The organism is Streptomyces sp. NPDC006552 (assembly GCF_040611655.1).
Taxonomy (GTDB): Bacteria; Actinomycetota; Actinomycetes; order Streptomycetales; family Streptomycetaceae; genus Streptomyces.
Window position 1 is genome coordinate 56464 of record NZ_JBEXOS010000012.1, and the last position, 57671, is coordinate 114134.

Here is a 57671-nt window from a genome sequence, read left to right on the forward strand (position 1 = left end):
CGGGTCCGCGAGCAAGGCGCAGGCCAGGCCGAGCCGCCGGTCCATGCCGCGGGACAGGGTCCCAAGACGCTGGTCACGCAGGCTCACCAGCCCTACGTTTTCCAGGACTTCGTCGGCACGCCGGACCGGCACCCCCGCCGCCGCACACAGCATGCGCAGGTGACCGCGGACCGACCGGGCCGGGTGGCCGGGCACATCTCCGAGCAGAACGCCCACTTCACGTACGGGGTGCGTGAGGCGGTGCAGAGGGCGCCCGCGGAAGTAGGTGATCCCGCGGCCGGATTGGAGTTCGAGCATGAGCCGCACCGTCGTCGTCTTGCCGGCCCCCGGGGCACCGAGCAGCGCCGTGACGCGGCCCGGGTGCGCATCGAACGACACGTCGTCGACAGCGGGCGGACTCCCCTTACGGGCGTTGCTGGTCAGTCCGATGGCCTGGATCATCGCTTCTCTCACAGGATGGGCGACCGCCCGGCGGCAGGACCCCGCCCACCGCTCGGGCGGCAGGTGAGCCCTGTGGGTACTCCTGCAAGATAACGCTATATTTCCGGCTTTTCGGGCAGGGAGTGGGCGTGGGTGTCCGCAAGACACGCGGCTCTTGCCTTGCAGAATCACTTTCACGACGCCGCTCTGTACGCGTCCGCCCAGAGCGGCGCTGGAGCGCGGGCCCTGGAGTGCGGGGGCTGTAGGAACCGGTCACCTGGGGAACCGGGCGTCCGAGAGCCAAGGCGTGCGGTGCCCGTCGCCCGGTGAATCTGTTCTGGCGGCCCGACCCCGGCGGCGTCTCGGTCAGACTTCGGGTCGGAGCATCGGCGGGTTGAGCAGGGTGGCGCCGCCCGCCCGGAAGAGCTGAGCGGGTCGACCGCCCTGACGCGTGGTGGTGCCACCGGTCGGTACCAGGAAGCCGGGCGTCCCCGTCACCTTGCGGTGGAAGTTGCGCGGGTCGAGGGCGACGCCCCAGACCGCCTCGTAGACGCGGCGCAGCTCCCCGACCGTGAACTCCGGCGGGCAGAACGCCGTGGCGAGCGACGAGTACTCGATCTTCGACCGGGCCCGCTCGACGCCGTCCGCCAGGATCTGCGCGTGGTCGAAGGCGAGCGGGGCGGCCGATTCGTCCTCGCGCCCGTACCCGCCCTGATGGAGCAGGGCCTCGACCGGCGCCCAGCGGGCGCTGCGGGCATCGCCGCCCGCACGCGGGGCCGGCAGATCCGGCGCGAGGGCGAGGTGCGCAACGCTCACGACGCGCATCCGGGGATCTCGCTTCGGATCGCCGTAGGTGCCCAGCTGTTCCAGATGCGCGCCGTTGTCCTGCGCGGGCACGGCGGGATCGTGGGCGCAGAGGCCAGTCTCCTCGGCCAGCTCGCGCGCGGCCGCGCCGGTCAGGTCCTCGTCGTCCCGCACGAATCCTCCGGGCAGTGCCCAGCGCCCCTGAAAAGGCGGTTCTCCGCGCCGCACCGCCAAGGCGCACAGCGCGTGGCGACGCACCGTGAGCACGACCAGGTCGACGGTGACAGCGAAGGGCGGAAAGGCCGACGGGTCGTAGGGCGACATGGAACGATCATAGTCGTCTGCCTGACGATAAACAGTCCCTTCGGTCGTTGCTTCCTCCAGTTCCCGCCACCATCCGCGTCTTCGCGGTCCGGCTCTGCCCTGCGGACCGTACCCACGGTCACCCGCCCAACTGCAGGCCGTCCGCCGCCTCCTCGACCATGGCGAGACCCAGTCGACTGACACGTACGGAGAAAGCGTGTCCGGCCACGCGCAGTCCCGTCAGCCCGATCTCGCCCAGCGGGGCGCTGCGCATCGGGGACAGCGTCACCGTGGCGGCGGGCGTGTCCGGCCGGATACCTGCCAGTGAGACGAGCAGGCACACACCTGCGGCCGCGGCGACCGCCGCCGGTCTACAGGCGGCCGGATGGGGCAGCGGGGCCCCGCCCTCGACGCGCTGCTCCCCCGCATACATCTCGGGAAGCCGGTAGGCGAAGGTCTGCGCGGCGGCCAGAACTCCGCTGAGCAGGGACGCTGCCTCGTTCTCATACCCGGCGGCGGCCAGGCCGGCGACCGCAACCGCGGTCTCCTGCACCCGCACCGCGCCCGTGCGGTGGCCAAATGGGCTGTACGACACCTCCTTCACCCCCAGGGTCCGCAACCCCCAACCCGAGTCCAGCCCCGGTCCGCCGTATAGTCGCGCGAGCTGCTCGGTCTGCACCTTGTTCAACAACCCCGGGGCGTACGAGCCCGCTCCGAGAAGCCCGGTGTCCAGGAGATGGGCGGAGCTGCTTCCCAGGTGCGGGAGCCGGCGGCCGTCCGCGGTACGCGCTGCCGCGGGTCTGCCGCCGCTCATGTCCTCGATCCAGAAGTCCTCTCGGAACCGTCTCCGCAGCTGCCCCGCCCACTCCCGCAACTCCGCGCCACCGGGTCTGCCGTACGCGTCGAGCAGGTCGGCGCCGAGGACCGCCGCCCGATGAGCGTGCGCCTGGGTCTCACCACGCAGGAGGCCGCCCGCACCGGAGTCCGGCAGGTACGGTCCCTCACGAGCGGCGGTGCGCAACCACTGCAAGCACCGCTCCGCGGCAGGGAGCAACTCCGCCACATCCTGGTCCGGGAGCCCCCAGCGTCTCGCCTCGGCCAGCACCACGGGGAACAAGAGCGTGGCCTCGACGCCCGTACAGCTCGGGGGCAGTCCCGCGCCCATGTGCCGCAGCGGGCCCGGCAACCGTCCGAACTCCGTGCCGGCAAGAGCCAGTTGTGTCCGGGCGAGTGCGCGCATCGTGCCACCGGCCAGGCGGGTCCCCAGCGGCAGCGCCATCCTGGCTGCTGCCAGGGCCTCGGCCGGCGCCGGGCCGCAGCGCCAGGGGGCTCCTGCCGCGAGCAACACGTCCGTGGGGTGCGCGGGGTCACGCACCATGAGTGCCTGAAGGTCGTCGACACAGGTCCGCAGCAGGGGCCCCACGCGCGGGTCGTCACCTTGCGCCTGCGCAGCAGCAAGGGGGCGGGCGGCGCCGTGCCCCGCGACTCTGCCGAACCCCGGGCCTTCGGCGCGCACGCGCAACTCCACGGTCCGCACTCCCCCGGGAGGCAGGTCGAACTCCCAGCGCAGCAAGTTGGCGGAGGCGAGCGCGTCCGTGGGTGCGGGTGACGCCGTGACCACCACATGACCCGCGGGGGATGACCAGCGCATGCCCGAGTCGTGGACGGATGCGGGCAGTTCACGGCCGGCGTTCCCGGCTGCCACCGCGCCGAGTTCGGCGAGGTCGGTACCGAGGGAGACCTCCAGAGGAAGCCGCAGGGGCCGCGCCGCAGAGCTGCGCAGGGTGATGCGTTCCGTGCCGTCGGCGTGCCGGACGCGCTCCACGACGAGGTCCGGATCCGGGCCCGCGTCCGGGGCCGCGCGTACCGTCCCCACGAAACGGGCGCGGTCGGCCGCGACCATGCGCGCCTGCACCGCGAGCGGCTCCCGGCCCGCCACCCGGACCCGGCACCGCGACAGGAGCCGCCGGCCGCCGCGATAGAACCCTTCGAGCCCCTGAGCGGTCAGCTGCCCGTCCTCGGAAGAGATCACCAGACCTGGTAGCGCCACGCAGATCAGGCTCTGGTGGGTCGCAGGGAGGTCAGCCGAGCGCCGGGGCATCGCGCTCGTGATGGTCGACATCGGCTGGGGCGCGGAGCCGGTCGGGGGCGGCGGCGCTTGCCGGGGTCGTGGGTGTTGAGGCCCGGGGGCGGCAGCGTCTCGTACCGAGGCCGTGCCCTCCCCAGGTGACATCAGCGGGCGCGAGGTGTTCCTGGTCATGACCGCCGCCCTTGGGAGAATGCTCTGCGCGTACGTCCTTCCAGATACGGCGCTGCCAGGGGACCGTGCGCTGGTGAGGCCGCGAGTGGCAGCGGGGCAAGCGCCTGCGGGGAGGCCCCGGGCGTCCGGACGGTCGCGTGCGCCACAGCCCGAGCAACCGCGGGGAGCGCAGCGCAACCGCATGTCCGAGCCCCCGACCCCACGCTCCGACCACATCTGTCCTGGGGCCCGCAAGGAGAGCACACCGTGCTCTCCCACGACGCGCGGCCGGCGCTCCCCCACCGAGGCCTGCCGCTTCCTGCCCGATCCTGTCGCCGTCCGCCGATCAGGCGACGGCCACCCCCACCGTCCACCCTCGGTTTTCGTTGCGGTTTCCGCATGAGGCGTCTCCTTCCGCGCACGGTCGCGCGAGGCGCCGGCAGTCTGCCGGTTTGGTGGACGCGCCGACGGAACCCGGCCGCCGCTACCGACACACAGGTGAACGGAGCCGCCCCGCTTCAAGTAACGCCACAGCGGAGCGAACCACCGGCGCCCTTGCCGGCAGACCGCGGCCGCGCCCCGGTTCACCCGTCGCCCCGAGTACGCGGCCGCCCCACTCGGCGGGTGCCCGCGGGACGCCGTGGCGCACGCGTTCCGGCGCGGGCCGGTCGGGTGCCTGCCCGGTGCCGGTACTCGCCGCGGCGCCGCAGCGCGGCTTCCAGGCCGCGCGCGGCGCGGGAGACGCCCGGGTCCACGGGCCCGCCCGGGGCCGAGACGTGCGCCCGGTCCTGCTCCGTGGCCGCCTCCCCCTCAGTCGCGTGCCCCGCAGCGCCCGGATCGTCTGTCTCCTCGGGCGCTACGCCCCGCAGCTCATCCACCTCGCCCGTGGCCGCCGTGTTCTCGGCCCTCGCGACCCCTGCGACACCCCTGACATCCGCCAGCTGTAGCCGCTCGGCGTCCGGTCCGCCCAGCTCCGCATCCCGCCCCGCCCGCTTCCCGCGCAGCGAGCGACGGACCGGCTCCGGGTCGATCCCGTCGGCTCGTGCCGCGTTGAGGAGGCGGGCGAACACATAGCGCGGGTCGACCGTGAGGGCCATTTCCAGCGCCTGATCGGCCTCGACGGTGTCACCGAGCGACCAGGCGACCCAGCCCGCCAGGGAGAGTGGCGCCGCGGCGTGCTCGGCGTACGGCCCGACGCAGCGCCGGGCCAGCGCACGCCACAGCCGGAGTGCGCAGGAGGCTTCCGGGCCCTCCATCCACTCGGCCGCCCGATCCCGGGTGTCCCGGTCCTGGAGGCCGAGAATCAGGGTCGCTGCTTCGTCGTGTGCGAGGAGTTCGTCATCCCTCAGGTCGGCCTCCAGGGCAGCGTCCTCGCGCGGCGCGTCCGAGTAGCGACGCATGACGCGGCGCGCGAGGTCCAGGGTCTCCGCCTCCACTTCTTCGCGCGAGACGCCGGCGAAGATCCGCGGCACGAGGTCCATGGCCGCCGCGTCCAGAGCCCGCGCCTGCTCCGCGACGAGCGCCGTCCGCAGCGGCGCCAGCCGGCCCCGCACCTCCTGTGCCGAGGCCCGTACGTGGATGCCGGCGTACGCCGCGGTGGCCGCCATGACCGAGGTGCCGCCGGTCACGATGACGTTGCCCTCGGGCGGACAGCAGGCGGGGCGCGGGCAGCAGTAGGACCAGTACCTGCCGTCCGAGAGGCACAGGGCCTCGGTGACCGGGACATCCAGGCTGCCGCAGGCCGTGCGCAGGAGCTGGGCGAGTGGACGCAGCCGTTCCACGACGAGTTGCCCGGGGTCCGTCCCCAAACCCGCCGTGTCCTGGCAGAGGAACGCGACGACGCTGTCCGGCCGTCCGTCCCTGCGCTCGCACTCACCGATCAGGCAGCACGCCAGCTGTTGCGCCACCGACGGCCAGTCCTCCGGGCGATCGGGGATACCGAGCCGCACCCGGCCACCGAACCGCCCTTTGTGCAGGGCGACGAGGACGATGCTGTCGTCCGGTCGGAACCCGAGCAAGTACGGCAGCGCCTCGGCCAGTTCACCGGCCGTACTCAGGGTGATCTTTGCCTCGCCGGTCAGGCCGACGGGCTCGCTGTGATTCGTCATGAGATGACCATTGCGCGAATCGGCAGAATCCGTTTCGGGCTGTGGATAACCTCGATCAGGGACACGACACAAGTTGTCCACAGGCCCGCGCCTTCGTTCGCGCGATGTCAGTCCCATCGGGTTGCATAGAGGCATGAGCAACGAAGAGCTGCGCACGGCCGCCGATGCCGTACTCGCGCGTCTGGTCGCCGACCCGAGCGGGACCGCCCGCCTGCGTGAGGACCAGTGGCGGGCGATCGAGGCGCTGGTCGCCGAGCACAGACGCGCCCTCGTCGTGCAGCGCACCGGCTGGGGCAAGTCCGCGGTGTACTTCGTGGCGACCGCGCTGCTGCGGGAGCGTGGCAGCGGCCCGACCGTGATCGTCTCGCCCCTGCTCGCGCTGATGCGCAACCAGGTCGAGGCGGCGGCGCGGGCCGGCATCCGCGCCCGCACCATCAACTCGTCGAACGTGGAGGAGTGGGACGCCGTCCGTGCCGAGGTCGCCGCCGGTGACGTCGACGTGCTCCTGGTGAGCCCGGAGCGTTTGAACAACCCCGACTTCCGGGACAATGTCCTGCCTCAGCTGGCCGCCGCCACCGGCCTGCTCGTCGTCGACGAGGCGCACTGCATCTCGGACTGGGGCCACGACTTCCGCCCCGACTACCGTCGCCTGCGCACGATGCTCGCCGAGCTTCCTCAGGGCGTCCCGGTCCTCGCGACGACGGCGACGGCCAACGCCCGGGTGACGGCGGACGTCGCCGACCAGCTCGGTACCGGCGGCGGCTCGGACGCCCTCGTCCTGCGCGGCCCGCTCGACCGCGAGAGCCTCAGCCTCGGGGTGCTGCAGCTGCCGGACGCCGCGCACCGGTTGGCCTGGCTGGCCGGTCACCTCGACGAACTGCCCGGCTCCGGGATCATCTACACCCTCACGGTCGCCGCCGCCGAAGAGGTCACGGCGTATCTGCGGCAGTGCGGCCACACCGTGACCTCGTACACGGGAAAGACGGAGAACGCGGACCGGCAGCAGGCCGAGGAGGATCTGCTGGCGAACCGGGTGAAGGCTTTGGTCGCCACCTCCGCGCTCGGGATGGGTTTCGACAAACCGGACCTCGGGTTCGTCGTGCACCTCGGCTCCCCTTCCTCCCCCATCGCGTACTACCAGCAGGTCGGACGCGCGGGTCGTGGTGTGGAGCACGCCGAGGTGTTGCTGCTGCCGGGCAAGGAGGACGAGGCGATCTGGCGGTACTTCGCCTCGCTCGCGTTCCCCCCGGAGGAGCAGGTCCGGCGCACCCTGGACGTGCTGGCGCAGTCCGACAGACCGCTCTCCCTGCCGGCCCTGGAGCCGTTGGTGGAGCTGCGCCGTTCCCGCCTGGAGACCATGCTCAAGGTCCTGGACGTGGACGGTGCCGTGCACCGGGTGAAGGGCGGCTGGGTCGCCACCGGCCGTCCCTGGTCCTACGACACCGAGCGCTACGCGTGGGTCGCCAAGCAGCGCGAGGCCGAGCAGCAGGCCATGCGTGACTACGTGACGACGACGGACTGCCGCATGGAGTTCCTGCGCCGCCAACTGGACGACGACGCGGCGGCCCCGTGCGGGCGTTGCGACAACTGCGCGGGAGCACGCTTCGAGGCCGCCGTCTCCCAGGACGCACTGGACTCGGCGCGGGGCGAACTGGGGCGCCCGGGCGTCGAGGTGGAGCCCAGGAAGATGTGGCCCACCGGACTTCCCGCCGTCGGCATCGATCTCAAGGGACGCATTCCGGCAGGTGAGCAGATGGGGACGGGCCGGGCGCTCGGCCGTCTCTCGGACATCGGCTGGGGCAACCGGCTGCGCCCCATGCTCACGCCGCAGGCTCCGGACGGCCCGGTCCCGGACGACGTGGCACGGGCCGTCGTGGAGGTCCTGGCCGACTGGGCCAAGGGCCCGGGCGGCTGGGCGAGCGGAGGCCCGGACGCACAGCCGCGGCCCGTGGGCGTGGTCACGCTGGCGTCCCATACGCGCCCACAGCTCATCGACTCGCTGGGGGCAGGCATCGCGCAGGTAGGTCGCATGCCGCTGCTGGGACGCATCGAGTACGCCCCGGGCAGCGAGACAGCACACATGCCACGCAGCAACAGCGCGCAGCGGCTGCGCGCGTTGGAGGGCACCTTGACGTTGCCGCCCGAGCTGACCGAGGCCCTCGCGCACGCGGGTGGTCCCGTGCTGCTCGTGGACGACTACACAGAGACGGGATGGACGCTGGCGATGGCCGCGCGGCTGCTCCGCCGGGCCGGTGCCGAAGGGGTGTTGCCGCTGGTCCTGGCGGTACAGGGCTGAGCACGCGTCGAGGACCGTTTCAGTGGGCAGGATATAGGCGACGCATCACCAGATACGGGACCCGGACCGCAATTGCTCGTTGCCGTGCGCCCGCGCGCCGGGAAGAATTGACAGTGCTCCCCGCGTGGCTCCCGAGGCCGGTAGGGCTGTGCCGCGGTGCGCTTCCCCGTCCGACCCTGCCCGCGTCCGGGCGCGTAGCCGAAGGGAGGACCGTGACCTTCGGATTCGCGCCGTCGTCGGCCGCATCGCTGTCCGCGTCCTCGATGCGTTCCACAAAGTCCGCCGATTCCGTCGACCGACCGACCAGAATGCTGGAACCCACGGAGTGGGCGGCAGCCGGCATCCCGCTGCTGCGCAACCCGCGTGCGGTCGTCAGCGGCCTGCACACGCGCCACCGGCCAAGACCCCGCACCGCCGTGGTGGCCGTCCTCGATACGGAGGAGCGGCTGCGTGCCAGTGCCTCGTTCGAGCGCCGGGACAGTGCTGTCGACGGCTGGACGTTCCGCAACACCCTGCTGTCGCAGCTGCGCCGGGTGATCCCGCACGACCTGCGCCGCCGCACCCCGGTCCGGACAGCGGTCCTGCTGTACTGCCGGGAGGGGGAGACCCGTTGGACGCAGGAGGACGGGGCGTGGATGTGGGGGCTGCGAGACGCCTGCACTTTGCACGGCCTGCGTTGCGGGGCGTACATCACCATGACGCACGACGGCTGGCAGGTGCTGGGTGAGGGCCGCGGCGGCCGGCGTCCGAGTGCGGGCTCCGTCGCCGAGGGTCTCGGCGAGGAGACGTCGGCACCGCGGGCCGGGGGCGCCGCGACGGAGATGCTCCGCCGCGCGGCGGCACGCTGACCGCCGCAGCGGGCGCGCACCGGCCCGCCGGCCGGCTCCGGCACCGGCGAGCGGTGCGGGCAACCGGCAAGCGGTGCGTCAGACCCCGGCGCCCAGCAGCGCGTTGACCCGCTGCGGGTCACCGCACACGATCAGCAGGGTGTCGGCCCTGCCGAGAGCGAGCGGCAGCGCGGTCGTGGCCGTTTCGTCGGCGCCGCCGTTCACGGCGACGACCACGACGGGCCGCGGGGCGGCACGGTGCAGGGCGGAGGCGTCGGCGTAGAAGACGTCGTCGCCCGCGTCGTGCTGCGCCCAGTAGGCGTCCTCGCCGAACGACAGCTCGTGAGCGGCCCACGGGTGGGTTCCACCCGTGGTGATCAGCAGGATGTCGCCGGGCGCACGACCCGTGTCGAGCAGCAGGTCGATGGCTTCCTCCGCGGCGTCCAGCGCACCCTCAGCCGAGGCCGGAATGAGCTGGACCTGCGGCTTGGCGGCCGAAGTCGACGGGACGCCGGGGGCGTTGGGCCCCGGCTTGGCGGCGGGGGCCGACTCGCGCGGGGTGCGCTGCGCGGGCGGCGTGGGCCTGGGACCCGGACGTCCGGGTCGGGGCGGCGCCGCGGGACGCGGGCCGGGTACGGGACGAGGGGTCGGCGCGGTGCGGGGACCCTGGGCACTCTCGTGAATCTGAGGCTCCTCGGGAATGAGAGGCATGAGCTGATATCTATCAAACGCAGGTGCGGCTTGCGTCAGCGGGTGGCACATCAGTGCGAACGCAAGGGTCAGAAGTCGAAGCCGAGCTGGCCCTCGATCTCCGGAACGGTCACGTCCGCCCAACTGCGGGCCTTCTTGAGGTGCCGCCACTGGGGCAGCGCATCAAGATACGCCCATGAAAGCCGGTGGTGCGGGGTGGGTCCCCGCTCCTCCAGCGCGGCACGGTGCACCGGCGACGGGTATCCGGCGTTGGCCGCAAACCCGAAGTCTGCATGGTCGACGCCCAGTTCGGCCATCATTTTGTCGCGGCGGACCTTGGCGATCACCGACGCCGCGGCGACGGCGACGCAGGACCGGTCCCCCTTGATCACCGTACGGACCTGCCAGGGAGCGCCGAGGTAGTCGTGCTTCCCGTCGAGGATCACCGCGTCCGGCCGCACCGGCAGGGCCTCGAGGGCCCGGCAGGCGGCGAGCCGCAGCGCCGCAGTCATCCCCAGGTCGTCGATCTCCTCGTGCGAGGAGTGTCCGAGGGCGTGTGCGGTGACCCAGCCCTCCAGCTGTTCCGCGAGCACCTCACGGCGCTTCGGACTGATCAACTTGGAGTCGGTGAGCCCCTCCGACGGGCGGCGCAGTCCTGTGACGGCGGCGCAGACGGTGACCGGGCCCGCCCAGGCACCACGGCCGACCTCGTCGACACCGGCGACGATCTTGGCTCCGGTGAGGGCGCGCACGGAGCGCTCGACGGCGTGGGTGGGTGGTTCGTACGGCATGGCGGCAACAAGCCTACGCCGCCGATGTCACGCCGCGACACCCGGTCGGGGTCAGTCCCCGTGCCGCAACAGAAGCGGGACCATGACGTGATCGATCAACGCCACCAGATCCGCTTCCTCCCATTCGCTTCCGCACACCTTGGAGCGGTACATCATCATCGCCGGGATGACGTCGAACACCGCCGCGTCCACAGCGTCGGACCGGACCTCGCCGCGCTCGATCCCGCGGATTACGACCTCTTTGATCAACTGAAGGCCGGGCTCGACGACGCCTCCGACGATCACCGCATGGAAGCGCTCGGCCGTGAAGGTGTCGCATTCGTGAAGCACTGAGCGAAGCGCGGAGCCCGGCCGCGAGTACATGGCCTCCCGCATCTGCCGGCACAGCTCCAGCAGGTCCTCACGCACTCCGCCGAGGTCCGGGGCGGAGTCCAGCTTGGGCAGCCCGGCCTGCAGCGCGTCGACGACGAGGTCCTCCTTGGAGGGCCAGCGCCGGTACAGCGCAGCCTTGCCGGTCTGCGCGCCCGCGGCCACGCCCTCCATGGTGAGACCGTTCCAGCCGACCGTACTGAGCTGGTCCAGCGCGGCGTCGAGGATGGCCCGCTCGAGCACGGGACCACGCCTGCGCATGGACGCGGCCGAGGGAGCGGAGTCGGCCGTCCAGCGCGAAGTAACCATCGTCATCTCTCCGTTGAGCAGATCGAGCGGCACGAGACGTACGGCAGCAAAATTCAGTGAACGGTTGCGTTCACTGTAGGGGAGTCACTACCGTTGTCGCGACAGTGAACGGGCTCGTTCACTAAATCGCTCGTGGGGGATTCATCGTGTCAACCTCTCAGTTAACGCCACATCAGAAAACGGGGACAGCCCGCCGGGAGGGTCACCCCGGCATCGCACTCGCCGTCATCGCCGCCTGCCAACTCATGGTGGTCCTCGACTCGACGATTGTGAACATCGCGCTTCCGCATATCCAGAACGCGCTCAGCTTCTCTACGACTGACCTCACCTGGGTCGTCAGCGCCTACACGCTCACCTTCGGCGGCCTCCTGCTGCTCGGTGGCCGCGCCGGTGACATCCTCGGTCGCCGCCGGGTCTTCATGACCGGCATCCTGCTGTTCACCTTCGCCTCCCTACTCGGCGGCCTCGCCCAGGAACCCTGGCAGTTGCTGACCGCGCGAGCCCTTCAGGGCGTCGGCGGCGCGATCGCCTCACCCACTTCCCTGGCCCTCATCACGACCACGTTCCCCGAAGGCCCGGAGCGGAACCGCGCCTTCGGTGTCTTCGCGGCGGTCTCGGCGGGCGGCGGCGCCCTTGGCCTCCTGGCCGGCGGCATGCTCACGGAGTGGCTGGACTGGCGCTGGGTGCTGTTCGTGAACGTGCCCATCGGCCTTCTGATCGCGGTCCTCACACCGAGGTACATCAACGAGTCCGAGCGGCACCCGGGGCGGTTCGACATAGCCGGCGCGCTCACGTCCACGCTCGGCATGGCCTCGCTCGTCTACGGGTTCATCCGTGCCGCCGAGGAAGGCTGGCGGGACAGCCTCACCATCGGGTCGTTCGGCGCGGCGGTCGTGCTGCTGCTGGCCTTCGTGGCCGTTGAGAACCGGGCCAAGGAGCCGATCACACCCTTGCGGATGTTCGCCGACCGCAACCGGTCGGGGACGTACGTGATCATGCTGAGTCTCGCCGCGGCGATGTTCGGGATGTTCTTCTTCATCGTGCTGTTCGTGCAGAACGTGCTGAGCTATTCGCCGATCAAGGCGGGGCTCGCCTTCCTGCCGGTGACGGTGGCGATCGCGCTCGGCGCGGGGCTTTCCCAGCGGTTCCTGCCGGTCCTGGGACCGAAGCCGTTCCTGGCCGCCGGATCGGCCTTCGTGGTGGTCGGACTCGCCTGGCAGACGTTCATCAGCCCGGACAGCTCGTACCTGGGCGGGGTCCTCGGGCCGTTGGTGATCTTCGGCTTCGGTATGGGGCTGAACTTCGTGACGGTGACGCTCACCGCGGTCTCCGGCGTGGCGCCGCACGAGGCGGGAGCAGCCTCTGGCCTGCTCAACACGACGCAGCAGGTCGGAGGTTCGCTGGGGCTGTCCATCCTGACGACGGTCTTCGGTACGGCGAGCCGTGACGAGGGGAAGAGCCAGGTGGCCGACTTCATGGCTACTGCCTCGCCGGAACAGAAGGCTGCTTTCGCCCGGACTCATCAGCTGCCGGCGCCCTGGAGCCACGACGTTCTGGCGCACGGCATCTCCACGGCTTTCATACCGGCCGTGGCCATGGCGGTTCTAGCCCTCGTCGTCGCCCTGGCGGTGATCAGAGTCCGGAAGAGCGACTTGGAGGCGCTCTCCGGCACAGCAAGCGCAGCGGGGCCGGCCGCGGGCTGAGACCTCTCCCGCGGCGCTTGGGCGCCGGGCCGCTCCGAAGGCGTGGCCCGGCGCCCAAGCCGCGACTGTCTGCGTCACCGCACGGCAGCGGTTCTCAGACCGGCGCGGTGGGCGTCCATCCAGGAAGCGCCTCGGTGCGCTCCAGCCAGTCGACCGGCGGTGCGGCAGGGATGACGCCGCCCACGATCGCGCAGGTCGTGTCCATGTCTCCGCCCACCTGAGCGGTGGCCCAGAAGGCCCGCTCGAAGTCACCGAGCCCTCGCGCGGCCGACCACAAGGCGAACGGCACGGTGTCGTGCGCGGTGGTCCGCCGGCCGCAGCCGAGCACCGCGGCCACCGTGGCCGGGTCACCGTAGTCGAGCATGTCCCGGGCCCGGCGCAGTCCCGCTCCCACCGCGCTGCGCGGCACGAGCGCGATCACCCCGTCCAGGAGGTTCTGGGGGGTGGGCGCCCCCGCGGGATCGGCCGCGAGCGCCGCCGCGGCGGCCACGGCCATGGCGCCGACGACGGCCTCACGGTGCTGGTGCGTCGGGTAGGCAGAGATCTCGGCCTGGTGGGTGGCCTGCTCCGGATCGTCGGCGTAGTAGGCGCCGAGCGGCGCGATACGCATCGCCGCCCCGTTGCCCCACGACCCCTGGCCCTGGAACAGGGCGGATGCGAGCGTCCGCCAGTCGCCACCCTCCCGGACCTGCCGGAGCAGTCGGTTCACCGCAGGCCCGTATCCGCGGTCGAAGTCATGGTGCTCGGCGAACGAATGGGCCAGGGCGTCTTGGTCGATACGTCCGTGCGCGCCCAGGACAGCCACCACGGAGCACGCCATCTCGGTGTCGTCGGTCCACTGCCATGGGCCGGCCGGGACCTCCCGCCGCTTGAGCAGCGGATAGTTCTCCGGCACGAAGAACTGGGATCCCAGCGCGTCACCCACGGAGAGGCCGCGCAGGCTGGACAGAGCGCGATCCAGGCGCTTGTCGGATGCGGAGTCGGCGGTCATCGCACAGCCACCCTATCTGGTCGCCCCATACGAAATAGGCTCGCACCAACGTTCGAATGGCAGGTCCATCGCGTACTTTCCGTTCTCCCCGAGAACGAGCGCCCGTGTCTCGGCGTTCCCGGGATTCGACAGCGACTCGAACTCCGCGACCGACCAGTGGAACCACCGCATACAAAACAGCCGCATCGTCAGCCCGTGCGTCACGAGAAGCACGTTCGGCGGATGGTCCGGCTGCTCGAAACTCCGATACAGGCTTTCCAGGAACGCGCCCACGCGGTCGTAGACATCGGCTCCGGACTCGCCCTGTGCGAACCGGTAGAAGAAGTGCCCGTAGGCGTCGCGATAGGCCTTCTGGAGCCGTACGTCATCGCGGTCCTGCCAGTTGCCCCAGTCCTGCTCCCTGAGCCGCGGCTCCTCCCGTACCCGCACGAGCCCGGGGTCGAGTCGGAACGCCCGGAACGTCTCGTGGGTGCGCCGGTACGGCGAGACGTAGACGCTCACGCGCTCTTTGCCGAACAGTTCGCGCAGTTCCTTGCCGGTCTCCTCGGCCTGCTGCCATCCGGTCTCGGTGAGAGCCAGGGCATGGTCGGGCTCGCGTTCGTACACGGTGTCGTCGGCATTGCCTTCGGATTCGCCGTGCCGGACCAGAACAATGCGCCGCGGTCGTGCCATGCCCAAACACTAGATCGGTCCGGCCGGTTTCGAGCACTCGTACCGGCTCCATCCGGCGTACCAGCGGCGAACACGCACGCGTGCCTTACATGTACGCCACACGCGCGTGGCCGCCCTCACACCGTCCAGGCCGGCTCCAGCTGCACGATGTCACCGTCGATGGCCTCGATGTCCGTTTCGGTCTGCGCCCGCAGGGACAGCCGCTCCACCCGGTCGGCCTGGTACTTGCCGCGCTCGGCGGCCGACAGCCACATGGACAGGACCAGGAACTCGTCCTTCGGAGCGGCCGCGAACAGACCCCGGACCATTCCGGGCGAGCCGGCCATCGCGGGGTTCCAGACCTGCCGCTGCATGAGCGTGAAGTGCTCGGCGCGATCGGCACGCACCGTGCAGTGGGCGATCCGCACGACGTCCGTGTCCGTGAACCGCGGCTCGAACCCTGTCTTCAGGTCGAAGACGTGGTCGAAGAGTTTCGCCTGCATCTTCCGGTAGGTCCCGCTCTGACCCGCGGCGAGCCGGTCATGAGCCCGCGCCATGAACGAATCGTAGAAGGCACGGCTCTCCCAGAAGCCGAAGACGTGGGCCACATCGGGTCGTTGTCTGCTCCAGCCCCCGCCCTGCCCCCGGAACCCCGGCTCCCCCAGGAGCCCCGCCCATTTCCGCTGCCCCCGCTCGAACCCCCGACGGTCCACCACAGCGCAGCGAATCCACTTGACCAGCACGGCGCCATCGTACGGCTGGGCGCATGACATGGGACCACTCTCTGGCGCAGTGCACGCATACCGGACCGGCGATGTCGCTTACATGCGGCGCGCGGCCGAACGCAAGACCGAGATCCGTACGCAACCCCCTTGCGGCGCCTCAGTCCCCAGGGAGCGACGCGTGATGTCAGTGGGAGGACGTAGCGTGGGGGTAGTAGCAAATCCGCGCCGTGAAGGGGGAGTTCGGTGAGCAGTCTCCGCAAGGGGATCGAGAAGGTCGAGGTCGGCCTGAAGTGGGACCCGAGCCCGTTGGGTTCGCCACCCCACGACCTGGATCTCGTCGCCGCGCCGTACACGAGCGATGACGCGCACGGCGCTCCGGCCTACCTGGTCCACTTCGACAGCCGCTCCCCCGACGGCACCATCCACCTCGACCGGGACAGCAGAACGGGACAGGGCTTCGGGTTCGACGAGGTGATGATCCTGGAGCTGGAGCGGCTCGCGCCCCAGTACGTGCGGGTGGTCGTGGGCGTGGCCCTCCAGCAGAGCGAGCAACAGCAGGGGCGGGCCACGGTGTTCGGGGACGTGGCCAACACCGCGGTGCGCGTACGGCAGGACTACACCGAGCTGTCGCACCACGACCTGTCGGCCGTGGCCACCAGTTCGGCGGCCACGATCGGGGAGTTCATCCGGGACACCGACGGCGAATGGACGTTCCGTGAGCTGATACGTGGCTTCGACGGTGATCTCACCTCGTTCGCCGCTGTCATGGGCTCTCTGTAGCGAGCGGCCCTGGAGCAGCTCGTCCTGTAGGCGCCTACGCCGAAGGGGCGGCGGGACCGTCATGGTCCCGCCGCCCCTTCAGGTCAGGCGATCAGCTGCAACCGCTGGTCGAGCCGCAGCCCTCGCAGATGTAGCAGGAGCCGGCCCGCTGCATCTTCGTCCCGCAGGAGAAGCAGAGCGGGGCGTCGGCCTGGATGCCCAGCTGCATCTCGACGAGTTCGGCGCTGGTGTGCGCCTGCTGCGGGGCGGCCTGCACGGCGGCGCCCTCGGCCTTCGGGGTCTCGACGACCTTCAGCGACTCGGTCTGCTGCGTCTGCAGAGGCGCCGACTGGGCGAGCCCCTCGACGTCGACCTCGTCCTCGGAGGGCTCGTAGGAGCCCGTCTCCAGGTGGCGCTGACGCTCCTCGGCGGAGTGGATGCCCAGCGCGGAGCGCGTCTCGAAGGGCAGGAAGTCGAGCGCCAGGCGGCGGAAGATGTAGTCGACGATCGACTGCGCCATCCGCACGTCCGGGTCGTCCGTCATGCCGGCCGGCTCGAAGCGCATGTTGGTGAACTTCGAGACGTACGTCTCCAGCGGCACGCCGTACTGCAGACCCACGGAGACGGCGATGGAGAAGGCGTCCATCATGCCCGCAAGGGTGGAGCCCTGCTTGGACATCTTCAGGAAGACCTCACCGAGACCGTCGTCCGGGTAGGAGTTGGCGGTCATGTAGCCCTCGGCGCCGCCCACCGTGAAGGAGGTGGTGATGCCGGGACGGCCCTTGGGGAGGCGCTTGCGGACGGGACGGTACTCGACGACCTTCTCGACGGCCTTGCGGATCTCCGCCTCGGTCTTCTCCGTCACCGCGACCTTCTCCTTCTCCTTGGTCTTCGCGGAGAGGGGCTGGCCGACCTTGCAGTTGTCGCGGTAGATGGCGAGCGCCTTGACGCCCATCTTCCAGGCCTCGAAGTAGACCTCCTCGACGTCCTCGACCGTCGCCGTCTCCGGCAGGTTGACGGTCTTGGAGAGGGCGCCGGAGATCCACGGCTGGATCGCGGCCATCATGCGGACGTGGCCCATCGCGGAGATGGAACGCTCGCCCATGGCGCAGTCGAAGACCTCGTAGTGCTCGGGCTTGAGGCCGGGAGCGTCGATCACATTGCCGTTGTCGGCGATGTGGGCGACGACCGCCTCGATCTGCTCCTCCTGGTAGCCCAGGCGGCGCAGGGCCTGCGGGACGGTGCCGTTGACGATCTGCATCGAGCCGCCGCCGACCAGCTTCTTGAACTTGACCAGGGCGAGGTCGGGCTCGAGGCCGGTGGTGTCACAGGACATCGCGAGACCGATGGTGCCGGTCGGGGCGATGACGGACGCCTGCGAGTTACGGAAACCGTTCTTCTCGCCAAGGCGGACCACGTCCTGCCAGGCCTCCGTGGCGGCGGCCCAGATCGGCGTGTCCAGGTCGTCCATGCGGACGGCCGCGGTGTTGGCGTCGGCGTGCTGCTTCATGACGCGCTGGTGCGGCTGGGCGTTCTTGGCGTAGCCGTCGTACGGGCCGACGACCGCGGCGAGCTCGGCCGAGCGCTTGTACGACGTACCCGTCATCAGCGACGTGATGGAGCCGGCGAGGGCGCGACCGCCGTCGGAGTCGTAGGCGTGACCGGTCGCCATGAGCAGGGCGCCCAGGTTCGCGTAGCCGATGCCGAGCTGACGGAAGGCGCGGGTGTTCTCGCCGATCTTCTCCGTCGGGAAGTCCGCGAAGCAGATCGAGATGTCCATCGCGGTGATGACCAGCTCGACGACCTTGGAGAAGCGGTCGACGTCGAAGGACTGGTGGCCCAGGCCGTCGTCCTTCAGGAACTTCATCAGGTTCAGCGAGGCGAGGTTGCAGGACGTGTTGTCCAGGTGCATGTACTCGCTGCACGGGTTCGAGCCGTTGATGCGGCCGGACTCCGGGCACGTGTGCCACTGATTGATGGTGTCGTCGTACTGGATGCCCGGGTCGGCGCAGGCCCAGGCGGCCTCGGCCATCTTGCGGAAGAGCGACTTGGCGTCGACCTCCTCGATGACCTCGCCGGTCATCCGGGAGGTGAGGCCGAACTTGCCGCCCTCCTCGACCGCCTTCATGAACGTGTCGTTCACCCGGACCGAGTTGTTGGCGTTCTGGTACTGGACGGACGTGATGTCGTCGCCGCCCAGGTCCATGTCGAAGCCCGCGTCACGCAGGGCGCGGATCTTCTCCTCTTCCTTCACCTTGGTCTCGATGAAGCCCTCGATGTCGGGGTGGTCGACGTCGAGGATGACCATCTTGGCCGCGCGGCGCGTGGCGCCGCCCGACTTGATCGTTCCTGCGGAGGCGTCGGCACCGCGCATGAAGGAGACGGGACCCGAGGCGTTGCCGCCCGAGGAGAGGAGCTCCTTGGAGGAGCGGATACGGGAGAGGTTCAGGCCGGCGCCGGAGCCGCCCTTGAAGATCATTCCCTCTTCCTTGTACCAGTCGAGGATCGACTCCATGGAGTCGTCGACGGCCAGGATGAAGCAGGCGGAGACCTGCTGGGGCTGCGGGGTTCCGACGTTGAACCACACCGGCGAGTTGAAGCTGAAGATCTGGTGCAGGAGGGCGTACGCCAGCTCGTGCTCGAAGATCTCGGCGTCGGCGGGCGAAGCGAAGTACCGGTAGTCCTCGCCGGCCTTCCGATACGTCTTCACGATGCGGTCGATGAGCTGCCTGAGGCTCACCTCGCGCTGCGGAGTGCCGACGGCACCCCGGAAGTACTTGCTGGTGACGATGTTGACCGCGTTCACCGACCAGAACTCGGGGAACTCGACGCCACGCTGCTCGAAATTGACCGAGCCGTCGCGCCAATTGGTCATGACGACGTCACGGCGTGCCCATTCCACCTCGTCGTACGGGTGCACGCCGGGAGTGGTGTGGATGCGCTCGATACGCAGACCCTTGCTGGTCTTGGAACCCTTCGTACGGGCACCTCGCGCCGGGCCGCTCGCCGTCTCTGTCATGCCGCCTCCCATATACCGGGCTAAAACGCCCAAAAGTGCCCCGTCATTCCCGTGGCACGGTGTGTGTCTTGTGTTGCGGACGTCGCTCACGCCGCCGCAACAGGTCTGTGGATGCCGCCGTCCGTCCCGTCCGGGTCCGGTCAGTCGGCGGCGTGTGCGGGCACGGGGACCTCCACAGTCCCTCCGGGCCCGCTGTCACTCTCTACGCGCTCGTCGTCGGCGCGCTCCGCCGTCGCCCCGCCGGCCTGTTCCCTCAGCTCGGCGATGGCCGACTCGAAGTCCTCCAGCGAATCGAACGCCCGGTAGACGGACGCGAAGCGCAGGTAGGCGACGAGATCCAGCTCCTGAAGGGGACCGAGCATGGCAAGGCCCACATCATGGGTGGTCAGCTCCGCGCTTCCGGTGGCACGCACCGCTTCCTCGACGCGCTGACCGAGCAGCGCCAGCGCATCCTCGGTCACCGGCCGGCCCTGGCACGCCTTGCGCACTCCGTTGATGACCTTGGTGCGACTGAAGGGCTCGGTGACCCCGCTCCGCTTGATCACCATCAGTGAACAGGTCTCCACCGTCGTGAAGCGACGGGAGCAGTCCGGGCACTGGCGGCGTCGGCGGATCGAGGTGCCGTCGTCGGTGGTGCGGCTGTCGACGACACGACTGTCGGGATGCCTGCAGAAGGGACAATGCATGGTCTCCCAACCCTCCTTCACGGCACGACTCGATAGCCCCAAGAGGCTCTTCCAGCCCCTCGAAGCAGCCCCCAGCATAGGCGATGGCTTCGGCCGTGAGAGACCGGGGACCACTACTTCTGGGCTGCTGATGCAATCCAACCACTACATCTAGGGTTTGGCTGCCTTTGGAGCCCTAGCGCGTGTCGCCGCGTCCGAGTTGTCCCCGCACAGCACGAAAAGCTCAGGAACCACAGCGGTCGGCCGGGGCGGCGCACGCGAGGAGGGGCGGTGCCCGGTCGCGGAAGCGTCGGATGGCAGACTGGAGGCGCCCACGGAGGGGGCCTCGGTCCCGGCGGAGAAGCGTACCGGATTGAACCGAATTGTCGCTCCCAGCGGTCGCCAGCCATACACCTAGGCACATGATCACGACAAGTAATCTACGGTTTTTCACTCGAACGTGTGTTTGGCGCAACCTTTCGAAAGGAACTACCGTTGGCTAGCTAGGGAGACATTCTCGAGAGGGGCCGACCGACGTGACCACCACCGCAGACAGCGCCACCATCACTGCCCAGGGCCGCGCCCCTGGCCGACTCGAGCCGGTGCATGCCATGACTGACGCGACCATGAGCCAGGAGGGCCCCAAGCCGGGCCGCTCCCTGCCCGGACGGCCTCCGGGGATCCGCGCGGACAGCTCGGGCCTCACCGACCGCCAGCGTCGGGTGATCGAGGTGATCCGGGACTCGGTGCAGCGTCGTGGGTACCCGCCGTCGATGCGGGAGATCGGCCAGGCGGTGGGCCTCTCCAGCACGTCTTCGGTCGCCCACCAGCTGATGGCTCTCGAGCGCAAGGGTTTCCTGCGGCGTGACCCCCACCGGCCGCGCGCCTACGAGGTCCGGGGCTCGGACCAGCCGAGCACGCAGCCCACGGACACGACGGGCAAGCCGGCCGCTTCGTATGTGCCCCTGGTCGGTCGCATCGCCGCAGGTGGGCCGATTCTCGCCGAGGAGTCGGTCGAGGATGTCTTCCCGCTCCCCCGGCAGCTGGTGGGCGACGGTGAGCTGTTCGTCCTGAAGGTCGTCGGCGACTCGATGATCGAGGCCGCCATCTGTGACGGCGACTGGGTCACGGTCCGCCGCCAGCCCGTCGCGGAGAACGGCGACATCGTCGCGGCGATGCTCGACGGCGAGGCCACCGTCAAGCGCTTCAAGCGCGAGGACGGGCACGTGTGGCTCCTCCCCCACAACTCCGCGTACCAGCCGATCCCGGGTGACGAGGCGACGATCCTCGGCAAGGTGGTGGCCGTGCTGCGCCGGGTGTGACCCTCCCTGACCGGGCCCCGGAACCAACTGCGCCGGTTCCGGGGCCCTGTGCTGTCCACGCCCAGCCCCGGGCCGCCGATCCGGGCTACTCCTCCTCGGCCTTCGCCGTCGCGTCGATGGCGGCGAGCGAGCGCCGCGCCTGATTGCGGTCCGTCGTGTACCAGAAGTCCGGCATCGAGGCCCGCAGGTAGCTGCCGTATCGCGCCGTCGCCAGGCGGGGGTCGAGGACGGCGACGACACCCCGGTCCCCGGACGCGCGGACGAGACGGCCCGCACCCTGTGCCATGAGCAGCGCCGCGTGGGTCGCGGCCACCGCCATGAAACCGTTGCCCCCCGCTTCCTCTACGGCCTTCTGGCGGGCGCTCATCAGCGGATCGTCGGGCCGGGGGAACGGGATCTTGTCCATGACGACCAGTTGACAGCCCGTGCCCGGAACATCCACGCCCTGCCACAGCGAGAGCGTGCCGAACAGGCAGGTCTTCGGATCCGCGGCGAAGTTCTTGATCAGCTCGCCGAGCGTGTCCTCGCCCTGGAGCAGGATCGGGAACTCGGGGATGCGCGTGCGCAGCTCCTCCGCCGCCGCCTGAGCGGCGCGCATCGAGGAGAAGAGGCCCAGCGTCCGTCCGCCGGCCGCCTGCACCAGCTCCGTCAGCTCGTCCATCATGTCGGTCCGCGTGCCCTCGCGGGCGGGACGGGCCAGGTGCTTGGCGACGTAGAGGATGCCCTGCTTCGGGTAGTCGAACGGCGATCCGACGTCGAGGCCCTGCCATTCCGGCATGTCGTCGCCGTGCATGCCTTCGGGGGCGAGGCCCAGGGACGCCCCCACTCCGTTGAAGTCACCGCCGAGCTTCAAGGTCGCCGACGTGAGCGTCACGGAGCGATCGGTGAAGAGCTTCTCCCGGAGCAGGCCCGACACGGACATCGGCGCCACCCGCAGGGACGCCCCGCTCTGGCGGTAGGTGGAACCGGCACGGGGCTCGTGACGCTCGTACCAGACGACGTCCCATTCCGAGCCGTTCGTGATCCGCTCCGCGACATCGTGCACGTTCTCCACGGAGGCGAGGGCCTGCTTGCGTACGGCGTCCTCGTCCTGGACGGACTTGTCCCGCGTCGAGCCGATGGCCGTGATCACCGTCCGTGTGGCGTCACGCAAGGCCATCAGCGCATACCCGAGGTCTTCGGGGATCTCCTCGAGGCGGCCGGGCAGGGCCAACTCCATGAGCCTCTCGAAACCCTCGGCAGCGGTCTGGAGCTGGTCCGCCACTTTCTCGTTCACCAGCTTGGCGGCCCGGCGCACCGCACGGTTCACCTGACCGGGAGTGAGCTCGCCGGTCGCCACTCCGGTCACCCTGGACACCAGCTCATGCGCCTCGTCCACGATCAGCACCTCGTGCTGCGGCAGGACCGGCGCGCCCTCGATGGCGTCGATCGCGAGCAACGCGTGGTTGGTGACGATGACGTCGGACAGCTTCGCCCGCTCCCGGGACATCTCGGCGAAGCATTCCTGCCCGTACGCGCATTTCGACGCGCCCAGGCACTCACGGGACGACACCGAGACCTGGGACCAGGCCCGGTCCGAGACGCCGGGGGTGAGATCGTCCCGGTCGCCCGTCTCCGTCTCGTCCGCCCAGTCCCGCATACGCAGCAGGTCCTGCCCCAGTTTGCCGGTCGGCGCGGCGGCCTCGAACTGGTCGAAGAGACCCTCTTCCTCGTCCTGCGGAACCCCTTCGTGCAGGCGGTGCAGGCACAGATAGTTCGAGCGGCCCTTGAGCATGGCGAAGGTGGGGCGGCGGCGCAGCAGCGGGTGCAGGGCCTCGACGGTGCGCGGCAGGTCCCGCTCGACGAGCTGACGCTGCAGGGCGAGGGTGGCCGTCGCCACCACGACGCGCTCCCCGTGGGCCAGGGCCGGAACCAGATAACCGAGGGACTTTCCGGTGCCGGTGCCCGCTTGGACAAGCAGATGGGAGCCGTCGTCGATCGCCTTGGCGACGGTCTCGGCCATGGCCACCTGGCCAGGGCGCTCCGTGCCGCCGACAGCGGTGACGGCGGCGTGCAGGAGCTCGGGGAGTGAGGGCTTCGTCATAGCTCGACCACCCTAAACGGCGGCACTGACAATCCCGCGATCACAGTTGGTGCAGGGGGTTGGCGACGGTGCCGTGCACGGCGGCGTGCGGGCGGTGCGCGCGGTCGCGGTAGCCGTCGAGGTGGAGACGGTTGCGGTTGAGACACAGGCGCTCGATCCGCGGGGTGAGGAGGTCGAACATCTCGTACCGCTCCTTCAGCTCCGGGAACCGGGCGTGGTGGCGCAGGATCTCGGCGCGCACGAGTGACCAGAATTCCGCCTCCGGGACACGGAGTTGTGCTTCACACAGGGGCGCCAGATACCGGAAGACGCCTACGAAAAGCCCGGAATGGATGAATTGCGTGAGGAAGTCGGGGCTCTCCGTGAGCAGGACGTCGCGTACGTCCTGCGGCATGGAGTCGTGCTCCGGGAGGGGCGTGGAGCTGACGTTGACGTCGTCCACGAAGTCCTTGACGGCGAGGCGCACGGGTACGTCCTGCTCGTCGAAGACCACGATGGCGTTCTCCCCGTGGGGCGAGAAGACGGTTCCGTAGCGGTAGAGGAAGCGCAGCAAAGGAGGCAGCAGGGCGGCGAAGAGCCGGCGCAGCCAGGTCTTCGCGTCGAGTCCCGAGCGCGTGACCAGTTCCGCCGTGAACGCTCGTCCATGAGGGTCCACGAGTAACAAGGAAGCGAGGGTGCGGGCACGCTCTCCGGGTGCGAGGTACCGCACGACCGGTTCCCGCCAGATGGCTCCGAGCAATTCCTTGTACTGGTAGGGAACTTCGTCGAGACCGCTGTACATGGGGTGCTGCACCGCCACGGAAGCCACCTCACCCAGCAGGATGACCCCGCACTCGTCCCTGAGAAAGCCGTCACCGTCACGCAATGCGTGCATCCATGTCGTCACGGCGGGAGCCGCAAGGGTGCGCTCCGTAGGTAGGCCGCGCCACACAAGGGTGTTGAGGACCGACAGAGGCAGCTTGACCGTGTGCCGCGCAGGGTGGCTGGTGTTGAGGAAGGTGCGGATCGACTGCTGGGGCAGTCGCAGATCGCCGTCGGTGGGAAGCGGGACGATGGCGTTCGTGGCGACGGACTGCGCGAAGAGCGGGAGGACGATGTCGTCCCACTGCCACGGGTGCACCGGCAGGTAGAGGTACGCGGCCGGGTCCAGCCCTTTCGCGCGCAGGCACTCGGCGAACAACTGCCGGGCGGGCACGTCCAGCTCTCGGGAGTAGAGGGAGTCGGCGGTCTCCAGCCCTGCCGCCCCGCGGTAGGTGGCGAGGCTGGTGTGCACGGCGATCCAGGGGAGGCTGGTGGGGCGTCGAGCCTCCGGGGCCCAGCGGGAGGCGTCGGTCGCGGAGAAGCCGAGCCGCCCTTTGTTGAGGACGATCCACGGGTGGCCGGTCTGGTGGCCTTCGAGCTCCGCGTATCCGAGATCGGCGAGCTGCGGGGCGCTCAGCGCGGTGTGATCGAGGTGGGCGTCGGCAGCGAGGGTGACGGAGAGCTCGCGGATGAGGTGGCCGAAGGTGGTGCCGTCGAGGCCGATGAGGTGCTTGGTGCGCAGGAGAAAGGCGAGCGGGTCGGTGAACGGCTCGGGGGTCTGTATCGATCCCGTCTCGTCCCCCGCGGCGATCGGTCCCGGCGCCCACTCGATGCTGTCCGGGTCCACCTGCCAGCTGCCGTACGCGCCACGGCGGGCGTAGAAATGGAGTTGTCCGCCGGAGGAGTCGGCGGCATGGCGGTGGTCCGGTTCGCCGGTCCGGCCGCCGTCGTGCCCGTGGTCCTGGCCGCCGCCCGACGATTCCGTCCGGCCGCCACCGCTGGCGGGACCGCCGGTCCCGACGTCCTCCCCTTTTTCCTGACTCGGGACGATCAAGGTGTAGGGGCGTCGGCCCGGTGCCGTGACCGCGGCTGCGTCATGCCCGACGGGCAGCGGCCGGAGGATCTCCTCGTACGCGAATTCCCCGATCAATTTGGCCAGCAGGCGTGATCCCGCCCGGTCCCAGTTCTCGCGCGTCAGCTCGGGTGGGTCGTACAGCACGGGCGGCTCTGCCGGATGCGGGACGCCGGACGGATTCGGCACGACGGGTGGGTTCGGCACGGGGACTCCTCGCGAGGGAACCGGATCGGGTCGAGCGGTGTACTACGAGTGACCGGCTCAGAGCACGGCGCGCAGGGCACGGTCACGGACCATGAGCGCGGCCCGCTTGTCGGGGAGGTCCACCTCGGCGGCGAAGCGGAAGCCGGCGCTCAGGAAAGCGGAGACGGAGGGGGTATTACGCATGTCTGGTTCGGCGATGACACGTGCGCACCTCGGGCGGTGGTCCAGTACGAGGTCCGCGACTGCTCGGAGCAGGGTGGTTCCGAGTCCGTGGCCTCGATGGGCGACGCCACCGATGAGGAGGTGGATACCGGTGTCGTGCGGGCGGGCGGGGTAGTGCCGGGCCAGCGGGTCGAGGTCGGCGCGGTAGATCTCCCAGTAGCTCATCGGCGTGCCGCCCAGCACGCCGAGGCAGGGCACACTGCGCCCGTCACCGTCGAGCTGGGGGGTCAGGTGGTCCGCGGTGACCGTCTCGGGACCCGCGAGTTCCCAGAAGGCGGCCACGGCGGGGTCGTTCATCCATCGGCTGAGGAGCTTGAGGTCGCGCTCGATACGGACCGGGACGAGTTGGAACACGCCTGCTGGGGTGGTGGCGGGCCCCCATCCCCCGACGTGATCGAGCAGATCGTCCTTGGGTGTGCTTGCGGGGACGGGCGTGCTCCGCCGCTCACCGTCCGCCCCTTCGGCGGGCCGCGTTCCGTCCTGCTCGGCGATGAACGCGACCAGTTCCTCGGAAAGGCGCAGATCCAGGGTGTCCTGGCAGTCCGGGTCGTCCGCAGGGGCTGCGGATTGCTCCGGGGCGGTGACGGGGGTGGTATCGGCGTCGGTGCTCGCTTCGGCGGAAGGCACGGCGACGCTCCTCTCAGGCAGGGGACGTGGTGCGGGATGTGGTCCTCGGGTTGTCGGGGTGTTCAGACATGAAGGGGGTTGGTGAGGGTGACGTAGACGGATTGCGTGTCGACCGGGCCCACGAGTTCGTCGAGTCCGTGCAGGCGAGTGAGGAGGTTGGCTTTGCATTGCAGCGTGGGTGAGTCGAGCAGCCGCTGCGGCAGAGGGCTGCGCAGCTTCCTGGCGCCGGTCGCGACCTCGGCGAGGAAGCGACGGAACGCCGCGAGCAACACCTTCTCGTCGGCGAGCTGTTGCGAGCCGAAGGCTCCGATGAGACCGAAGACGTTGTTGATGGCGAGGTAGTAGGCGAACCGCTCGTCGGTGACGTCGTCGGCGACGAACGTGTCGCTGTGCACGCCGATGCCGGGCAGCCGCTGGTCGAGTTCGGCGCGACGGGACTCGCGGAAGTAGTAGCCCTGGTTGTCGCGGTAGCGCCCGCCTGCGGGCCAGCCCTCGGCATTGAGGAGAAGGAGGGTGTTCTGCTGGTGCGCCTCCAGGGCGACGCCTGCTTCGCTGTCGAGCCAGAGCACGGGGCGCACCACGTGTTCGAGGTAGCGCAGGAACCACTCGGTGGCCACGGCTCCGCGGGGGCGTCCGATGCGGGTCGCCAGGCGGGTGACGGTCTCGGCGAGCCGGGAGGTCATGGGGGTGTGGTCCGGGTGGGCGCCCGGGTCGTGCGGGGGCCGGGGCGAGACGAGGCCGGCGAGGCAGGTGACGTCGGAGTCGGGCCCGAAGGGGTTGTTGCGGATCATGACGTCCAGGCCGGGGACGGGTTCACCGGACGGAGCGTCGACCGCGAGCCAGGCCGGGTCGCGGACGATGTCGAAGGAGGGGTGTGCGGCGTGCCACTGCTCGGCGAGGCCGTTGCGCAGCAGTCGATGGACTTCGACGCCTCGGTGGAGTTCCTTGCGGAGGTTCTCCCGGCGGGAGTTGGTGATCCGCAGGCCGAGGGAGAGTTTCAGCATCGCCGGCGAGCCGGGCCGGTAGACGGTACGGACAGAGGAGGTGGGGAACCAGGGGTCGCCCAGCGGGCCGAGCTCACGGAGGAGGCCGTCGTCCAGGAGCGCGGCGGTGCCCGGGCGGTGCTTCAGTTCGCGGAGCTGCCAGGGGTGCAGGGGCAGGGCGGCAAAGCCTTCGGGCAGCCGCAGGTCTGGGCCGGCGAGTTGCGCGGTGAGGCGGGTGGCGGGGACGGTCCGGCCGCGTTCCGTCCAGGCCGAATCGTGGGCGAGGACGTCGGGTGCGACGGCGATCCACTGCAGCGTGAAGGAGCCGCGCAGCTCCGGCGAGTAGAGGCGGCTTTCGGCCTCGGAGAGGCCCTCGCGACTCTTCGGGGTCGGGTGCAGGGGGTGTCCGAGCAGCAGGGACTGTTCACCGGCGAGGAAGCGGTCGGGGCTGTCGATGCGATGACGGCGACGGTCCGCGATGAACTCGGCCGTGCGGCGGACGGAGTCGGCGACGCGGCCGACCAGGTCGCCACCGTCGCCGGAGGGGGCGGCGGCGGTGGGGCTGAGCGTCGCTGCGGTGAGAGGGCTCGACGCGATCCGCGTGTCGTCGTCGCGGGGGGCCGCCTCCTGGGTGGCGGCGGGGGCCGATTCGCGGCTCAGGAGCGCGGCGAGGGTCACCGCGTCGAGGCAGGGGGCGCCCTGGGGGCCGTCCTCCAGGTAGGGCAGGCCGAAGCGGTGCCAGCCGGTGAGTGACCAGTAGTGGACAGGGACGAGGAGCGCGGTGCCGCTCGCGGGTAGCGAGATGCGGAGGGCACCGACGGGAGGAGGAGTGATGTTGTTCTCGCGTACCCAGCAGCGGAGCATGTTCTCGACGGCCGCGACTTGGGCCGAGGTCAGGGGGTCGGGGTGGGCGAGGAGCTCGGCGGGAGACGGGCGCAGACGTTCGGCCTCTTGGACGCCGTCCTTCTGCCGGGGGACCGTTTCACGCTCCGGCTCGCACGGGGTCTGCGTGTCACAGGCTTCTCCGAGGAGGGGACGGGGACGACCCTCGGATGCGGGAGTGGCGTTCAAGAGTGCTTCCTTGCGTGAGGTGGGGGGCTCCGTGAGGCGGTGGTCCGGCCGATCCGGCTGCCGCGGCCGGCACCGGGGCAGGGCGTGGCTCCGGATGCTGGTACGGCTGTGGCTCATCTGGTTGATCTCCGTGACAGAGGGAGCGCCGCACGGTGCCTGTGGCCTTCGTCGTACGAGGTGGGGAGCCACAGGGGAGAGCCACCGGTCCCCTCGTGTCGTACGGCGGGGGCGCGTACCGGTCGGAGCGGCGCCACGGAAACACATCAGAGACGTGCTAGGGACGGGACCGGGCGACGGCGGCGATGGCGTCCGCGAGCCGGTCGACGATGGCCGCGGCCTGTTCATCGGTGATGGTGAGAGGGGGAAGGAGGCGTACGACGCTGGAGTGGCGGCCGCCGAGTTCGACGATCAACCCCCGGTCCAGGCAGGCGTCGCGCACGGCCACGGCCAGGTCGGGCGCGGCGGGGAGCGGCGTGCTCAGCGGCTCACCCAGGAGGGGGTCGGACGAGAAGTCCGGGACAGCGGTGCCGCCGGCGCCGTCAGCGGTATGCGCGGCGGAACGGGAGTGGTCGGTGTGCATCGAGCCGGCCGCGTCCACGCGGCCGGCCCCTCCCCCGCTGACCTCGTGATGGACTCCCAGCCCGTTGGTTCCGTGTGCGCCTTCCGGGTCCACGAGTTCGACGCCGATTATCAATCCACGGCCTCGTACGTCGCCGATGCAGGGGAATTCCTTCGCGAGGGACTGGAGTTGGCCGATCATGCGGGCGCCGAGGTCGGCGGCGCGTTGGGCGAGACCGTTCTCCCGCACGTAGGCAAGGGTCGCGGTGCCGGCCGCCATGGCGAGCTGGTTGCCGCGGAAGGTGCCCGCGTGGGCGCCGGGCCCCCAGACGTCGAGGTCGTCGCGGTAGACGATCACGGCGAGCGGCAGGCTGCCGCCGATCGCCTTGGAGAGGACCATCACATCCGGTACGACACCGCTGTGGTCGACGGCCCAGAAGGCCCCGGTCCTGCCGACGCCGGTCTGCACCTCGTCGGCGATGAGCGGGATCGAACGGGCTGCGGTGATCGCCCGCATCCGGCGCAGCCAGCCGTCGGGGGCCGGGTGGACGCCGCCCTCGCCCTGCACCGGTTCGAGGATCATGCCGGCGGGGCTCGGCACCCCCGATTTCGTGTCGTCGAGGAGCGTTTCGGTCCAGCGGGCTCCGAGTTCGGCTCCCCGCGGGCCGCCGATACCGAAGGGGCAGCGGTAGTCCTGCGGATACGGGAGGCGGGCGACCCGTACGTCCTGTGCGCCGCCCGATGCTTCCAGGGCACCGGCTGTCATTCCGTGGTACGCGCCGGTGAAGGCGAGGACGCCGGGGCGGCCGGTGGCGGTGCGGACCAGTTTCAGGGCGGCTTCGACGGCGTCCGTTCCGGCCGGTCCGCAGAACTGGATGCGGGCCCGGTCGGCGAGGGCGGGCGGCAGCGTGCGGAACAGCTCGGTCGTGAAGGCGTCCTTGACGGGTGTGGCCAGGTCGAGGACGTGCAGCGGCGCACCCGAGTCGAGCACCTTGCGGATGGCTTCGAGCACCACGGGGTGGTTGTGGCCGAGCGCGAGGGTGCCTGCGCCGGAGAGACAGTCCAGATATCGGCGGCCGTCGGCTCCTTCGATGGTGAGGCCGCGGGCCCGCACCGGCACGATCGGCAGAGCGCGCGCGTAGGTGCGCGCTGCCGACTCCCGCGCCGACTGGCGGCGCAGGATCCCTTCGTACGCGGTGCTGTCGTGTGCGGGGGCCGCGTGCCCCTTCCCCTCGCCGGGGGCGGGCATCTTCCCGCCGTCGGGAGTGGGCGCCGCCCCGTCGTCTGGGGTGGGCACCGTCATGGGCGCAGGGTCGGTCACGGCCACGGTTGCTGGTCCTCCCGCTGGAAATACGGCCGACTGGTCGGGTCGACCCACCGGTGGGCGGGGCAGGTTGGCGGGTACAGCATCGAAGGACCGCCCTGGCGGCACACCAGGACGGTTCGAGGGCTGAGCGCCGACTGCGAATCCCCCGTAGGCCCTAACGACGAGGAGGCGAGAGGAACACGGGCCGTCCGCAGACTCGTGACGAGACCTACGCCACAGCTCACCTCCAGGCCGGCCGCGCAGGCTGGTCACTGCGGTGCCGTGCCACCACCTGGCGCGCCCCGCATGCGAGCGCCATGGGCGGGGCCGACGGAGCTGCTGGGGCTGGTGAGGCTGGCGGGTTCAAGATCTCTCCGTGACGGAACCGTTGCGGTTCCGTAGGTCGTCCCCGACGGCACCGGCATAGTGTGGGGTGCCGTTCGGGGGGCCGGAACCGCACGTCCGCCGCACCTGTTCGGCAGCGCACTGATCTCGAAGCCCAGGGGGATTCACACCATGCGACCCATACGCCCGCTGTTCGCCGTCGGCCGCACCAGGAGCGTGCGCGGCAGAACGTCCCCCGTGGCGGCGGCCGTTGCGCTCGGCGCGGCGCTCGCTCTCACCGCCACCGCGTGCGGCCCGTCCGAGGATGACGCGAGCGACAAGGCGTCGTCCTCGGCGACGGCGGGCGACGGCTCGTTCAAGATCCCGCAGAACATCAAGGACAAGCTCCGGGAACACGGGATCGATCCGGACAGGTGGAAGAACGGCGAGTGGAAGAACTGGGACCGGGACAAGTGGCTGCGTGAGGCGCACGACTTCGTCAACCCGATCATCGACGGTCTGTGGGACTCGGACCGGATGCGCGACGCCGACAAGAACCCCGGCGGCGAGGTCGACGAGAACGACATCTCCGGGGACCAGGGCGTGACCGACCCGACGCCGCGGCCGGTGGAGGCGGTGGCCGCCGCGAGCCCGTACCACGACAGCGCGCCGTACGCAGGCAAGCTGTTCTTCGACGGGCCGGAGGGGTCGATGGTCTGTTCGGCCACCGTGGTCTCCGACCCTGCCCACCCGGGCAAGTCCGACATGATCTGGACGGCCGGGCACTGTGTGCACGCGGGCAAGAAGGGCGGCTGGTACCGCAACATCGCGTTCGTTCCCTCGTACAACAACGCGGGCAAGAGCGCCGCGGAGCTGCAAGGAGCGCCCAAGGACGAAGTCGCTCCGTTCGGTGTGTGGTGGGGTGACTGGGCGCAGACCTCCGACCAGTGGATCGCGGGGGGCGGGCCGACCGGTGGTGCGGGCGCGCCGTACGACTTCGCCGTCATTCATGTGACGCCGGAGAAGGGTGGCTCGGCCAAGTCGCTGGAGGAGACGGTGGGTTCGTCGCTGCCGGTGAACTTCAACACGCCGACGGTGTCGAAGATCTCCCAGCTGACGGCGAAGGGGTACCCGGCGGCGCCGCCGTTCGACGGCCAGAAGCTGTTCCAGTGCGCGGACAAGCCGGGCCGTCTGTCGCTGACGTCGACGGACCCGACGATGTACCGGGTCGGCTGCACGATGACCGGGGGTTCGTCCGGTGGTGGCTGGGTCGGACAGGGTTCCGACGGCAAGCCGGCGCTGGTGTCCAACACATCGATCGGCCCGGTGACCGCGGGTTGGCTCGCCGGTCCGCGGCTGGGCAAGGAAGCCAAGGGGATCTACGACGCCGTGAGCAAGAAGTTCGCCGGCCAGTGATCCAGGGCCGGGGCGGCGCCGTTCAGCTCGTCGCTCCGGCTCGGGCCGGCTCATCAGTGTGCGGGCCGGCGGTCTAGCAGCCGTCGGTACGTGGTGATCGTTGCTTCCGTCGCTGATGCCGTCGTCCGGGGCTCGTCGACGAGCCCCGGACAAGCCGTGGCGGGGTGTCGAAACCTTCACCGCCCCGCCGCCGTTCGTCCGCAATCCCACAGGCATAGTGGGGTGCTGTGTCGAGAGGGGTACGCGCGGTCGCCCGCCCACCCATCAATGACACGATCATGCCAGTTATCGCGCCGCGCCGTGGTGTTGACGCGCCACGGGCACTTCGCGCGCCGTTTTACTCCGGGGGTACTCGCACCATGCGTTCCATACGTCCGTCCGCCACCCGTGGCCGGGGGCGGCGCTCCACTCTCGCCGCCACGGGGCTCGCCGCCGTGCTGACGCTCACCGCCACCGCATGCAAAGACGGGGAGGACAGCGCCTCGGCGCAGCCGGCCTCGGCCTCGGCGCAGGGGTCGAAGGGCGGTGCCACGTTGCCGGCCGACATCGCCGACAAGCTGAAGAAGCACGGCATCGACCCCGACAAGTGGGAGAACGGCGCCTGGAAGAACTGGGACAAGGACGACTGGCTGCGCGAGGCCAAGGATTTCGTCAACCCGGTCATCGAGGGGTTGTGGAAGCCCGAGCGGATGAAGTCCGCCAAGGAGCCGAAGAAGACCATCGCGGCGAAGGACGCACGGAACGACCAGGGCGTGACCGACCCGGAGCCCGCGCCGGTGCCCGCGCAGGCCGAGAAGACGCCGTACCACCAGAACGCGGCACCGGTCGGCAAGGTCTTCTTCGACTCCCCCGAGGGTTCGATGGTCTGTTCCGGCACCGTTGTGAAGGACCCGCGTAACCCGGGCAGGTCGAACCTCGTGTGGACCGCGGGCCACTGTGTGCACGCGGGGTCGGGTGGCGGCTGGTACCGCAACATCGCCTTCGTGCCCTCCTACAACGACCAGGGCAGGTCGGCGGACGCGCTGCGCAACGCGTCGCAGTCGGAGATCGCCCCGTACGGCACCTACTGGGCGGACTGGGCCTCTACCTCGAACGAGTGGATCAACCAGGGGGCGGAGTCCGGTGGCGCCGGTGCGCCGTACGACTTCGCCGTGCTGCACGTGAAGCCGGAGCAAGGCACCAAGTCGCTTGAGGAGACGGTCGGCAACGCGCTGGACGTTGACTTCTCGGCGCCTTCGGTGCAGTCGGTCGGTTCGATGGGCGCGTGGGGCTACCCGGCCGCTCCGCCGTTCGACGGGCTGCTCATGAACAAGTGCCTCGACCGGCCCGGGCGGCTCTCGCTGAACTCGACCGACCCGACCATGTACCGGATCGGCTGCACGATGACGGGCGGGTCGTCGGGTGGCGGCTGGTTCCGCGTCCGGGGCGGCAAGACTGTCCTGGTCTCCAACACCTCGATCGGTCCGGCCGGTAACACCTGGCTCGCGGGCCCGCAGTTGGGCCGGGAGGCCGAGCAGGTCTTCGACATGATGAGCGAGAAGTACGGCAGCCAGTAGGGCGGTGGGGGCGGCCGGCAACCAGACCGGTGGCGGTCGGCCGAGCACCGGCTGCCCTGTGGAGCAGCGGCCGGCAAGCAGCCGTCACGCGATGAGAACGCAGCCGTCGCCGGAGTGTTCGAGAAGGCGAAGGAGCCCCGCCCGGGTCGGCCCGGGCGGGGCTCCTTCATCTGGCATCACGTGGTACCGCTCGACCTGGGGTGCGAGTCACAACCCCGTACGGTCGGTTCAGCTCGCGGCAGCCGCCGGGAGGTACGGCGCGAACTCCGCCGCGAGTTCCTCGTGGACCCGCGCCTTAAGGAGCGTGCCCTCCGGGGTGTGCTCCTCGGAGAGCACCTCGCCGTCGGTGTGCGCCCGCGCGACCAGCCGGCCCTGCGTGTACGGAACGAGCGCCTCGATCTCGGCCTTGGGCCGCGGCAGTTCGGCATCGATGAGCGCGAGCAGCTCCTCGATTCCCGCACCCGTACGGGCGGAGATGGCGATCGCGTGCTTCTCCTGGCGCATCAGCCGCTGGAGGACCAGCGGATCGGCTGCGTCCGCCTTGTTGATCACCACGATCTCGGGGACCTCGGTGGCCCCGACGTCGCGGATGACCTCGCGCACGGCGGCGAGCTGCTCCTCGGGTACCGGGTGCGAGCCGTCGACCACGTGCAGGATCAGGTCGGAGTCGCCGACCTCTTCCATCGTGGAGCGGAACGCCTCGACGAGGTGGTGCGGCAGGTGCCGGACGAATCCGACGGTGTCGGCCAGCGTGTACAGCCGGCCGCTCGGCGTCTCGGCCCGGCGCACGGTCGGGTCGAGGGTGGCGAACAGCGCGTTCTCCACCAGGACGCCCGCGCCCGTGAGGCGGTTGAGCAGGGACGACTTGCCCGCGTTCGTGTAGCCGGCGATGGCGACCGAGGGCACCTTGTTCCGTCGGCGCTCCTGGCGCTTGATCTCGCGGCCCGTCTTCATCTCCGCGATCTCACGGCGCATCTTCGCCATCTTCTCGCGGATCCGGCGCCGGTCGGTCTCGATCTTGGTCTCACCGGGACCACGTGTGGCCATGCCACCGCCGGAGCCGGAGGAGCCACCGCCACCCATCTGCCGGGAGAGCGACTGACCCCAGCCGCGCAGCCGCGGCAGCATGTACTGCATCTGCGCGAGCGCGACCTGCGCCTTGCCCTCTCGGGACTTGGCGTGCTGGGCGAAGATGTCGAGGATGAGGGCGGTCCGGTCGACCACCTTCACCTTGACGACGTCTTCGAGGTGGATGAGCTGGCCGGGACTGAGCTCACCGTCGCACACGACGGTGTCGGCTCCGGTCTCGAGGACGACGTCCCGCAGCTCCTGGGCCTTGCCCGAGCCGATGTACGTCGCCGCGTCGGGCTTGTCCCGGCGCTGGATGACGCCGTCGAGCACGAGCGCGCCCGCGGTCTCGGCGAGGGCGGCCAGCTCCGCGAGGGAGTTCTCCGCGTCGTCGACCGTGCCCGACGTCCAGACACCGACGAGGACCACGCGCTCCAGGCGGAGCTGTCGGTACTCGACCTCGGTGACGTCCTCGAGCTCGGTGGACAGACCCGCCACGCGGCGCAGAGCCGCGCGCTCGGAGCGGTCGAACTGATCGCCGTCCCGCGCTGTGTCGATCTCATGGCTCCAGGCGACGTCCTCTTCCATCAGGGCATCGGCCCGAAGACCTTCGGGGTGGTTCAGCGCGAAGCTCTGCGCGTCCTGGGAAGGGGAAGAAGAGGAGGTCATTGGATCCTTACGTCGCTGGGATGAGGTCCGTGTGACGGACGTCTCGCCCGTCATCACTGACAACGCTCGACACCGCCCGGGGATTCCCGGACAAGCCGATCAGGAGCGATCGGAGTGGCTCGCGCCGTCGCTGAACGATGTTCGCACGGGACGGCCCGTCTCGTCATCCGAGTTATGTCCCGTGACTGCGGGGCCCAAGCCTCATGGACCGAGGTTCCTCAGGCTCGGGCTTGATCGGCCCGGCCCGCCCGCCTCACACCGGCCGGGCAGCCGGCCCCGCGGCCTGCCCGGCCTGCCTCACCGCCCGCCCTGCTTCTGTACCGGCTTGGACTTCCAGTCCGGGTGCCCCGGCATCGGCGGCGTCTTCTTCCCGTACAGCCAGCCCTGGAAGAAGCCGGTCAGGTCGCGTCCGGCGACGTCCGAGGCCAGGCTGACGAAGTCGGCGGTCGTGGCCGTGGAGTCACGGTGGGTGCTCACCCACCGCCGCTCCACCTGCTCGAAGGCGTCCTTGCCGACCTCCTGGCGCAGGGCGAACAGGACCAGGGCGCTGCCGTCGTAGACCACCGGCCGGAAGATGCTGATCTTCTCGCCCTGCTCAGGGCCCTTGGGCCGGGCCGGCGGCCCGCCGGCCGCGCGCCATCCGTCGGAGGCGAGGTAGGCGTTGCGCATCCGCTTCTCCATAGGAGCGTGCGCCTTCTCCTCGGTGTACAGGGCCTCGTACCAGGTGGCATGGCCTTCGTTGAGCCACAGGTCGGACCAGGTGCGGGGGCTGACGCTGTCGCCGAACCACTGGTGCGCGAGTTCGTGGACCATGATCGATTCGACGTACCACTTCGGGTACTCGGGACGCGTGAAGACCTCCCGCTCGAACAGGGAGAGCGTCTGCGTCTCCAGCTCGAAGCCGGTGCTGGCCTCGGCCATGAGCAGGCCGTAGTTCTCGAAGGGGTAGCGGCCTACTTTGCCTTCCATCCAGGCGATCTGGCCAGGCGTCCTGGCGAGCCAGGGTTGCAGGGCTTTGGTGTCCTTGGCGGGGACGACATCACGCACCGGCAGCCCGTGGGGTCCCTTGCGGTGCAGGACGGCGGAGCGGCCGATGGAGACCTGCGCCAGTTCCGTGGCCATGGGGTGGGCGGTGCGGTAGACCCAGCTGGTGGTGGGGCCGGAGCGCTTCGTCGCTACAGGGAGCCCGTTGGCCACCGCCTGGAGGTCCTTCGGAGCGGTCACCCGGAAGGTGAAGTAGGCCTTGTCCGAGGGGTGGTCGTTGCTGGGGAACACCCGGTGCGCGGCGTCCGCCTGGTTCGCCATGGCGAGCCCGTCCTTGGTGCGGATCCACCCGATGTCCTGCTTACCGGGGCGCGGGTCGCTGGTGTGCCGCACGGTGATGTGCAGCGGCTCGCCCGGCACGACCGGCTGCGTGGGCGTCACGATCAGGTCTTCGTCACTGGTCGCGAAGCGGGCGGGGGCTCCGTTGACCTCCACCGCGCGCACCGTGCCGTGCGAGAAGTCGAGGTTGACCCGCTCCAGCAGGTCGGTCGCTCGGGCGTCGATCTTGGTCACGGCGTCGAGCGGCTTGTTGTGGTCGCCTCCGTAGGTGAAGGCGATGTCGTACGACCTGACGTCGTACCCGGGGTTGCCCAGGTGCGGGAAGAGGCGGTCACCGATGCCGAGCGGGGTGACGGACTGCGGCGCGGCCGCCGCGAGGATGGCGACGGAGGCACCCGCGGCGAGGAGCGCGGCGGTGCGGGGCGTTCGGGAGCTGAGCAGCATGAACTACCGCTATCAGCGGCCCGCCGTGCGGCGGGGGCGGTACACGCCGCTCCCACCCGAACGAGGCCCCCTGTGGCCCCAGGCGGACTCCCGCCGGAAAGACCCCAGCGCGTCGGCGCCGGCGCTCCCCCGCGTCCGGACGGCTCGCGCGGCCGGCCACCCACGCTGTCGACGCCAGGCGCCTCGATGTGCCGGAACGCAAGCAGGCGGCACTAGACCGCGCCGCTCGCCGCGTGCTGCGCGCGTCCGACGTCGTACACCCCCGGCACGTTCCGCATCGCCCGCATCAGGCCGGGGAGGTGGGCGGCGTCTGGGAGTTGCAGCGTGTAGGTGTGCCGGACGCCGCCCTGGGTGGGCGGTTCGACGGTCGCCGAGATGATGGCGACACCCTCCAGCGCTATGGCTTCCGTGAGGTCCGCGAGGAGGTGCGGGCGGCTGAACGACTCGGCGGTGAGCGTCACCCGGTACTCGGCGGCGTCCGCGTCCGCCCAGCGCACCGGCACCTCGGCGCGGCCGTCGCCCTTCATGCGGGCCACGCCGGGACAGGCGACGCGGTGCACGGTGACGACGCCGCCGCGGACGGCGAAGGCCGTGATCTCGTCGGGCGGCACGGGCGTACAGCAGCCCGCCAGACGCACGGTGGCGCCCGGCTGGTCCACCACGGCGTTGGCGGTGGCCGGGCGCGCGGAGGGCCCGCTGTAGGGCGCGCGCGGGGCCGCTTCCGGGGTGCTCGGGCCCTCCGGGTGGGCGGTCAGCCACCGGCGGATCGCGATGCGGGCGGCGGGCGTACGGGCGTGGTCGAGCCAGTCGCGGGACGGTTCGGAGGCGGCGGCGCCCTCCATCCGGTCCATCAGGAGCTGCACCGTGTCGCCGTCGACGAGGACCGTGCCGAGCGTGGCCAGGCGGCCGTTGACCCGCGCGCCGATGCAGGCGTGGGCGTCCTCGCCGTACTGGGCGTAGGCGGCGTCCACGCAACTGGCGCCCGCGGGCAGGCCGATGGTGCCGCCGTCCGGCCGGAAGACGGTGATCTCGCGGTCCTGGGCCAGGTCCTCGCGGAGCGTCGACCAGAACATGTCGGCGTCGGGCGCGGACTGCTGCCAGTCGAGGAGGCGGGAGAGCCAGCCGGGGCGGGTGGGGTCGGCCCGCTCACCGACCGTGTCCAGGTGCTCTTCGCCGGACGGCGTGTACGGATTGCCGAGGGCGACGACGCCGGCCTCCGCCACCTTGTGCATCTGGTGCGTACGGATGAGGACTTCGGCGACTTCGCCGTCCCCGCGGGTGACGGCCGTGTGCAGCGACTGGTAGAGGTTGAACTTCGGCACGGCGATGAAGTCCTTGAACTCCGAGACCACCGGCGTGAAACAGGTGTGCAGCTCACCGAGGACGCCGTAACAGTCAGCGTCCTCCGCGACGAGGACAAGGAGGCGGCCGAAGTCGGTGCCGCGCAGCTCACCGCGTTTGCGGCGGACCCGGTGGACGGAGACGAAGTGCCGGGGCCGGATGAGGACTTCGGCACTCAGACCCGCCTCGCGGAGCACACCGCGCACTTCTTCGGCGATCGCGGCCAGGGGGTCGTCCTCGCGCGCCGCGTTGGCCGCCATCAGGGTGTGCGTCTCCGCGTACTCCTCAGGGTGGAGGATCGCGAAGACAAGGTCTTCGAGTTCGGTCTTCAGCGCCTGGACGCCGAGGCGCTCGGCGAGCGGGATGAGGACGTCGCGGGTGACCTTGGCGATCCGTTCCTGCTTCTCCTGGCGCATGACGCCGAGGGTGCGCATGTTGTGCAGGCGGTCGGCGAGCTTGATGGACATGACGCGTACGTCGTTGCCGGTGGCGACGAGCATCTTGCGGAAGGTCTCGGGTTCGGCTGCCGCGCCGTAGTCGACCTTCTCCAGTTTGGTGACGCCGTCGACGAGATAGGCGACCTCCTCGCCGAACTCGGTGCGCACTTGGTCGAGCGTCACGTCCGTGTCCTCGACCGTGTCGTGGAGCAAGGAGGCGGTCAGGGTGGTGTTCTCCGCGCCCAGCTCGGCGAGGATCAGCGTCACCGCGAGCGGATGTGTGATGTACGGCTCACCGCTCTTGCGCATCTGGCCGCGGTGCGAGGACTCGGCCAGGACGTAGGCGCGGCGCAGCGGGTCGAGATCGGCGTCAGGGTAGTGGGCGCGGTGCGCCTCGACCACGTGTCCGATCGCGTCGGGAAGGCGGCCGCGGGCGGTGGGGCCGAGGAGTGCGGCGCGGCCGAGTCGTCGCAGGTCGATCCGGGGGCGGCCACGCCTGCGGTGTGCTCCGGGCGTGATCGGCCCTGGGGTGGCGGGGTTGGTCGCCTCCGCGCTCATGAGCACCTCCGGCTTTCTCTACCCGGCGGCGGGCTGGCGGGGGAACCCGTCCGGACCGGTGCTTGATGCTACCGAGCCCATCACGTGGCACAGACCAGCTCTCGCCCAGCGTGAAACGGATCACCCATTCGAGCGAAGCTTCACGGGTTTACGGTTTCGAATGACGCGAACCAGTCCGCGTCGATCATGCCTTCGGCCACGATCTCGGCCGGTCCTGTCATCTCGATCTCTCCACCCGGACGCTCGGTGATCGTCAGCCGCCCGCCGGGCAGATCGATCTCGTACGTCACCGGAGCGCCGGTCAGGGCGGGATCGAGGCCGTCTCTTCGGGCCGCGGCGACGGCCACCGCGCAGGCGCCCGTGCCGCAGGAGAGGGTTTCGCCGGCGCCGCGCTCGTGCACGCGCATGGCGAGGTGCCGGGGGCCGCGGTCGACGACGAACTCGACGTTCACCCCTTGCGGGTAGGCGGCCGCCGGGGCGACGGGCGGCGGGTCGTACAGGGTGCCCGCGTGGGCCAGGTCCGCCACGAAGGCGACCGCGTGCGGGTTGCCCATGTTCACGTTCGTCGCGGGCCAGGTGCGGTCGCCGACGGACACGGTGACCTCGCCTTCGGGCAGCGCTGCCGCGCCCATACCGACCGTGATCAGGCCTTCTTTGTCGACGTGGACGTGCTTGACGCCGCCGCGCGTGGCCACGGCGAGGTCGCCCGCGCCGATGTGGCCGGCGCGCTGGAGGTAGCGGGCGAAGACCCGCACTCCGTTGCCGCACATCTCGGCGATCGAGCCGTCCCCGTTCCGGTAGTCCATGAACCACTCGGCCTCGGCCGCCATGGAGCGCGCCTCGGGGTGGGCGGCGGAGCGCACGACGTGCAGGAGGCCGTCACCACCGATGCCGCCACGGCGGTCGCACAGCGCGGCCACCGCGGCCGCGGAGAGCTCGATGCCGTTCTCCGGGTCCGGGATGATCACGAAGTCGTTCTGCGTCCCGTGGCCCTTGAGGAAGGTGGTCATTCCTCGATCGTACGAGACGGCGCCGACAACGGGCTCACCGCGGTCAGCGGAGCCGCGCCACCCGCCAGACGGCCAGGACCGCCACCGCGGCCACCACGACCACGTACGCGCCCACGACGCGCCAGTCCGGCCGGCGGCCCGAACCGCGCTGTGGGAAGCCCGGCAGCGTGTAGCCCACCCGGCGGGCGGCCATCATGCCCCAGCCGGCGGCGCACGAACTGATCAGCAGGCCCAGCATCGCGACGACCGCGCCGCCGTCACCGAACTCGAAGAACAGGGGGAAGGCGAACATCAGGGAGCCGACCGTGGCCAGGATCACGATGGGGGCGAGCTGCCAGATGCGGAGCCTGCGCTGCGGGCGCAGCTCGATCTCGACCTCGGCGGCCGCATCCTGCGCGGTGAGCTCGTCGGCGGTCGGCCCGTCGGCGATCACGCCGTCCGGGATCGCCTCTGGACCGTCGGGGCTCAACTGCTCCCCGCCCGGTGCGGTGTCACGAGGGCCGGCCTCCATCGCCACGCGCCCTCCCACTTCGGACTCCACTGGTCGATCGATGGTCGATGATGGCACGGCCGAAGAGGCCGGGATGACGGGCGGGGCGTCCCGATGCCATCACGTGATCAGGCTGTAACCGGTCGTTCGACCAACGCCATTGCCCGGTCGTGGAGTTCCCCGCGTTCGGCGACGGCTCCGTTCAACCAGTGCACCCGTGGGTCGCGCCGGAACCACGAGTCCTGACGGCGCGCGAAGCGCTTGGTGGCGCGGATCGTCTCCGCGCGTGCCTCCTCCTCGGTGCACTCCCCCGCGAAGGCGGCGAGGACCTGCTGGTAGCCGAGGGCGCGCGAGGCCGTGCGGCCCGCTCCCAGGCCCTGCGCCGCAAGGGCGCGCACCTCTTCGACGAGACCTGCCTCCCACATGCGGTCCACGCGCGTGGCGATGCGGTCGTCGAGTTCGGGGCGCGCCACGTCGACGCCGATCTGGACGGTGTCGTAGACCGAGTCGTGCCCGGGCAGATTCGCGGTGAAGGGTTTTCCGGTGATCTCGATGACTTCGAGGGCGCGCACGATGCGCCGGCCGTTGCTCGGCAGGATCGCGGCCCCGGCCTCCGGGTCCGCGGCGGCGAGACGGGCGTGCAGGGCTCCGGAGCCGCGCAGCGCAAGTTCCTCTTCCAGGCGTGCGCGGATCTCGGGGTCGGTGCCGGGGAACTCCATCTTGTCGACGGCGCCGCGTACGTAGAGCCCGGAGCCGCCGACGAGGACGGGCCAGCGGCCCGCGGCAAGGAGGCGGTCGATCTCGGCGCGGGCGAGGCGCTGGTACTCGGCGACGCTCGCGGTCTCCGTGACGTCCCAGATGTCCAGGAGGTGGTGCGGGACCCCGCCACGCTCCTCGGGCGTCAGCTTGGCGGTGCCGATGTCCATCCCCCGGTAGAGCTGCATGGAGTCGGCGTTGACGACTTCGCCGCCGAGCTCCCGGGCGAGGAAGACACCAAGATCTGACTTTCCGGCGGCGGTCGGACCGACGACGGCGATGACCCGCGGGGCGGGAGCTGCGCTACTCACCGCCCCAGTCTCGCAAACCGGGGGTCTCTTCTCGAACGAGCTACGTGACGCAGCAGGTCCGGGGTCGTTGCCTGTTGCGAGGTTCCAGCCGCCGGTTTCGAGGACCGGTGACCCGGGCGACGCAATGGGACGCACCGGGCAGGGCGGGATTTCGCCCGCACGAGTAACGTATGGAGTTGAAATGGGCGTTTTTGCCATGTTTCGCCGGAAGGCCAAGGACAGTGACGCGGCGGCGTCCGCCGAGACGCAGGCTGCCCCTCTGACCGCCGAGGCGGAAGCGGAGGCGGCACAGGGCGCGGAGAGCGCCCAGGACGCCACGTCCCCCTCCCAGGCCACCGCCGAGGCTTCCCCGGCCGGATCCGAGGCCGGGGAGACCGGGGCGGACGCGACGGCCGGGGGCGCCGCGTCGGAGAACGTGGACATCCCCAAGCAGCAGTCCGCGGAGCAGGCCGCGGACAACGAGGCGGCCGACGAGGGCGCCAGTAAGTGACTTCGTGAGAGAGGTGGCTTCATGGGCTTCCTGGACAACCTGAAAGCCAAGCTCGGCCCTGCCAAGGACAAGGTCTCCGACCTCGCGCAGCAGCACGGGGACAAGATCGACCAAGGTCTGGACAAGGCCGCCAAGGCGGTCGACGGCAAGACCAAGGGCAAGTACAGCGACAAGATCCAGCTGGGCACGAGCAAGGCGAAGGACGCTCTGGACCGTCTCTCCGCGCCGGAGAGGCCGGACGGGCCCGGCGGCGCGGGCGGCACGGGCACGGGTGGCGGCACTCCGCCGTCGCCTCCTGCGGGGCCTTGACGCCACGCCCTGCCGCGTTTCGACACCACACTCCCGCGCACGGCGACGGCCGCGACACCTCCGGGTCTCGCGGCCGTCGTCGTGCGCGCGAGGGGCGCGGGACAGGCAGGGAGCGTCGGAGGCCCGCAGCGGGGCTCTGGAGGGCTCTACGTCCAGGAGGCCACGAAATACCCCACCCCGTAGGGCGCGTCCTCGTACAACAGGCGTGCTGTGCCGTGGTGACCGTGGTCCTGGGCCCAGGCCGCGGTGAGGAGCTGCCAGGGCGCGCGGCCGGAGATCTTCAGTTCGCCGGCGAGACCGGCGTCCAACTGGGCCAGGTAGCCGTCCCGGTCGAGAGTGCCCAAGGACGCGGCGATCCGGGCGTCGACGCCCTCGGCCCGCTCGTCGAGGTAGCCGGGGGCCTTCACCGTGCGGCAGGCGGTGCCGTCGCCCATGACCAGGAAGCCCACGCGCTGCGCACCGGTGCTGCCCGCGGCCAGGCGGCGCGCGCCCTCCGCTCCGGCGGAGACCGGACCGCTCTCCGCCACTTCGTAACCGCGGGTCTCGCCCGTCCATCCCGCGCGCGCGAGCAGCCACGCGCCTACGGAGAGGGACACGGGGAGTGCGGGGGTCTCGGCTTCGGCGGACTCCTCCGGTGCTCCGAGGCGTACGTCGAGATCGACACCGAAGGGCTGGAAGGAACCCCGCGCTCCCGGCCTGTGGACACCGGGACGCGGGCCGCCGCCGATCACCCACAGCACGTCGGGATCCGCGGCGAGGACCGCGCCGATCGCCGCGTCGCAGGCGGTGCGCGCGGCGTCCAGCTCGGGAGCGGCGTCGGCGGCGACCTCGGGCACCAGCAACGGCGGACAGGGGCAGACGGCGGCGGCGACAAGCATGATCGTCAGCCTACTTGTCGTCGGCCCGTCGCATCAGTCGACGGCGCAGCCGCCCGTGACCGCCGGCAGGGGCGCGGGAACGCCGACCGTGGGCAGGCCCAGCAGGACGCCCTGCTTCTTGTCCTGCTGCTCCTTGGTACGCCGCTCCCAGGCGTCGCCCGCGCGCGTGGGCCGTACGTTCAGGACCGGGCCCTCGGCGAGCAGGTGGTGCGGGGCCGCGTACGTGATCTCGACCGTGACGACGTCGCCGGGGCGGACCTCGCCGTCCGGCTTGGTGAAGTGGACGAGGCGGTTGTCGGGGGCGCGGCCGGAGAGGCGGTGCGTGGTGCCGTCCTTGCGGCCCTCGCCCTCGGCGACCATCAGCTCCAGGGTCCGGCCGACCTGCTTCTTGTTCTCCTCCCAGGAGATCTCCTCCTGGAGGGCGACGAGACGCTCGTAGCGCGCCTGCACGACCTCCTTGGGAACCTGGTTCTCCATCGTCGCGGCCGGGGTCCCGGGACGCTTGGAGTACTGGAAGGTGAAGGCGTTGGCGAAGCGGGCCTCGCGCACGGCGTGCATCGTCTGCTCGAAGTCCTCCTCGGTCTCGCCGGGGAAGCCCACGATGATGTCGGTCGTGATGGCCGCGTGCGGCATGGCGGCGCGGACCTTCTCGATGATGGTGAGGAAGCGCTCCTGGCGGTACGAGCGGCGCATCGCCTTGAGGACCGTGTCGGAGCCGGACTGCATCGGCATGTGCAGCTGTGGCATCACGTTCGGCGTCTCGGCCATGGCGGCGATCACGTCGTCCGTGAAGTCGCGCGGGTGCGGGGAGGTGAAGCGCACGCGCTCCAGGCCCTCGATCTGCCCGCAGGCGCGCAGCAGCTTGCTGAAGGCCTCGCGGTCGCCGATGTCGCTGCCGTACGCGTTCACGTTCTGGCCGAGCAGCGTGATCTCGCTGACGCCCTCGCCGACCAGCGCCTCGATCTCCGCCAGGATGTCGCCGGTCCTGCGGTCCTTCTCCTTGCCGCGCAGGGCGGGGACGATACAGAAGGTGCAGGTGTTGTTGCAGCCGACCGAGATCGACACCCAGGCCGCGTACGCGCTCTCGCGGCGGGTGGGCAGCGTGGAGGGGAAGGCTTCCAGGGACTCGGCGATCTCGACCTGTGCCTCCTCCTGGACGCGGGCGCGCTCCAGGAGGACGGGCAGCTTGCCGATGTTGTGCGTGCCGAAGACGACGTCCACCCAGGGCGCCTTCTTCACGATGGTGTCGCGGTCCTTCTGAGCCAGGCAGCCGCCCACGGCGATCTGCATGCCCGGGCGCTGCGTCTTGCGCGGGGCGAGCCGTCCCAGGTTGCCGTAGAGCTTGTTGTCCGCGTTCTCGCGCACCGCGCAGGTGTTGAAGACCACGACATCGGCGTCGCCGTCGGAGCCCTTGGGCGCGCGGACGTACCCCGCGTCCTCCAGGAGGCCCGACAACCGCTCGGAGTCGTGGACGTTCATCTGGCACCCGTAGGTGAGTACTTCGTATGTCTTGGGCACGCTGGGTGAACGGTCGTCCACGGACGGACGCGGGTGGCTGCTGCTCATGACAACAAGGGTATGGGGTGCGCGAGGGGGCCCCGCGCATCCTGTGGAGCGACGCCGGCCAGTCACCCTGGAAGCGTGCCCCGGGGGCGCCCCGGCGGACCTGGTCAGCTCTGGGGCGAGCTGGCAGGATCGCGCCCATGCCCGCTCCGTTCACCCGTGTCACCCGCCGACGCGCGCTCCTCGGCGCCACCGCCGGGATCGTCGTGTCCGGACTGCTGCTGTGGTGGCTGCTTCCCCTGGGCGAGCCGGCTCCGAGCGGCCGCGTCACCATCAGCACGGGCGCCCACACCGGCGTCTACGAGAAGTACGGCAACCTCCTCAAGACGGCGCTGTCCCGCGACATCCCCCGGCTCGACGTCTCCCTGACCAGCAGCGAAGGCTCGTGGGACAACGTCGAGAGGGTCGCCACCGGCAAGGCCGACTTCACCATCGCCGCGGCCGACGCGGTCGCCAAGTACCAGGACGAGGACCGGGCGGGCGCGACCCGGCTGCGCGGCTGCGCCCGCCTCTACGACGACTACATGCAGCTCGTCGTGGCCCGCTCCTCCCCGGTGAAGAAGGTCGCCGACCTGCGTGGCAAGAGGGTCGCCGTCGGCGGGGGCCGGTCGGGCGTGCGGCTGATAGCCGACCGCGTGCTGCGCGCGGCGGGCCTGGACATCGACCGGGACGTGACGCCCGTGGGCATCGGCATCGACACCATGCCCACGGCGCTCAAGGCGGGGAAGATCGACGCGTTCTTCTGGTCGGGTGGTCTGCCCACCAACCATGTGCGGACGCTGTCGCAGGAGTACCCGGTCCGGCTGGTCGAGCTGGGCAGCCTCGTCGACACGCTCCACAAGCAAGGCGCGTCGTCGCGTTACTACCGGGCCGCCGTGATGCCCGCCGACGCCTATCCGGCCGCCCAGCTGGGCCGGTCCGTCAGCACGCTCGCCGTGGCGAACCTCCTGGTGACCACCGACCGCACCGATCCGGGGCTGACCGAGGCGATGACCCGCACGGTCATCGACAGCCGCGACCACATCGGCGCCGAGGTCCACGCGGCGCAGCTCGTGGACCTCAGAACGGCCGTCTACACGGACCCGCTCTCCCTCCACGAGGGCGCGCGCCGCTACTACCGCTCCGTCAAACCCTGAGCGGCGGAGCGGGACGGCGCCACCGATGCCGTCCTGGGCACCCGCACCGTCACCTTCAGCCCGTGCGGCTCGTGGTGCGCGTACGCGATGGAGCCGCCGCCCGCGGTCAGCAGCGCCCGGGAGATGGACAGGCCGAGGCCCGAGCCCTTGATGTTCTGGTGCCGGTTGCTGCGCCAGAACCGGTCGCCGATCCGGGCGAGCTCCTCCTCGCGCAGGCCGGGGCCGCCGTCGGTGACCACGACGGCAGTCGTCTCCCCGTTCGCCGCGACCGTGACGGTGACCTGCTCGCCCGCGGGCGTGAACTTGAGGGCGTTGTCCACGACCGCGTCCAAGGCGCTGGACAGCGCGATCGGGTCGGCCCAGCCGGTCGCCGCAGGGCACTCGGCCACCAGCCGCACCCCCTTTTCGTCGGCGAGCGGGCGCCACGCCTCCACCCGCTCGGCGGCCAGCTCTCCGATGTCGGTCAGCCGCAGGTCGGCGGCGGCGTGCTCGGCCAGGGCCAGATCGAGCAGGTCGTCGAGGACACGGGCCAGGCGCTTGCCCTCGGCCCGTACGGACGCGATCTCCTCGTTCCCCTCCGGTAGTTCGTAGGACAGCACTTCGATGCGCAGCAGCAGGGCGGCGAGCGGATTGCGCAGTTGGTGCGAGGCGTCGGCGACGAAGGCGCGCTGCTGCTCCAGCACGTCCTCGACGTGGTCCGCCATCTCGTTGAACGACCGGGCCAGGCGCCGGAGTTCCGGCGGGCCTCCGGCGGCCGCGACGCGTGACTTCAGGCGGCCGGTGGCGATGTCGTGGGTGGTCGCGTCCAGCACGCGGACCGGGCGCAGCACCCAGCCGGTGAGCCGCAGCGCCGCGCCCACCGCGAGGAGCATCGCGGCGACCTCACCGGCCACGATCACGGCCCAGCCGCGCAGCGTCGCGGCCCGCATCGCGTCGGTGGGCGAGTCGGTGACGACGACCGCGACGACGTCGCCGTCCCGGATGACCGGCGAGGCGACCACCACACGGCCGCCGCGCTGCCACGGCCACACCTGCGGCGGATCGTGGCTGCGGCGGGAGTAACGGGCCTCGTCGAAAGCGGCCCGCACGGGGCCCCGCACCGGCACCAGGAAGTCGCCGGGCGCCTGTCCCATCGGCTGCTGGTCACGGTAGAAGACGCCGGCCTTTATGCCGTAGACGTCGTAGTAGCGCGCGAGTTCCTTCTGCAGCGTCTGCTGCCGCTCGTCCGCTCCGTCGCTCTTCCCCCGGCCCGCCGCGTCCCCCCGGCCTTCGTCCGGGCGGCTCGTCACGAACTGTGCGAGCGAGGCGAACCGGGCCGTGTCGTCGATGCGGTCGATGACGACTTTCTGCTGCTGCGCGGAGGCCACACTCACGGCGAGGGGGAAGCCGAGCGCGAGCAGCACGCCCGCCATGAGGACGATGAGCAGCGGAAGCAGGCGGGCGCGCACCCGGGGACTCTACGGCTTCCGCTACGCGGCCGGCGCCACGAGGCGGTAGCCGACGCCGCGTACCGTCTCGATCAGCGCGGGCCGGCGCAGTTTGGAGCGCAAGGAGGCGACGTGGACCTCCAGGGTGCGCCCCGTCCCCTCCCAACTCGTGCGCCACACCTCGCTGATGATCTGCTCCCTCCGGAAGACGACGCCCGGCCGCTGCGCGAGCAGGGCGAGCAGGTCGAACTCCTTGCGGGTGAGCTGCACGACGGAGCCGTCCACGGTGACCTGCCGGGTGGGCAGTTCGATGTGCACGCCGCCGAGCCGCAGCGCGCTCTCGGCCGCGGGGGCGCTCTCCGCACTCATGTTGCGCCGGCTCACCGCATGGATGCGGGCCAGCAGCTCACCCGTGTCGTACGGCTTGACCACATAGTCGTCCGCGCCGAGGTTGAGTCCATGGATGCGTGACCGTACGTCCGCGCGCGCGGTCACCATGATCACCGGAGTCGAGGTGCGTTTGCGGATCTTGCCGCAGACCTCGTAGCCGTCCTGGTCGGGCAGGCCGAGGTCGAGCAGTACGACACCGAAGGCGTCGGGGTCCGGGACGAGTGCCTGGAGCGCCTCCTCGCCGCTGCGGGCATGGAGCACCGAGAAACCGTGTCTGGCCAGCACGGCGGAGAGGGCCGCGGCCACGTGGTCGTCGTCCTCGACGAGCAGCAGTCTCATTCCGGCCCCCCTCTCACGTCCCGGCCTCTCAAGGTTCACCAAGGCATCCACGCCGATACATAAGGACGCAGTCAAGAGCCTGCCGGTTACGGTGGGGTTCCGTTATGCAGCCGGTACGCGCGGCCGCTGCCCCTCTTCACGCACAGTGTCGGGTCGCGGCCGGATCGTTATGCTCAATTTCCCCTCAGATGTAATGACGCTGGTCGCATGGCGTTACTACTGTCCTCCCAACCGAGGAGGATGGAGCAAGACCCCGATGACCGAAGTTTCGGTGACCAAGGACGCCACTCCCCCTGCGGGCGACGCGCTGGTCGCCCTGCGCGAAGTCAACAAGCACTTCGGCGCGCTGCACGTGCTGCAGGACATCGACCTGACCGTCGCGCGAGGTGAGGTCGTCGTCGTCATCGGCCCCTCGGGTTCCGGCAAGTCGACGCTGTGCCGCACGATCAACCGCCTGGAGACGATCGACTCCGGCAGCATCACGATCGACGGCAAGCCGCTGCCCCAGGAGGGCAAGGAACTGGCCAGGCTCCGCGCGGACGTGGGCATGGTGTTCCAGTCCTTCAACCTCTTCGCGCACAAGACCGTGCTCGAGAACGTGACGCTGGGTCAGGTCAAGGTCCGCAAGGCGGACAAGAAGAAGGCCGAGGAGAAGGCCAGGGCGCTGCTCGACCGGGTCGGGGTCGGCGCCCAGGCGGACAAGTACCCCGCGCAGCTCTCCGGCGGCCAGCAGCAGCGTGTGGCCATCGCACGGGCGCTGGCGATGGACCCGAAGATCATGCTCTTCGACGAGCCGACCTCGGCGCTCGACCCGGAGATGATCAACGAGGTCCTCGAGGTGATGCAGCAGCTCGCCCGGGACGGCATGACGATGGTGGTGGTCACACACGAGATGGGCTTCGCCCGCTCGGCGGCCAACCGCGTCGTCTTCATGGCGGACGGCCGCATCGTCGAGGAGGCCGTCCCCGACCAGTTCTTCAGCAACCCGCGCAGCGACCGGGCCAAGGACTTCCTGTCGAAGATCCTGCACCACTAGTTCACTGCCGAATCTGCCGACACGAAGGCCGACACGAAGGATGTTCACCATGAAGCTCCGCAAATCCGCCGCTGCCGCGACCCTGGCCGTGCTCGCGCTGACCGCGACCGCCTGTGGCGGCGAGTCGGGCAACGCCGGCGACAAGCCCGCCGGTTCGGCCGGTGGCAAGGACCAGCCGAAGCTGCCCACCTACAAGATCGCCACGGACGTCAAGATCGACTCGGCGACCCTGAAGCGGGCCCAGCAGGCCGGCAAGATCGTCGTCGGCGCCAAGAACGACCAGCCTTTCCTCGGTTTCGAGGACACGGACGGCAAGCGCTCCGGGTTCGACATCGAGATCGCCAAGATGGTCGCCGCCGACCTCGGCTTCAAGCCGAGCCAGGTCGAGTTCAAGACGGTCGACTCGAACGTCCGCGAGACCACCATCTCCAAGGGCGAGGTCGACCTCTACGTAGGCACCTACACGATCAACGACGAGCGCAAGAAGCAGGTCGGTTTCGCCGGCCCGTACTTCCTGGCCGGCGCGGACCTCCTGGTGCGCAAGGACGAGAAGGGCATCACCGGCCCGGACTCGCTCAAGGGCAAGACGGTCTGCTCCATCAAGGGCTCGACCCCGCTCCAGGAGATCAAGAAGCCCAAGTACGGCGCCAAGACCATCGAGCTGTCCAAGTACTCCGAGTGCGTGCAGCAGCTGCTGAACAACGAGGTCGACGCCGTCACCACCGACGACGCGATCCTCAAGGGCTACGCCGCCCAGCGCAACGAGAAGCTGAAGGTGGTCGGCAAGCCCTTCACGAAGGAACCGTACGGCGTCGGCATGAACAAGAACGACAAGGCGCTGCGCGACGCGGTCAACGACGCCATCGAGGCGCACCAGAAGAACGGCGACTACAAGAAGGCCTACGACGCGACGCTCGGCCTGTCCGGCTCCGCGTACACCGAGCCGCCGGCCGTCGCCCGCTACTGATCACCGCCTGAGGAGCCCGTCCGCGCAGCGGGCGCACCCCCGCCGGTGCGCCCGCTGCGCGGCCGTCGCCATCCGTCCGCTGTCGCCCGTCCGCTGCCGCCCACGAGGACATCCCCGTGAACGTATTGCTCGACTATCTCCCGGAGTTTCGCGAGGGGTTCATAGGCACCGTCCTGCTGACCCTGGCCAGCGGACTCCTGGCGATGGTCCTCGGCGTGATCATCGCCGGCTTCCGTGTCTCCCCCGTCCCGCCCCTACGACTGTTCGGCACGGCCTGGGTCACCCTGTTCCGCAACACGCCCCTGACGCTGCTCTTCCTTGTCGTGTGGTTCGTCATCCCGGTCATCTTCCTGCCGGGCCTGAACCCCTGGACCAAGGCGCTGCTCGCCCTGGGCTGCTACACCTCGGCGTTCGTCTGTGAAGCCGTCCGCTCCGGCATCAACACGGTGCCGCTGGGGCAGGCCGAGGCCGCCCGGTCGATCGGGATGACGTTCTCGCAGACCCTGCGCATGATCATCCTGCCGCAGGCCACGCGGACCGTGCTGCCGCCCCTCAGCTCCATCTTCATCGCGCTGACCAAGAACTCGGCCATCGCGGGCGCGTTCAGTGTCGCCGAACTTTTCGGGGTGCAGAAGCTGTTGAGCGACAAGGGGTTCGCGATCGGCTGGATCTTCCTGTGGGTGGCCCTCGGCTACCTGATCATCACCTTCGCCATCAGCGGTCTCTTCCGGCTGCTCGAGCGCCGCATGGGGGTCGCACGATGAGCTCTCCGAGCGTCCTGTACGACGCACCCGGCCCCAAGGCCCAGGTGCGCAACCGGATCTACACGGTGGTCGGCTCCGTCGCGGTGCTCGGCCTGATCGCGTTCACCCTGTACCGGATGAACGCCACGGGCCAGTTGGAGCCCGAGGTCTGGAACATCTTCAACAACGCGGGGGTACGCGCCAACATCCGTGACGGCGTGCTCACCACCTTGAAAGTGTTCGCGGCCGCCGGTGTGCTCTCCCTGGTGCTCGGTCTGCTGCTCGCCGTGGCCCGGCTCTCCGACCACCAGGCGATCAGGTGGTTCGCGACCGGCTTCATCGAGCTGTTCCGCGCGATCCCGCTGCTCATCACGATCTACGCCCTGTGGGTGCTCTTCCTCACCTACAAGGAGAACCTCGGGGTCGTCGGCGACAACTCCGCCTTCTGGGCCCTCGTCATCGGCCTGACCGTCTACAACGGCTGTGTCCAGGCCGAGGTCCTGCGCGCCGGTGTCAACGCCGTACCGCGCGGCCAGGTGGAAGCGGCGTACGCACTGGGGCTGCGCAAGTCCCAGGTGATGACGATGCTGCTGGTGCCGCAGGCCGTCCGCTCGATGCTGCCGACGATGATCAGCCAGCTCGTGGTCACCCTGAAGGACACGTCGCTCGGCTACATCATCACCTACGGGGAGCTGCTGTTCGCGGCCCGCACGATGGCCAACAACATCATCGTCAACGGTGACAACCCGATCACCGCCGTCGTCATCGTCGTCGGCGCGCTCTACATCGCCATGTGTCTGGCCCTGTCGGGGATCGCCACGTGGATCGAGCGGCGGGGGCGGCGCAGCACCAAGAAGGGGGTCGCGGTGGCCCCGGCCGGCGAGCCCGTCGTGGAGATGTCGGAGATCGAGCAAGTCCTCGGCAAGGGCCCCACCGGCGGCGCCGGCGGCACCGGGGGCCCCGGCGGCTCCTGACGGGGCGTCAAGGGATCCGCATCGACCGTTCTGGTGTCAAGGAGGCAGTGGCGTGATCGCCACTGCCTCCGTCACTTGACGCAAGCACCAGCAGTGGGTTGCATACGCTCTGTGAACGTGCACCCCGCTCCAACTGCCCCTTCCCGCGTTTCCCGTCCACCGTCCGCATCGCGCGGGACGCTCTCCGGCGGGCCGTTCGGGGCAGGAGGAGCCGCGCCGTGGACCCGGTGATCGTCGTCGGCGCGGGCCCCGTGGGGCTCACGCTCTCCCTCGCGCTCGCCCGGCACGGCGTACCGGCCCTGGTGCTGGACGAGGGTCCCGGCAAGGACGAGCAGCGTCTCGCCCGCACGGTCGTCCTGCGCGAGGACACCGCCGCGCTCGCGGAGCGTCTGTCGGGCACGTCGTTCGACCGCGCGGGCTCACGGTGGACCGGCTGGCGTTCCCTGCGCCGCAAACAGGAGATGCGTTCCTTCACCTTCGGCGACGACCTGCCCGCCCCACTCCACATCGCCCAGCACGAACTGACCGGAGCACTGCGCCGGGCCGTCGCGGACGAGCGGCTCATCAAGGTCGTCGTCAACAGCCGCATCGACGCGATCGAGGAGGACGCCGCGGGGCTCACCGCCCACACCCGCGGCCCGAAGGGCACGTGGTGGCGCGGGAGTTACCTGGTGGGCTGTGACGGGCCCCGCTCCACCGTCCGCAAACTGCTCGACATCCGCTTTCCCGGCCGCACCGCCGTCGAACGGCACGCGGTCGCCGCGCTGCGCACGGAACTTCCGTGGCCCGGTCAGGCGTTACTCCACCGGAACCCCCCGTGGCGGACCTCGGGCCCGGCGGGTCCGGAGGTCGTCGGCCGCCCCCTCGCCGACGGCGTCTGGCGCCTGGACTGGCTGCTGCCGCCCCGCAGCGATCTGGTCACCCCGGATGTGCTGGTGGCACGCATCCGGGAGACCCTCGGGGGCTGGTGCGAAGGCTCCACCCCGCCGTACGAACTGCTGGACACGGGCGTCCACACCGTCCACCACCGCCTCGCCCGCCGCTGGCGCGTGGGCCGCGCCTTCCTCGCGGGGGACGCGGCTCATCTGCTGGGTGCGCTCGGCACCCAGGGGCTGGACGAGGGGTTGCGCGACGCGGACAATCTCGCCTGGAAACTGGCGCTGACCTGGCACGACGGGCCACGACCCGTCCCGGCCGCCCTGCTCGACAGCTATCAGGCGGAGCGCCGCGCCGTCGTCGCCGGCCGGCTGCGCGCCGCGGACCAGGCGCTGCCGATACTGCGCGGCGGCGGCAAGGGAGCCCGCGGATTGCGTGCCTACGTGCCCGGCGGCGCCCGGGGCCACGATGCGCTGCTCACGGACGGTCACCTGGGGCACGGCCCGCTCGGCGCGCCGGGGGCGTACACCGACTCGCCGCTCGCGCCACCGCTCTCCGAGTCGCAAGTGGACGTGGGCACGGCGGTCGGCGCGCCGGTCGCGGACGTGCGGGTGACGGCGCCCGACGGTTCGGTCGTCCCGCTGCGCGACCGGCTGGGCCTGGGCCACCTGCTCGTCGTCCTCGTGGCTCCCGGCACCGGCGTGTGGGACCGCAAGCACTGGATGTCCGCCGGGCTGATGCCCCGGCTCGCGGCGGCCATAGCGGCCCTTCCGCACGGGGCCGAGCTGCTCGTCGCGGAGAGCTATCCGCAGGCCGCCGCCCATACCGTGCTGCTGATCCGCCCGGACGGACATCTGGTGACTGCCCTCAGTGGCGTCCAGCCCACGGAGCTGTACGAGGCCGCCCGGTCGGCCCTCGGCGGCCCCGCCCCGGACGGCGAGCCGGTGCGGGCCGGGGCACGGGCGGGCGGCTCCGACTGAGGGCTCCGGGCGTGCGACGACGGCAGCGGTGACCGGGGCGGCCCGGCTGGGCCGCGTGCCGAGTCATGAGAGGGGACCGTTCGGCTGGGCCGCGTTCCGAGTCACGGGAAGAGACCGCCCGGCTGAGCCGCGTGACGGGACCACGCGACGATCCGCTCGGCCGCTGATAGGGCGGCACTCGAGGCCGAGACGCCTGCCCCGCGTGTGAGTTGACCGGCATCCACGGCCATGGTGTACTCCGGAGCGTGACGATCGACACCGATGTACGCCTGTGGCGGAGGGTCCATATGGACCTGGTCCGCTACGCGGGCTGCACGTGTCGCCCGTCCTGCTGAATTCGCCTTCTTCTCCCTGCGCGCGCCGCCCTGCGCTGCCGTCTCCCCGGCACCCGCGGCCCGCGCCCACCGCGAACTCCAGGACGGTACCTGCCGTGTCTCTTCCTACGCCCCTGACATCTTCCCCTGCACTTGCTCCCGGCGGACCGGCCGTGTCCGGCACCGCTCCGACCCAGGCCGAGCTGCTCGACTTCGTCCGCCGCACCGCCGCCGACCGCGCCCTCGTCGCGTCGCTGCCGCTGGATCCGCAGGGCCGTACCTGGGTGCGGCTCGAAGGTTCCGGTGGCAGCGAGGCCTGGCTCATCGGCTGGCCGCCCGGGACGGGCACCGGCTGGCACGACCACGCCGAGTCGGTCGGCGCCTTCCTCACCGCCTCGGGCGAGCTGAAGGAGAACGCGCTGGCGGCCCGGCTGCCCGCCGACGGCTGGCGGACCCTGGAACTGTCCGAAGGGGTCGACCGCACCCGGCGGTTGACGACGGGGCAGGGCCGCGCCTTCGGCCGCCACCACGTGCACGAGGTCCTGAACGAGTCCCGCACCGCCCACGCCGTCTCGGTCCACGCCTACTACCCGCCCCTCCCGCAGATCCGCCGCTACAGCCGCACCGGTCAGGTACTGCGCCTGGAGTCGGTGGAGCGCCCGCAGGACTGGCAGTGAGCGCCGCGGACCGGCCCCGGGTGGGCATCGACGCGCTGCTCGAACAGGTGCGGACCGGGCTCGACCGGGTCGAACCGCAGGAGGCCTTCGACGCGGCGTCGGCCGGCGACGCGCTCCTGGTCGACATCCGGTACGCGGCGCTGCGCGAGCGCGACGGGCTGATCCCCGGCGCACTCGTCGTCGAACGCAACGAACTGGAGTGGCGCCTGGACCCCCAGGGCAGCCACCGGGCCCCCGAGGCGACCGACCACGATCTGCACGTCATCGTCGTCTGCAACGAGGGCTACGCCTCCAGCCTCGCGGCCGCCTCCCTGCAACAGCTGGGCCTGTACCGCGCGACGGACCTGGCAGGCGGCTTCCAGGCCTGGCGAGCAGCGGGCCTACCGGTCACGGAGGCGTAAGCGGCACGCGGGCGGTGGGTGTGGCGGCGCGGCCCCACCTTCCGTCCGGCCTACTCCCCGAACCCCAGGTCCTCCGTCTCCTCCCCCTCTTCCTCCAGCGCCTGTCGCACCACCCGGAGCGCCATGCCCTCGGAGTACCCCTTGCGGGCGAGCATGCCCGCGAGACGGCGCAGCCTCTTGTCGCGGTCGAGGCCGCGCGTGGAGCGGAGTTTGCGGGCGACGAGCTCGCGCGCGGTCTCCTCCTCCTGCTCGACGTCGAGCTGCCCGACCGCCTCGTCGATCACCGTCGAGTCCACCCCCTTGGTGCGCAGCTCGCGGGCGAGCGCGCGCCGGGCCAGGCCGCGCCCGTGGTGGCGGGACTCCACCCAGGCATCCGCGAAGGCGCTGTCGTTGATCAGCCCGACCTCCTCGAAGCGGCCGAGCACCTCCTGCGCCACCTCGTCCGGGATCTCCCGCTTGCGCAGTGCGTCCGCCAGCTGCTTGCGCGTACGCGGAGTCCCGGTGAGCAGCCGCAGGCAGATGTTCCGCGCCCGCTCCGCCGGATCTCCCGACGGCTCGCCCCGCCCGGCCCGCGACGAGTCGGGCGGGCCGTCGTCCCCCGTGGCGCCGGGCTGGTCCCCGAATCCGCCTCTGCGCCGGCGTCCGCGCGACCCGGCGCCGCCGCGCGCACGTCCCCCGCGGCGCGGCCCGCCCGCTGCCGTGCCGTCCCCCGGCCCCCCGTCGTACCCGCTCTCCCCGTACGCGGCATCGTCGTACGCCTCGTCGCCGCCATGTCCCCGGCCCGCCGGGACAGGGGGGCCGTCGTCGTACTCACCCCAGTCGGTTCGTCGTGTCACGGACTAGCTCTTGACCGCCGCGGCCTTGGTCTTGGCGGCCTTGGGAGCGGGCACCGTCTTGGCGGCGTCCTCGGCGGGCGCATCGGTCACCGCGTCCGTGGGCGCCGGCTCGGCGGCCGGCTCCTCCTTGCGGACACCGACGCCCAGCTTCTCCTTGATCTTCCGCTCGATCTCGTTGGCCAGATCGGGGTTGTCCTTCAGGAAGTTGCGCGCGTTCTCCTTGCCCTGGCCGAGCTGGTCGCCCTCGTACGTGTACCAGGCACCCGCCTTGCGGACGAAGCCGTGCTCGACGCCCATGTCGATCAGGCCGCCCTCGCGGCTGATGCCCTGGCCGTAGAGGATGTCGAACTCGGCCTGCTTGAAGGGCGGCGCGACCTTGTTCTTGACGACCTTGACGCGGGTGCGGTTGCCCACCGCGTCTGTGCCGTCCTTGAGCGTCTCGATGCGGCGGATGTCCATGCGCACCGAGGCGTAGAACTTCAGCGCCCGGCCACCGGTCGTGGTCTCCGGGGAGCCGAACATCACACCGATCTTCTCGCGGAGCTGGTTGATGAAAATGGCGGTGGTCTTGGACTGGTTGAGCGCGCTGGTGATCTTCCGGAGCGCCTGGCTCATCAGGCGGGCCTGGAGACCCACGTGCGAGTCACCCATCTCGCCCTCGATCTCCGCGCGCGGCACCAGGGCGGCGACGGAGTCGATGACGATGAGGTCGAGGGCGCCGGAGCGAACCAGCATGTCGACGATCTCCAGAGCCTGCTCGCCGTTGTCCGGCTGGGACAGGATCAGGTTGTCGATGTCGACGCCGAGCTTCTTCGCGTACTCGGGGTCGAGGGCGTGCTCGGCGTCCACGAAGGCCACCGCGCCACCGGCCCGCTGGGCGTTGGCCACAGCGTGCAGGGTCAGGGTCGTCTTGCCGGAGGACTCCGGCCCGTACACCTCCACCACGCGGCCGCGCGGGATGCCGCCGACGCCGAGCGCGATGTCGAGGGCGGTCGAGCCGGTGCTGATGACCTCGATGGGCTCGTTCGGCCGCTCGCCCATGCGCATCACTGCGCCCTTGCCGAATTGCCGTTCAATCTGTGCGAGCGCGGCTTCGAGCGCCTTCTCGCGGTCGGTTCCTGCCATGGGTTCCACCCGGTTTGCTTGTGTCGATCGCTTCACGTCAAAGACGCTAACGCCTGCCACTGACAATCGGCCTCGGCGCCCGTGCGCCTGTGGTTAACTCGAGGCTCCTCGCCCGGTCACTCTCTCCGGATCCCTTGGGGTCCCTGGGGAGAAAGCCCCTGGTCGCTCCATAAGAATGGATGTTCGATTTTGGTGTCAAGCGCACCACGCGGGGCGCGCCGCGGGGCGTCAGCTGCTCCGGGACCCGCTCACCGGTCCTCGGCGTTCGGCTCGTTCGGTCCGCGCAGGGCGCCCCGGGCATGGGCGAGGACCGACGCGCCGGTCCGCCTGCGGTGCCCGTGCACCCGCGGATCGTCGGTGACGTCGTACCGCTTCACATACGCGCCGAGGAACGCCTGCAACGTCGCGACGGCGGGGATCGCGATGAGCGCCCCCACCGCACCGAGCAGCGCCGTGCCCGCGATGACCGAGCCGAAGGCGACCGCGGGGTGGATGTCCACGGTCTTCGAGGTCAGCTTCGGCTGCAGCATGTAGTTCTCGAACTGCTGGTACACGACGACGAAGATGAACACCCACAGCGTGTACC

At 70.6% G+C, this 57671-nt stretch carries 48 protein-coding genes (2 of these 48 only partly in view); 18 read left to right on the forward strand and 30 right to left on the reverse strand.

Annotated elements, in window-relative coordinates:
• From ABZY33_RS10200 to ABZY33_RS10215, 4 genes are all read right to left on the reverse strand, one after another.
• Positions 1 to 441, reverse strand: the beginning of a protein-coding gene (locus tag ABZY33_RS10200; RefSeq protein WP_356491075.1) for an ABC transporter ATP-binding protein. Its footprint begins 1614 nt before the window's first position; the window shows 441 of its 2055 coding nt (coding positions 1-441); it begins with the start codon at positions 439 to 441; its stop codon lies beyond the left edge, outside the window.
• A 345-nt stretch (positions 442 to 786) separates the two neighbouring features.
• Positions 787 to 1548 carry an NUDIX hydrolase gene (locus ABZY33_RS10205; RefSeq protein WP_356491076.1) on the reverse strand — a complete coding sequence of 254 codons (762 nt, stop codon included), beginning with the start codon at positions 1546 to 1548 and terminating at the stop codon, positions 787 to 789.
• Between the two features lie 118 nt (positions 1549 to 1666).
• Positions 1667 to 3649 (reverse strand): glycogen debranching N-terminal domain-containing protein, encoded by a 1983-nt coding sequence (locus ABZY33_RS10210; protein ID WP_356491077.1) that lies wholly within the window; start codon positions 3647 to 3649, stop codon positions 1667 to 1669.
• A gap of 701 nt (positions 3650 to 4350) precedes the next feature.
• Positions 4351 to 5874: a DUF4192 domain-containing protein gene (locus ABZY33_RS10215; protein WP_356491078.1), complete on the reverse strand. Its 1524-nt coding sequence runs from the start codon at positions 5872 to 5874 to the stop codon at positions 4351 to 4353.
• 133 nt (positions 5875 to 6007) lie between these two features.
• On the opposite strand from ABZY33_RS10215, the gene ABZY33_RS10220 reads away from it, so the two are divergent.
• Positions 6008 to 8170 (forward strand): RecQ family ATP-dependent DNA helicase, encoded by a 2163-nt coding sequence (locus tag ABZY33_RS10220; RefSeq protein ID WP_356491079.1) that lies wholly within the window; start codon positions 6008 to 6010, stop codon positions 8168 to 8170.
• A 212-nt stretch (positions 8171 to 8382) separates the two neighbouring features.
• On the forward strand, positions 8383 to 9018 hold the full coding sequence (locus ABZY33_RS10225) for a hypothetical protein (protein WP_356491080.1): 636 nt from the start codon (positions 8383 to 8385) through the stop codon (positions 9016 to 9018).
• Positions 9019 to 9096: 78 nt separating this feature from the next.
• Here ABZY33_RS10225 and ABZY33_RS10230 read toward each other — a convergent pair whose 3' ends face one another.
• The 3 genes from ABZY33_RS10230 to ABZY33_RS10240 all read right to left on the reverse strand — a co-directional run bounded on the left by ABZY33_RS10230 (position 9097) and on the right by ABZY33_RS10240 (position 11156).
• Positions 9097 to 9708 carry a hypothetical protein gene (locus ABZY33_RS10230; RefSeq protein WP_356491081.1) on the reverse strand — a complete coding sequence of 204 codons (612 nt, stop codon included), beginning with the start codon at positions 9706 to 9708 and terminating at the stop codon, positions 9097 to 9099.
• 68 nt (positions 9709 to 9776) lie between these two features.
• Positions 9777 to 10478, reverse strand: coding sequence for a ribonuclease HII (locus tag ABZY33_RS10235; protein ID WP_356491082.1), 702 nt, complete (start codon positions 10476 to 10478; stop codon positions 9777 to 9779).
• Between the two features lie 51 nt (positions 10479 to 10529).
• Positions 10530 to 11156, reverse strand: a complete 627-nt coding sequence (locus ABZY33_RS10240) for a TetR/AcrR family transcriptional regulator (protein WP_356491137.1) — start codon at positions 11154 to 11156, stop codon at positions 10530 to 10532.
• A 146-nt stretch (positions 11157 to 11302) separates the two neighbouring features.
• Between ABZY33_RS10240 and ABZY33_RS10245 the strand changes: the two genes are divergently transcribed.
• Positions 11303 to 12859, forward strand: a complete 1557-nt coding sequence (locus tag ABZY33_RS10245; protein ID WP_356491083.1) for an MFS transporter — start codon at positions 11303 to 11305, stop codon at positions 12857 to 12859.
• 94 nt (positions 12860 to 12953) lie between these two features.
• On the opposite strand, the gene ABZY33_RS10250 is transcribed toward ABZY33_RS10245, so the two are convergent.
• The 3 genes from ABZY33_RS10250 to ABZY33_RS10260 all read right to left on the reverse strand — a co-directional run bounded on the left by ABZY33_RS10250 (position 12954) and on the right by ABZY33_RS10260 (position 15244).
• Complete coding sequence (locus ABZY33_RS10250) at positions 12954 to 13850, reverse strand: ADP-ribosylglycohydrolase family protein (RefSeq protein WP_356491084.1); 897 nt, start codon at positions 13848 to 13850, stop codon at positions 12954 to 12956.
• A gap of 12 nt (positions 13851 to 13862) precedes the next feature.
• A complete protein-coding gene (locus ABZY33_RS10255; protein WP_356491085.1) occupies positions 13863 to 14522 on the reverse strand; it encodes a histidine phosphatase family protein in 660 nt (219 codons plus the stop codon).
• A gap of 116 nt (positions 14523 to 14638) precedes the next feature.
• The gene (locus ABZY33_RS10260) at positions 14639 to 15244 is read right to left on the reverse strand and encodes a YdbC family protein (RefSeq protein WP_356491086.1); all 606 of its coding nucleotides are present in this window, start codon (positions 15242 to 15244) and stop codon (positions 14639 to 14641) included.
• Between the two features lie 225 nt (positions 15245 to 15469).
• Here ABZY33_RS10260 and ABZY33_RS10265 point away from each other — a divergent pair, with 225 nt between their 5' ends.
• Positions 15470 to 16006 (forward strand): TerD family protein, encoded by a 537-nt coding sequence (locus ABZY33_RS10265; protein WP_356491087.1) that lies wholly within the window; start codon positions 15470 to 15472, stop codon positions 16004 to 16006.
• Between the two features lie 91 nt (positions 16007 to 16097).
• On the opposite strand, the gene ABZY33_RS10270 is transcribed toward ABZY33_RS10265, so the two are convergent.
• Both ABZY33_RS10270 and nrdR read right to left on the reverse strand, forming a co-directional pair.
• The gene (locus ABZY33_RS10270; protein ID WP_356491088.1) at positions 16098 to 19004 is read right to left on the reverse strand and encodes a vitamin B12-dependent ribonucleotide reductase; all 2907 of its coding nucleotides are present in this window, start codon (positions 19002 to 19004) and stop codon (positions 16098 to 16100) included.
• A 140-nt stretch (positions 19005 to 19144) separates the two neighbouring features.
• Positions 19145 to 19690 carry a transcriptional regulator NrdR gene (nrdR, locus tag ABZY33_RS10275; RefSeq protein ID WP_356491089.1) on the reverse strand — a complete coding sequence of 182 codons (546 nt, stop codon included), beginning with the start codon at positions 19688 to 19690 and terminating at the stop codon, positions 19145 to 19147.
• 515 nt (positions 19691 to 20205) lie between these two features.
• Between nrdR and lexA the strand changes: the two genes are divergently transcribed.
• On the forward strand, positions 20206 to 20991 hold the full coding sequence (lexA, locus tag ABZY33_RS10280; RefSeq protein ID WP_356491090.1) for a transcriptional repressor LexA: 786 nt from the start codon (positions 20206 to 20208) through the stop codon (positions 20989 to 20991).
• Between the two features lie 85 nt (positions 20992 to 21076).
• Here the strand turns inward: lexA and ABZY33_RS10285 are convergent, their stop codons facing one another.
• The 5 genes from ABZY33_RS10285 to ABZY33_RS10305 all read right to left on the reverse strand — a co-directional run bounded on the left by ABZY33_RS10285 (position 21077) and on the right by ABZY33_RS10305 (position 29864).
• Positions 21077 to 23074 carry an ATP-dependent DNA helicase gene (locus ABZY33_RS10285; protein WP_356491091.1) on the reverse strand — a complete coding sequence of 666 codons (1998 nt, stop codon included), beginning with the start codon at positions 23072 to 23074 and terminating at the stop codon, positions 21077 to 21079.
• 40 nt (positions 23075 to 23114) lie between these two features.
• Complete coding sequence (locus tag ABZY33_RS10290) at positions 23115 to 25154, reverse strand: IucA/IucC family protein (RefSeq protein ID WP_356491092.1); 2040 nt, start codon at positions 25152 to 25154, stop codon at positions 23115 to 23117.
• Between the two features lie 57 nt (positions 25155 to 25211).
• The gene (locus tag ABZY33_RS10295) at positions 25212 to 26003 is read right to left on the reverse strand and encodes a GNAT family N-acetyltransferase (protein ID WP_356491093.1); all 792 of its coding nucleotides are present in this window, start codon (positions 26001 to 26003) and stop codon (positions 25212 to 25214) included.
• Positions 26004 to 26065: 62 nt separating this feature from the next.
• The gene (locus ABZY33_RS10300; RefSeq protein ID WP_356491138.1) at positions 26066 to 27925 is read right to left on the reverse strand and encodes an IucA/IucC family protein; all 1860 of its coding nucleotides are present in this window, start codon (positions 27923 to 27925) and stop codon (positions 26066 to 26068) included.
• A 406-nt stretch (positions 27926 to 28331) separates the two neighbouring features.
• On the reverse strand, positions 28332 to 29864 hold the full coding sequence (locus tag ABZY33_RS10305; protein WP_356491139.1) for a diaminobutyrate--2-oxoglutarate transaminase family protein: 1533 nt from the start codon (positions 29862 to 29864) through the stop codon (positions 28332 to 28334).
• Positions 29865 to 30437: 573 nt separating this feature from the next.
• On the opposite strand from ABZY33_RS10305, the gene ABZY33_RS10310 reads away from it, so the two are divergent.
• Complete coding sequence (locus ABZY33_RS10310) at positions 30438 to 31661, forward strand: hypothetical protein (RefSeq protein WP_356491094.1); 1224 nt, start codon at positions 30438 to 30440, stop codon at positions 31659 to 31661.
• A 359-nt stretch (positions 31662 to 32020) separates the two neighbouring features.
• Positions 32021 to 33217, forward strand: coding sequence for a hypothetical protein (locus ABZY33_RS10315; protein WP_356491095.1), 1197 nt, complete (start codon positions 32021 to 32023; stop codon positions 33215 to 33217).
• A gap of 228 nt (positions 33218 to 33445) precedes the next feature.
• On the opposite strand, the gene hflX is transcribed toward ABZY33_RS10315, so the two are convergent.
• From hflX to miaA, 6 genes are all read right to left on the reverse strand, one after another.
• Positions 33446 to 34954: a GTPase HflX gene (gene hflX / locus ABZY33_RS10320; protein WP_356491096.1), complete on the reverse strand. Its 1509-nt coding sequence runs from the start codon at positions 34952 to 34954 to the stop codon at positions 33446 to 33448.
• A gap of 297 nt (positions 34955 to 35251) precedes the next feature.
• Positions 35252 to 36721 (reverse strand): M1 family metallopeptidase, encoded by a 1470-nt coding sequence (locus tag ABZY33_RS10325; protein WP_356491097.1) that lies wholly within the window; start codon positions 36719 to 36721, stop codon positions 35252 to 35254.
• Between the two features lie 212 nt (positions 36722 to 36933).
• Positions 36934 to 39057, reverse strand: coding sequence for an HD domain-containing protein (locus ABZY33_RS10330; RefSeq protein ID WP_356491098.1), 2124 nt, complete (start codon positions 39055 to 39057; stop codon positions 36934 to 36936).
• A 140-nt stretch (positions 39058 to 39197) separates the two neighbouring features.
• Entirely contained in the window at positions 39198 to 40067 is an 870-nt protein-coding gene (gene dapF, locus ABZY33_RS10335; protein WP_356491099.1) for a diaminopimelate epimerase, read from the reverse strand.
• Between the two features lie 43 nt (positions 40068 to 40110).
• Entirely contained in the window at positions 40111 to 40578 is a 468-nt protein-coding gene (locus ABZY33_RS10340) for a hypothetical protein (RefSeq protein ID WP_356491140.1), read from the reverse strand.
• 107 nt (positions 40579 to 40685) lie between these two features.
• Entirely contained in the window at positions 40686 to 41624 is a 939-nt protein-coding gene (gene miaA / locus ABZY33_RS10345; protein WP_356491100.1) for a tRNA (adenosine(37)-N6)-dimethylallyltransferase MiaA, read from the reverse strand.
• Positions 41625 to 41820: 196 nt separating this feature from the next.
• Between miaA and ABZY33_RS10350 the strand changes: the two genes are divergently transcribed.
• Positions 41821 to 42114 (forward strand): hypothetical protein, encoded by a 294-nt coding sequence (locus ABZY33_RS10350; RefSeq protein ID WP_356491101.1) that lies wholly within the window; start codon positions 41821 to 41823, stop codon positions 42112 to 42114.
• Positions 42115 to 42135: 21 nt separating this feature from the next.
• Complete coding sequence (locus tag ABZY33_RS10355) at positions 42136 to 42423, forward strand: antitoxin (protein WP_356491102.1); 288 nt, start codon at positions 42136 to 42138, stop codon at positions 42421 to 42423.
• A gap of 146 nt (positions 42424 to 42569) precedes the next feature.
• On the opposite strand, the gene ABZY33_RS10360 is transcribed toward ABZY33_RS10355, so the two are convergent.
• A complete protein-coding gene (locus tag ABZY33_RS10360) occupies positions 42570 to 43301 on the reverse strand; it encodes a class III extradiol dioxygenase subunit B-like domain-containing protein (RefSeq protein ID WP_356491103.1) in 732 nt (243 codons plus the stop codon).
• 33 nt (positions 43302 to 43334) lie between these two features.
• Positions 43335 to 44867, reverse strand: coding sequence for a tRNA (N6-isopentenyl adenosine(37)-C2)-methylthiotransferase MiaB (gene miaB, locus ABZY33_RS10365; protein ID WP_356491104.1), 1533 nt, complete (start codon positions 44865 to 44867; stop codon positions 43335 to 43337).
• A 137-nt stretch (positions 44868 to 45004) separates the two neighbouring features.
• Here miaB and ABZY33_RS10370 point away from each other — a divergent pair, with 137 nt between their 5' ends.
• Entirely contained in the window at positions 45005 to 46000 is a 996-nt protein-coding gene (locus tag ABZY33_RS10370; RefSeq protein WP_356491105.1) for a TAXI family TRAP transporter solute-binding subunit, read from the forward strand.
• On the opposite strand, the gene ABZY33_RS10375 is transcribed toward ABZY33_RS10370, so the two are convergent.
• Together ABZY33_RS10375 and ABZY33_RS10380 are read right to left on the reverse strand one after the other, a co-directional pair.
• Positions 45979 to 47448 (reverse strand): HAMP domain-containing sensor histidine kinase, encoded by a 1470-nt coding sequence (locus ABZY33_RS10375; protein ID WP_356491106.1) that lies wholly within the window; start codon positions 47446 to 47448, stop codon positions 45979 to 45981. The two genes, ABZY33_RS10370 and ABZY33_RS10375, sit on opposite strands and share 22 nt — an antisense overlap.
• Before the next feature lie 21 nt (positions 47449 to 47469).
• Positions 47470 to 48156 (reverse strand): response regulator transcription factor, encoded by a 687-nt coding sequence (locus ABZY33_RS10380; protein ID WP_356491107.1) that lies wholly within the window; start codon positions 48154 to 48156, stop codon positions 47470 to 47472.
• A 256-nt stretch (positions 48157 to 48412) separates the two neighbouring features.
• Between ABZY33_RS10380 and ABZY33_RS10385 the strand changes: the two genes are divergently transcribed.
• From ABZY33_RS10385 to ABZY33_RS10420, 8 genes are all read left to right on the forward strand, one after another.
• Entirely contained in the window at positions 48413 to 49192 is a 780-nt protein-coding gene (locus tag ABZY33_RS10385) for an amino acid ABC transporter ATP-binding protein (protein WP_356491108.1), read from the forward strand.
• Positions 49193 to 49241: 49 nt separating this feature from the next.
• Positions 49242 to 50159, forward strand: a complete 918-nt coding sequence (locus ABZY33_RS10390) for a glutamate ABC transporter substrate-binding protein (RefSeq protein ID WP_356491109.1) — start codon at positions 49242 to 49244, stop codon at positions 50157 to 50159.
• A 116-nt stretch (positions 50160 to 50275) separates the two neighbouring features.
• Positions 50276 to 50923: an amino acid ABC transporter permease gene (locus ABZY33_RS10395; RefSeq protein ID WP_356491110.1), complete on the forward strand. Its 648-nt coding sequence runs from the start codon at positions 50276 to 50278 to the stop codon at positions 50921 to 50923.
• On the forward strand, positions 50920 to 51876 hold the full coding sequence (locus ABZY33_RS10400; RefSeq protein WP_356491111.1) for an amino acid ABC transporter permease: 957 nt from the start codon (positions 50920 to 50922) through the stop codon (positions 51874 to 51876). Before ABZY33_RS10395 ends, ABZY33_RS10400 begins: the two co-directional genes overlap by 4 nt.
• 218 nt (positions 51877 to 52094) lie before the next feature.
• Complete coding sequence (locus ABZY33_RS10405; RefSeq protein ID WP_356491112.1) at positions 52095 to 53732, forward strand: FAD-dependent monooxygenase; 1638 nt, start codon at positions 52095 to 52097, stop codon at positions 53730 to 53732.
• A gap of 245 nt (positions 53733 to 53977) precedes the next feature.
• On the forward strand, positions 53978 to 54067 hold the full coding sequence (locus tag ABZY33_RS10410; protein ID WP_356491113.1) for a putative leader peptide: 90 nt from the start codon (positions 53978 to 53980) through the stop codon (positions 54065 to 54067).
• Between the two features lie 113 nt (positions 54068 to 54180).
• On the forward strand, positions 54181 to 54723 hold the full coding sequence (locus ABZY33_RS10415; RefSeq protein WP_356491141.1) for a cysteine dioxygenase: 543 nt from the start codon (positions 54181 to 54183) through the stop codon (positions 54721 to 54723).
• Positions 54720 to 55124 (forward strand): rhodanese-like domain-containing protein, encoded by a 405-nt coding sequence (locus tag ABZY33_RS10420; protein ID WP_356491114.1) that lies wholly within the window; start codon positions 54720 to 54722, stop codon positions 55122 to 55124. Before ABZY33_RS10415 ends, ABZY33_RS10420 begins: the two co-directional genes overlap by 4 nt.
• A gap of 50 nt (positions 55125 to 55174) precedes the next feature.
• On the opposite strand, the gene recX is transcribed toward ABZY33_RS10420, so the two are convergent.
• From recX to ABZY33_RS10435, 3 genes are all read right to left on the reverse strand, one after another.
• Complete coding sequence (gene recX, locus ABZY33_RS10425; protein ID WP_356491115.1) at positions 55175 to 55960, reverse strand: recombination regulator RecX; 786 nt, start codon at positions 55958 to 55960, stop codon at positions 55175 to 55177.
• Between the two features lie 3 nt (positions 55961 to 55963).
• Positions 55964 to 57085, reverse strand: a complete 1122-nt coding sequence (gene recA, locus ABZY33_RS10430) for a recombinase RecA (protein ID WP_356491116.1) — start codon at positions 57083 to 57085, stop codon at positions 55964 to 55966.
• A gap of 248 nt (positions 57086 to 57333) precedes the next feature.
• Positions 57334 to 57671 carry the 3' end of an AI-2E family transporter gene (locus tag ABZY33_RS10435; RefSeq protein ID WP_356491117.1) on the reverse strand. It continues 901 nt past the right edge of the window, so the window shows 338 of its 1239 coding nt (coding positions 902-1239); its start codon lies beyond the right edge, outside the window; its stop codon occupies positions 57334 to 57336.

Coding starts and splice junctions, on each gene's coding strand:
- miaB (WP_356491104.1), bottom strand. CDS start 44,867: ATGAGCAGCAGCCACCCGCGTCCGTCCGTGGACGACCGTTCACCCAGC.
- ABZY33_RS10325 (WP_356491097.1), bottom strand. CDS start 36,721: ATGCTGCTCAGCTCCCGAACGCCCCGCACCGCCGCGCTCCTCGCCGCG.
- ABZY33_RS10330 (WP_356491098.1), bottom strand. CDS start 39,057: ATGAGCGCGGAGGCGACCAACCCCGCCACCCCAGGGCCGATCACGCCC.
- ABZY33_RS10240 (WP_356491137.1), bottom strand. CDS start 11,156: ATGGTTACTTCGCGCTGGACGGCCGACTCCGCTCCCTCGGCCGCGTCC.
- dapF (WP_356491099.1), bottom strand. CDS start 40,067: ATGACCACCTTCCTCAAGGGCCACGGGACGCAGAACGACTTCGTGATC.
- ABZY33_RS10360 (WP_356491103.1), bottom strand. CDS start 43,301: ATGCTTGTCGCCGCCGCCGTCTGCCCCTGTCCGCCGTTGCTGGTGCCC.
- ABZY33_RS10285 (WP_356491091.1), bottom strand. CDS start 23,074: ATGACGAAGCCCTCACTCCCCGAGCTCCTGCACGCCGCCGTCACCGCT.
- ABZY33_RS10250 (WP_356491084.1), bottom strand. CDS start 13,850: ATGACCGCCGACTCCGCATCCGACAAGCGCCTGGATCGCGCTCTGTCC.
- ABZY33_RS10380 (WP_356491107.1), bottom strand. CDS start 48,156: ATGAGACTGCTGCTCGTCGAGGACGACGACCACGTGGCCGCGGCCCTC.
- ABZY33_RS10385 (WP_356491108.1), top strand. CDS start 48,413: ATGACCGAAGTTTCGGTGACCAAGGACGCCACTCCCCCTGCGGGCGAC.
- ABZY33_RS10270 (WP_356491088.1), bottom strand. CDS start 19,004: ATGACAGAGACGGCGAGCGGCCCGGCGCGAGGTGCCCGTACGAAGGGT.
- ABZY33_RS10310 (WP_356491094.1), top strand. CDS start 30,438: ATGCGACCCATACGCCCGCTGTTCGCCGTCGGCCGCACCAGGAGCGTG.
- ABZY33_RS10255 (WP_356491085.1), bottom strand. CDS start 14,522: ATGGCACGACCGCGGCGCATTGTTCTGGTCCGGCACGGCGAATCCGAA.
- ABZY33_RS10220 (WP_356491079.1), top strand. CDS start 6,008: ATGAGCAACGAAGAGCTGCGCACGGCCGCCGATGCCGTACTCGCGCGT.
- ABZY33_RS10230 (WP_356491081.1), bottom strand. CDS start 9,708: ATGCCTCTCATTCCCGAGGAGCCTCAGATTCACGAGAGTGCCCAGGGT.
- ABZY33_RS10400 (WP_356491111.1), top strand. CDS start 50,920: ATGAGCTCTCCGAGCGTCCTGTACGACGCACCCGGCCCCAAGGCCCAG.
- ABZY33_RS10355 (WP_356491102.1), top strand. CDS start 42,136: ATGGGCTTCCTGGACAACCTGAAAGCCAAGCTCGGCCCTGCCAAGGAC.
- ABZY33_RS10340 (WP_356491140.1), bottom strand. CDS start 40,578: ATGGAGGCCGGCCCTCGTGACACCGCACCGGGCGGGGAGCAGTTGAGC.
- ABZY33_RS10390 (WP_356491109.1), top strand. CDS start 49,242: ATGAAGCTCCGCAAATCCGCCGCTGCCGCGACCCTGGCCGTGCTCGCG.
- ABZY33_RS10305 (WP_356491139.1), bottom strand. CDS start 29,864: ATGCCCGCCCCCGGCGAGGGGAAGGGGCACGCGGCCCCCGCACACGAC.
- hflX (WP_356491096.1), bottom strand. CDS start 34,954: ATGACCTCCTCTTCTTCCCCTTCCCAGGACGCGCAGAGCTTCGCGCTG.
- ABZY33_RS10370 (WP_356491105.1), top strand. CDS start 45,005: ATGCCCGCTCCGTTCACCCGTGTCACCCGCCGACGCGCGCTCCTCGGC.
- recA (WP_356491116.1), bottom strand. CDS start 57,085: ATGGCAGGAACCGACCGCGAGAAGGCGCTCGAAGCCGCGCTCGCACAG.
- ABZY33_RS10350 (WP_356491101.1), top strand. CDS start 41,821: ATGTTTCGCCGGAAGGCCAAGGACAGTGACGCGGCGGCGTCCGCCGAG.
- ABZY33_RS10205 (WP_356491076.1), bottom strand. CDS start 1,548: ATGTCGCCCTACGACCCGTCGGCCTTTCCGCCCTTCGCTGTCACCGTC.
- nrdR (WP_356491089.1), bottom strand. CDS start 19,690: ATGCATTGTCCCTTCTGCAGGCATCCCGACAGTCGTGTCGTCGACAGC.
- ABZY33_RS10315 (WP_356491095.1), top strand. CDS start 32,021: ATGCGTTCCATACGTCCGTCCGCCACCCGTGGCCGGGGGCGGCGCTCC.
- ABZY33_RS10215 (WP_356491078.1), bottom strand. CDS start 5,874: ATGACGAATCACAGCGAGCCCGTCGGCCTGACCGGCGAGGCAAAGATC.
- ABZY33_RS10235 (WP_356491082.1), bottom strand. CDS start 10,478: ATGCCGTACGAACCACCCACCCACGCCGTCGAGCGCTCCGTGCGCGCC.
- ABZY33_RS10210 (WP_356491077.1), bottom strand. CDS start 3,649: ATGTCGACCATCACGAGCGCGATGCCCCGGCGCTCGGCTGACCTCCCT.